The sequence below is a fragment of the Streptomyces longwoodensis genome (genome assembly GCF_001514125.1).
GTDB classification, from domain to species: domain Bacteria; phylum Actinomycetota; class Actinomycetes; order Streptomycetales; family Streptomycetaceae; genus Streptomyces; species Streptomyces longwoodensis.
Map to the genome: position 1 here is coordinate 230,074 of NZ_KQ948550.1, position 56,947 is coordinate 287,020.

Genomic DNA, 56,947 nt, shown 5'->3' on the forward strand with positions numbered 1-56,947 from the left:
CGCGCCGACGCCCTTGCCGAGCAGCCGGTGCCAGGCGGGGTGGAAGTCGACCTCGTCGACGCGGTGACCGTAGCGGTCGTGGGTGCGCAGCCGGGGCGGGTTCTGGTCGGCCTGCTCGGCCCACTCGTGCAGTTGCGCGGACCCGGCGGCGCGGCCCAGGGCCGACAACTCCGCGCGCGCCTCGTCGAGCAGCGCCGGGTCGAGATGTCGTTCGACCGCTTCCACCAGGGCGCGGTCGCCGCCGTAGACGTCGTGGCCGACGAGGGGAGGGGGCTGGTTGGTCACGGTGTGCGTGCTGCCTGCCATACCGCGAACGTACCCCCGGGTACGCCGGACATGGCCGCCCCGACACAGCCGCGGCCCGGGCCGGGTCCCGCCGCCCCGCGCGCCCCGCGCCCGGCTCGCCCCCTGTGGGGGCGGCCCGATCGGGCCGGGGATGAGCGGAGCCTCGTACGGCGGATACCTTTAGGGCGTGCAGCCAGCAAGTCAGTCATCCGAGCAACCCGAGGGCCCCGCTGGGCGTCTCCACCGGGCGCGTGCGCTCTACCGGAACGTCTCCAAGCGCCGCACCGCCTGGCTGCTGCTGAAGGACACCGTCAACTCCTGCATCGAGTACCGCATCCTGGGCCTCGCCGCCGAGGCCGCGTTCTTCTCGCTGCTGTCCGTGCCGCCCCTGCTGCTCAGCCTGATCGGCCTGCTCGGCTACGTCGACGACTGGACCGGCACCGACACCATCACCAGCCTCGAGACCAACATCCTCGACGCCTCGCGCACCGTCCTGTCCGACAAGGGCGTCCACCAGATCGCCCAGCCGATCCTCGACGACGTGATGAAGGGCGGCCGGCCCGACGTCATCTCCATCGGCTTCCTGTTCGCCCTGTGGTCCGGCTCGCGCGCCGTCAACGTCTTCATCGACACCATCACCGTGATGTACGGCCTCGACGGCGTGCGCGGCATCGTCAAGACCCGGCTCATGGCGTTCGCCCTGTTCACCGTCGCGCTGCTGATCGGCTCGGTCGCCCTGCCGCTGATGGTCGCCGGACCCGACGCCGTGGTCCGCATCCTGCCCTGGTCCACGACCGTCGTGCAGGTCCTGTACTGGCCCGTCGTCATCGTGCTGTCCATCGTCTTCCTGACGACGCTCTACCACGTGTCCGTCCCCGTGCGGTCCCCCTGGATAGAGGACGTGCCCGGCGCCCTCGTCGCCCTCGCCATGTGGGTCCTCGGCAGCTTCCTGCTGCGCCTGTACCTGCAGAGCACCATCGAGGGCGCCACGATCTACGGCTCCCTCGCCGCCGCCGTCGCCGTTCTGCTGTGGATCGGTGTGTCGGCGTTCGCCGTGCTGGTCGGCGCCGCCGTGAACGCCGCCATCGACCGCGTCTGGCCGGCCGCCGCCACCGCCGCGGCCCGCGCCGCCAACGAACGCCTGCGCCAGGAGGAGGCCGCCGAGTACGTCGCCCGGCTCGCCGCCGCCCACGCCCACGAGGACCCCGACGACCCGGACATGCCCTCCGAGTTCCCCGAACGCTGGTCCCGCTTCCTGCCCCCCGAGGACGTCACCGGCCGCCTGCGCACCCACGCACGGGCCACCCCGAAGCACCCGCACCACCACCAGCACCAGCACCACGGGGAGGAGCCCCCCGCTCCGGGGAAGTGACCCCTGTGCGGGCCGGGTGCGCGTCTGCCACGGTCGGCGTATGCGCTCAGCCCCTGGTTCGACGGCGAACGGCGAAGACCCGCATCGTCAGGGCGACGGCCAGCAGCACCCAGGCAGCAGCGCAGTAAGCCCATGCGGTCGTTCCCCGTACCGCGCCGACGGAGGCCCAGACCGCCCACAGCGCTACCAGCACCGCAGCGAGGTCCAGGCGATGTCGGCAATGCGGGAGGGTAACTGGGCGCGCTGCCTGGTGCCGGGTTCCAGTGTTCCGAGTCCGTGGTGCTGCGGCGCGTCGTGACGCGACATGGGCGGTTCCTCCCGTGTGTCGAAGGTGTAATCCCGTAGGCGTTCCGGATACCCGTCGCGGAATGGGGCACACTGCCAACGGCCTGTGCCCCATGGGGAAGACGGGGTTCCGCAGTGCGACGGAAGCGTCGCTGCCCGTGCGGTGCCCGCTCCGCCGGCCGATGGGCCTGTGCTGCCCGTCCCCGCCCGAGTGTCCTGGGACATGAAGGCCGGCGAGGTCACTCGGGTCAGGCAGGTGGCCCGGGCGCCCCCAGGGAGGGTCTTGCGGGTCACCGTCGCAGCTGCGCGACGGAGCGCGGCTGCTCCACGTCTCGAAGCCGGTCGAGGCGGGCGATGACCGGACCTGCTGTGATCCCGTGCAGCACCACCGAAGCCAGCACGGTGAACGTCACCACGGCCCACAGTTCACGCTGCGGGACGGCCGGGCCACCGTGGCCCAAGGCGTAGGCGAGGTAGTACAGGGAGCCGATCCCGCGGACGCCGAACGCTGCGACAACCCAGCGTTCCCGGCTTCCCAGGGGGCTGCGCAGCAGTCCGGCCCACCCCGCCAGCGGCCTGATCACCAGCAGCACCGCGCAGGCGGCGACCGCGCCCTGCCACGTGAGAGCGGACAAGCCGCCCGACGCGATGAAGGCGCCGAGCAGGAACAGCACGGTGGCGGTCAGCAGGCGCTCCACCTGCTCCATGAAGTCGTGCAGGACGTTGTGGTAGCCATGGGCGCGCTCGGCGGCCCGGATGGCACAAGCGCTGACGAAGACCGACAGGAAGCCGTACCCCCCGGCGAGCTCCGTGACTCCGTAGGCCAGGAAGGTGGCGCCGAGCGCGACGAAGCCCTCCCTGTGCTGGGACAGCCGCAGCGTCCTCGAGCGCGTCCGGAAGAACAGCCAGCCGAGCAGCTTGCCCATCAGCAGCCCGACCAGCACACCGACGGCGCACCGGTAACCGAGATCCTCCGCCGCCCATGGACCGATCCACTCGGCCGACCAGCCGCTGCCCGCGACGGTCGCCAGCCCCACGGCCGCGTACGTCAGCGGGAACGCCAGTCCGTCGTTCAGACCCGCCTCACTGGTGAGGGCGAACCGCACCTCGTCCTCGTCGTCCTCGTCGTCCGTGGGCTCGCCCACCCGCACTTCCGAAGCGAGCACCGGGTCGGTGGGCGCGAGCACGGCCCCCAGCAGCAGCGCGGCGGCCGGCGGCCAGTCGAGCAGCCACCAGGCGACCGCCCCGGTGACCAGGACCGTCAACGGCATGGTGACACCCAGCAGTCGCCAGGTCGCACCCCACCGACGCCACCCGACGGGCCGGTTCAGCGCCAGCCCGGCACCCATCAACGAGATGATCACCACGACCTCGGTGACGTGCTCGGCCACCACCCGGTCGTCCACCGGGTCGATCGCGGGCAGCGGCAGGGGCAGCAGGTAGACGCCGATGCCGCACAGCAGGAAGACCAACGGCATCGACAGCGGTCGTCCGGACAGGACGCGGGGCAGAACGGCGGTGAGCAACGCCCCGACCCCCAGCCACGCGAAGACCGCGTCCGCGCTCGTCATCGGTACGACCCGCCCTTCCCTCCGCCCTGGACCACGCGTGTGCCCGGCTGGGCGCCCCGGCCGACTACCCCGGATGCGCAGTGCCATGATCGGACAACGGGTGTGGCGGCCACTTCCTGGCCTGAGCGCGGGCAGCGTGCCCGCCCGGACCCCCGTCCCGGCGTAGCCTGGCGTACGTGTACGCGGAACGCCCCTCCCGGCTGCCGGGCGCGGTCCTGTGGACGGCCACGCCGACCGGTCGCGAGCCGCGCGCGGTGCTCCCCGACGGCTGCATGGACCTGCTGTGGAGCGAGGGCCGGCTGCTGGTCGCCGGCCCCGACACCCGCGCCCACGTGCCCGACGGACCGCCCGCGGCCTGGGCGGGCCTGCGCTTCTTCCCCGGCACCGCGCCCGGCTTCCTCGGCGTGCCCGCCCACGAACTGCGCGACCGCCGCGTGGACCTGGCCGACCTGTGGCCCGCGGCCCGGGTACGGCGCCTGCGCGCCGCGGTGCGGGCCGCGGCGGACCCGGCCACGGGCCTGGAGGAGGCGGTCCTGCCCGCCGCCGCACCGCCCGACCCGGCGCTGCGGCGCCTGGTCACCGCCCTCGGCGCGGGCCGCCCCGTCGGTGCCGTGGCCGACGAACTCGGCCTCGACGCACGCCGGTTGCACCGGACGGCCCTGGCCCGCTTCGGCTACGGCCCGAAGACCCTGGCCCGCGTCCTGCGCCTGCAACGCGCGCTGGCCCTGGCCCGCGCGGGCGTGCCGCTGGCCGGCACGGCGGTGCGGGCCGGCTACGCGGACCAGGCCCACCTCACCCGTGACGTACGGGCGTTGACTGGTCGGACACCGTCGGAGCTACTGGGTGAGCGGCGCGAACAGGTCGACGCCGTTGCCGTCCGGGTCGTGGACGACGGCGTACCGCTGGCCCCAGAAGGCGTCCCAGGGCTTGAGCTCCCCGTGGTGACCGCTGCCGACGAGCTGTTCGTAGACGGCGTCCACCTCACCGGGCGCCTCGCAGCGCAGGGCGAGTGAGGCCCGCCCGCCACCGGACGGGGCCCGCCACCCGGGATGGAACGACCGCACGGTGTCCTCGGTGTCCAGCAGCAGTCGCAGCCCGCCGGGCAGCACCGCCTCGGCGTGCGGCTCCCGCTCGGCACCCTCGGGGAAGGCGAACCCGAGCCGCCGGTAGAAGGCGACGGAGGCGGCCATGTCGGAGACGACGAGGCCGATGGCATCGAAACGCGGAGTCGGTGAAGTCATGGGGCCACGCTAGGCAGGGAACGGGGCACGGGTCTTGAACGAAACGGACAGCGGGCGGGGAGGCAGGCGGACCGCAGGAAGACCGCAGGAGGACCGCAGGGGCCGTGCGCCCGGACCCCTTCCGGCACTCAGCCGAACGTGACCGGGCCGTTCGGCGTGTCCACGGTGAAGGAGAACCCCCAGGGGCCGGGGGACACGGTGAGGTCGGTGCCCAGTGCGGTGAGGCAGGGGCGGACCTCGTGCGGGGCGGGCGCCGTCGCCGTGAACGACAGCAGCGGGACGACCGGGAGGCCCGAGTCGGTCGGGTGCGCGGCGGCGCCCCAGTCGATGAGGAACGGCGCCAGGTCGCACGGCCGCGGCGGCCCGTCGGTCAGCCGCCACTCCAGCAGCACCCCGTCCGGCCGGCGCCGGCTCATCGCCCGGATGTCACCGGGGTCGTACCCCTGCCCCCGCGCCGCCGCCACGGCCGCGTCGAGGTCGGGCGGGCTGATCGCCCAGGTGAGGGTGCGGGCGGCGGGCAGCGCGTCGACGCCGAAGGGACGGGCCCCGGAGGGGCCGGGGCGGTCGGGGTCGGAATCGGGGTCGGGTCCGATGATCTCCAGGTAGGCGCGTCCCCCCAGTCCGACCAGGTGGTTGCGGGTGCCGAGGTCGACGTGCGCGCCTCCCGGTGCCGGCGCCACCCCCGTGCGCCGGGTGAACTCGGCGACGGTGGCGGCCAGATCGGGCGTCGCGAGGACGATGTGGTCGAGGTGCGCCGGGAAGGACGTCATCCCGCCGAGCCTACGCGCCGGCCTCCCGGCGCCCCGGCCGTTCCGGGAGATGGTCCGCCCCGTGAGCCGCCCCGGCGCCCGGCATAGGCTCGGGGACATGACCGCCCGGCTGCTCGTGTACACCCGCACCACCGACTACCGCCACGACTCCATCCCGGACGCCGTCGCCGCCCTGCGCGCGTTCGACGGCGCCACGGTCGACCACACCGAGGACCCGTCCGCCCTGGAGGCCGGCCTGGACGCCTACGCCGCGGTCGTCTTCCTCTCCACCAGCGGCGACGTGCTCACCCCCGCCGGCCGGGACCGGCTCGCCGCGTACGTCGAGGGCGGCGGCGCCTTCGTCGGCGTCCACGCGGCGGCCTGCACGGAGGAGGGCTGGCCGTACTACGGCGAACTGCTCGGCGCCCGCTTCGCCCGGCACCCGGAGTACCAGCCGGGCCGGGCCGTCGTGGAGGACCGCGACCACCCGGCCACGCGGAACCTGCCCCCCGTCTGGGAGTTCACCGACGAGTGGTACGACTTCCGGACCAACCCCCGCCCCGCGGTACGGGTGTTGCTGCGCGCCGACGAGGCGTCGTACGACGGCGGCGGCATGGGCGACGACCACCCGCTGGCCTGGACCCGCGACCAGGGCGCGGGCCGCGTCTTCTACACCGCACTCGGCCACGCCACGGAGGCCTACCGCGACCCCACCTTCCTCGCCCACCTGCGGGGTGGACTCGACTGGGCGGTCGGCGGGGCCCTTCACTGACCAGACCGTCGGCCGCCGCCGATCACCGGGTGCGCTCCGTGCGGTCGTCGTACTCCTCGCGGGCGGTGAGGACTTCTCCGATGTGCAGCACGGACCACTCCGTGAGCGCCTTCAGCGGTTCCCGCAGCGTCTGGCCGAGCGCGGTCAGCTCGTACTCCACGTGCGGCGGCACCTCCGGGTAGACGGTCCGGCTGACCAGCCCGTCGCGTTCGAGGGTGCGCAGCGTCTGGGTGAGCATCTTCTCGCTCACGCCCGCCAGCGCCTGCCGGAGATGACCGAACCGGGAGGTCCCGTTCCGGCCGAGTTCGCCCAGCACGAGGACCGCCCACTTGCTGCCGATCTGGTCGAGCAGGTCCCGCGACGGGCAGCCGCGCTCGTACGGATCGAACGACGGCAGGGGCCCGGTCACGTTCTCGACAGCGGCCACAGCGCTCACCTCATTGCTATCGGTCGGGTAAGTACCCTACCAAGAAGTGGCTACTCCCCATCAGTGAGTGTGCAGGTCATTCTGGGTTTCATCCCGCCGCGGACGGACTGCGGCGAGCGTGCGAGCACGCGTGGGAGGAAGGAATGACCATCATGCCGATCGTCGTCACCGGAGCCACCGGCCAGCTGGGCAGGCTCACCGTCGAGGCACTGCTGCGGCGCGGAATCCCGGCCGCGGACATCATCGCGACCGGCCGGGACATCGCCAGGATCAAGGACCTGGCCGACCGGGGCATCACGGTTCGCCGCGCCGACTTCGCGGACGCCGACGGTCTGGCCGAGGCGTTCGCGGGGGCGGACAGGCTGCTGCTGATCTCGGCCTCGGTCCCCGTGGGCGAGCGGGTCGCCCATCACCGCCGCGTGATCGACGCCGCGGCGTCCGCGGGCGTGTCGCTGGTGGCGTACACGAGCACGACGCACGCGGACACGGCCACCACCGTCATCGGTGCCACGCACCGCGAGACCGAGGAGTACCTGCGGGACCGCGCAACCCCCAGCGTGCTGCTGCGCAACAGCTGGTACCTGGAGAACTACACCGGCCAACTGCCGCAGATCCTGCAGCACGGCGCCGTCGTCGGCGCCGCGGGCGAGGGGCGGATCAGCGCCGCGTCCCGCGCCGACTACGCCGAGGCCGCAGCGGTCGTCCTCACCACGGAAGGCCACACCGGCGCCGTGTACGAGCTCGGCGGCGACGCATCCTTCACCCTGACCGAGCTCGCCGCCGCGATCTCCGCTGCGGCCGGACAGCAGGTCGCCTACGCCGACCTCCCGGTGGCGGACTTCGCCCGGGCCCTGGCCGCCGCGGGCCTGCCCGCCGAGCTGGCGGAGGTCCTCGCCGACGCCGACCGCGGCATGAGCCGCGGCGAGATGTACACCGACTCCGGCGACCTGCGCCGCTTGATCGGCCGCCCGCCCGTGACCCTGACCGAGGCACTCGCCGGTATGTGAACCGGGAGCGGCCGCGGTCCCGCACCACCGGGGTCCGGCCGCGCCAAGGGGTGGGTACAGCGCTGGGAAGGGGGGGGGAGGCCTCAGGCCAGCCGGGACAGGTCCGCCCGGTGGACCTCGTGGCCCAACGGGTGGCCGGAGGACAGGCGTTCCAGTTCCTCCACCACGACGCGGCCGAGGCGTTCCAGTTCGTTGCCGAGGGAGCCGGCGACGTGGGGCGTGAGGAAGACGTTGGGCAGGGTGTGGAGGGGGGAGTCGGCGGGGAGCGGCTCCGGGTCGGTGACGTCCAGGACCGCCCGGAGGCGACCGGAGACCAACTCGTCGGTCAGCGCCTGCTGTTCGACCAGCGCGCCCCGGGACGTGTTGATCAGCACGCCGCCGTCCCGGATCAGGGCGAGCCGCGCCCGGTCCAGCAGGTGGTGGGTCTCGGGGATGTCCGGCGCGTGCAGCGTGACGATGTCGCTGTGCCGCAGCAGCTCGTCCAGTTCGACGAGCCGGGCCCCCAGCGCGGCGGCGCCGGCGGCGTCCACGTACGGGTCGTACAGCAGGACCTCGACGTCGTGGGGGCGCAGCAGCTCCAGCAGGCGGCGGCCCACCCGGGAGGCCGCGACGACGCCGACCCGGCGGCCCAGGTTGCCGGTGGCGGCCGTCTCGGCGGGCGTGGGCAGGGCGTGCGTGCTGCGGTACCGCTCGCGGTGCGTGAAGACGTCCTTCCCGGCGAGCAGGATCATCGCCAGCGTGTACTCCGCCACGGGCACCGCGTTGCCGGTGGCCGCGCTGGACACCACGATCCCGCGCCGCCAGAGCGCCTCGCCGACCAGGGAGCGGACCGAGCCCGCCGCGTGCAGGACCGCGCGCAGCCGGGGCGCGACGGCGAGCAGGTCCGCGTCCAGGCGCGGGCAGCCCCAGCCGGTGATCAGGACGTCCGCGCCGGACAGCGCCGGCGCCACGGCGGGGTCGGTGACGTCCCGCACGACCACGGCGGGGTCGACGTCGGCCGCCAGGTGCAACCGCTCCATCAGCGGCGCGGGGAAGAGCCGGGGCAGGTGCACCGGGTCCATGGCGAACACGGCCCTGGGCAGCGGGGCGCTGGGCATGACCCTCCCAGGGGCGCGAGGGAGCGGCGGAAAGCGTTTTCCAGGCTAGGGGTGCGGTGGAAACGTGGTCAAGGAACGCGTGATCGTCGGCAGGACGAGGCGGAATACCTGGGGCCGCTGTGGTGCTCTGGTGTCACCGGTGCACGTGCGAGCACGGCGAAGGGCTGGTGGGCGCATGACGGCAGACCAGACGCATCCCGAGGCCGGGTCCCCGGCGGACCCCGTGGTGGGGACCCCCCACGGGGCCGTGCGCGGCCGCCACGAGCGCGGCGTGGCCGTCTTCCGGGGCATCCCCTACGCCGCACCCCCCTTCGGTCCCCGCCGCTTCCGCCCACCCGTGCCGCCCGAGCCCTGGGACGGCGTGCGCGACGCCGGCTCCTTCGGGCCGACGGCGCCGAAACCGCCGTACTCGGAGGCCTTCGGCACGTACCTCTCCGACCCCGACGTGCCGGGCGACGACTGCCTCAACCTCAACGTCTGGACCCCCGAGCCGTCGCGCGGCGCCCGGCTGCCGGTCCTGGTGTGGTTCCACGGGGGCGCCCTGACCAGGGGTTCCTCCGCCGTCCCGGTCTACGACGGCCACACCTTCGCCCGGGACGGCGTCGTGTGCGTCTCGGTCAACTACCGGCTGGGCGTCGAGGGGTACGGCCTGTTCCCCGACGCCCCCGCCAACCCCGGCCTGCGCGACCAGCTCGCCGCCCTGGAGTGGGTGCACCACTCCATCGAGGCGTTCGGCGGCGACCCCGCGCGGGTCACCCTGGCCGGCCAGTCCGCCGGGGCGATCAGCGTCGGCGCCCTCGTCGCGGCGCCGCAGGCCCAGGGGCTGTTCCGGCGCGCCGTCCTGCAGAGCGGACCGCCGGAGGTCTCCGACCGGGACAAGGTACGGCGCATGGTGCGCCGGATGGCGGCCCGGCTGAAGGTGCCCGCGACCGCGGAGGCGTTCGCCGCCGTCGACCGCGACGCGCTGCTGCGCGCCCAGGCCGAGGTGGGGCGGCTCAGCAGCCCCGTGCTCGGCGGGCCGGCGTTCGGCATCGTGGCCGACGGCGACCTGGTGCCGCGCGACCCCCTCGAGGCGCTGGTCGAGGGCGACGTGGCCCGGGGCGCCGAACTGCTGGTCGGCTGGACCCGCGACGAGTACCGGCTCTGGCTGGTCCCCGGCGGCCTGCTGGAGCGGGTCGACCGGCTGGGCCCGGTGGCCCTGGCCGGGGCGATGGCCCGCTGCCGCTGCGGCCACGAGGTGCCGCGCGGCTACCGGGCCCTGTACCCCGGTGCCGGGACCGCCGAGATCGTCGGCCAGATGGTCACCGACCACCTGCTGCGGGTGCCGTTGCAGCGGCTGGCCGACGCCCGGCCCGGGTCGACGTACGTGTACGAGTTCGCCTGGCCGTCCCGGCTGCCCGACCTCGGCGCCTGCCACGCGCTGGAGCTCGGCTTCGTCTTCGACAGCGGCCGGGTGCCGGAGTCCGCGAAGCTCGCGGGGGAGGGGGCGCCGCAGGAGCTGGCCGATGCGATGCACGGGGCGTGGGTGCGGTTCGTGGAGACGGGTGACCCCGGGTGGGAGGGGTGGGACAGGCGTCATCCCGTACGGGTGTTCGGTGACGGTGGCGGCGCCGCGTACACCGCGTACGGTCCGCGGGATGCGGAAATCGGGCTGTGGGAGGCGTCTGGCCCTGGCGGGACGACGGCTGCCGGCGCGCGGGGTGCGGCGGCGGCGACGATCGCGTCCGAGCTGGTGGCCGACGGCGGGCAGGCCGCGCCTACGGCCGGCCCCCTGCCCGCCCTTCTGACCGCTCGGATGGTCCGCGGTGGGGAGCTGCGGTCGGCCGTTCGGCGACTGCGGTGGGTGGCGGGGGTGCGGCGGCACTGAGGGTTTTTTCGGGTGCTCGAGCGTTGTGCTGGTGCGGCGCCGTCGTGGCTGGTCGCGCAGTTCCCCGCGCCCCCAGGGTGGGTGGGGTGCGGGTTTGCCTGGTGGGGCGCCCCGGTTGCTGGGGTCGTTGTGCTGGTGCGGCGCCGTCGTGGCTGGTCGCGCAGTTCCCCGCGCCCCTGGGTGGGCACGGTTCGGCTCCGCCCGCAAGCGCGTGTCTGTTTCTTCCTACTCCGTCGTCAGCGTGTGGGCGATCGACGTCACCGCCGTCGGGCCCACTCGGCAGCAGCCGCCGACCAGGCGTGCCCCCGCCGTTCGCCAGGCGCGGACCTGCTCCGCGGTGAAGCTGGAGCGGCCCGTCCAGGCGCGGGCCCCGGCGTCCCAGGACTCGCCGCTGTTCGGGTAGACGACGACCGGCTTGCCGGTGACCCGTGCCGCGATCTCGACGGCCCCGGTGACGTCGCCGGGGGCGCAGCAGTTCACCCCGACCGCGATCACCTCGTCCGCGTCGGCGGCCAGGCCGAACGCCTCCTCCAGGGGCTGCCCGGCGCGCGTGCGGTCGCCGTCGACCGTGTACGACAGCCAGGCCGGCACGCCCAGTCCGCGCACCGCCCGCAGCAGCGCCGCCGCCTCGTCCGCGTCGGGCACGGTCTCCAGGGCCAGCACGTCGGGGCCGGCGTCGGCCAGCACCTCCAGGCGGGGGCGGTGGAAACGTTCCAGCTCGTCGACGCCGAGCCCGTAGCGGCCCCGGTACTCCGAGCCGTCCGCGAGCATCGCCCCGTACGGGCCCACCGAGGCGGCCGTCCACAGCGGGCGGGTGACGCCCTCGGCGTGCGCCTGCCGGGCCGCCTCGCGGGCGAGCTCCACGCTCAGCCGCAGCAGGGCCGCCGCCTCCTCCCGGCCGGTCCCGCGCTTCGCGAAGCCCTCGAAGGTGGCCTGGTAGCTCGAGGTGATGGCCACGCTCGCACCCGCGCGGTAGTAGGTGAGGTGGGCCTGGGTGATCGCCTCCGGGCGCTCCGCCAGCAGCCGGGCCGACCACAGCTCGTCGCTCAGGTCGTGCCCGGTGGACTCGAGCTGGTTGGACAGGCCCCCGTCGAGCACGACCGTCCCGGCCGCGAGGGCCTCGGCGAGCGGGGAGGGGGCGGGGGAACGGGTGTCGCTGGTCATGACCCGACGCTAGTCGAAGGGGGAGGGGAGCGTGAGCGGCGACCGTCCCTCGGACGGCCCTCTGGGAAGCGCTTGCCGCAGGCGGTAGCGTCCAGCCGCCACGCCCTGTCGCCGTGACCGAGGACGCCGCATGCACCTGCCCCCGCCCGACCCCGGCCTCAGCCCGCGCACCGGGTACACCCGCGCCCACTGGGAGGGCGCCGCCGACGCCCTGCTCGCCGCGGTCGAGCCGTACGCCACCGCGGACCGCGCCCTCTACCACCTGCCCGGACCCCGCCCCAGCTGGTCCGGGCGGCTCTCCGACGGTCTGGAGGGGTACGCCCGCACCCTGCTGCTCGCCGCCTTCCGCCGGGACGAACGGGTGCTCGCCCGCTACGCCGACGGCCTCGCGGCCGGCACCGCGGGCGTCTGGCCCCGCATCGAGGACCGCGGCCAGCCCCTGGTCGAGGCCGCGTCCGTCGCCCTCGCCCTGCGGCTGACCCGCGCACAGCTCTGGGACCGGCTGGACGACGCCGTGCGGCAGCGCACCGCCGGCTGGCTCGCGGACGCGCTCACCGCCCGGCCCTGGCCGTGCAACTGGGAGCTCTTCCCCGTGACCGTCGGCGGTTTCCTCGCCTCGGTCGGCCACGAGGTGGAGGCGTCCCGCGCGGCGGTCGAGCGCGGCCTGGAGCGGATCGAGCAGTGGTACGTCGGCGACGGCTGGTACACCGACGGCGACGGCCGCAAGTACGACTACTACAACGGCTGGGCGATGCACCTGTATCCGGTCCTCCACGCCTGGCTGGCCGACGACCGCGAACGGCTGGCCACCCACGGTGCGCGGCTGTCCGACCACCTCGCCGCCCACGCCCGTCTGTTCGGGGCCGACGGCGCCCCGGTACGGCAGGGCCGCTCCCTGACGTACCGCTTCGCCACCACCGCCCCGCTGTGGCTCGGCGCCCTGACGGGCCACACCCCGCTGCCGCCGGGCGAGACCCGGCGCCTCGCCTCGGGCGCACTGAAGTACTTCCTGGAACGCGGCGCGGTCGACTCCCACGGACTGCTCACCCTCGGCTGGCACGGCCCCGACGAGAGCGTCCTGCAGGGCTACTCGGGTCCGGCGTCCCCCTACTGGGCGAGCAAGGGGTTCCTCGGCCTGCTGCTCCCCGCCGACCACCCCGTGTGGACCGCCCCGGAAGAGCCCGGCCCGGCCGAGCGCGAGGACGCGGTCACGGGGCTCGCGGCCCCCAACTGGTTGCTCCAGTCGACCCGTTCGGACGGTCTGGTGCGCCTGCACAACCACGGCAGCGAGGACGTCCGCTGGGACCCGTACTACACCCGCCTCGCCTACTCGACCGTGACGGCGCCCACGTCCTCGAACGACGACAGCCCCGACAACAGCGTGGTCGTCGGGGGCGATCCCGGGCGGACAGGGATCGTGCCGCTGGGCGTCGGCGACGGCTGGGCGGCCTCCCGTCACACCGCCGCCGGCGGCACCGCGGAGGTCACCAGCCTCGTGGTGGCGCGCGGCGCGGTCGAGGTACGGGCGCACCTGGTCACGGGCGCGGCCCCCGGAACTCCGGTGCGGGTCACCGGCTGGGCGCCCGCCGACGGCGTACGGACCGAACTCGTCCCCGTGGCGGGGCTGTCGGCGAACCACGCGGACGTGGCCGAGCTGACCGGTGGGACCGGTGCGGGTCCCACCCTCTTCGTGGCCCTCGCCCGCCTCACCGGCGAACCGGACCCCGCCCCGCTGGAGGAACTGGTCACCGTGGAGGTGGACTCCGCCCAGGAGGTGCACCTCCAGTGGTCCGACGGCACCCGGGAGCGCTTCGAGCTGACCCCTCGCCCCGCTCGCCTTCCCGGGTGACCGCCCGAGTAGGACGTTCAGCGGCGGCGGGAACGCCGAGACGGGACCGACGGTTCGGCCGGCGCCGAACCGTTCCGCCCCCACCCTGGTCCCATGACGCCGTTCGCCGCCCTCCACCACGCGCCAGGGCCCCTCCTGCTCCCCAACGCCTGGGACCACGCCTCCGCCCTGACCCTGGCCGCCGCGGGCTTCCCGGCGGTGGGGACGACGAGTCTCGCCGTGGCGGCTGCCGCGGGCCTGCCGGACGGGGCCGCCGCGACCCGCGACGAGACGCTGCGGCTGGCCCTCACGCTCGGCTCCGCGCCCTTCCTCCTCAGCGTCGACGCCGAGGGCGGGTTCAGCGATGACCCCGACGAAGTGGGCGAGTTCGCGCGGCAGTTGGCCGCCGTCGGCGCGGTCGGCATCAACCTGGAGGACGGGCTGGGCCCGGCGGACCGGCACGCCGCGAAGATCGCCGCCGTGAAGCGGGCCGCGCCCGGCCTCTTCGTCAACGCCCGTACGGACACGTACTGGTCGGGCGACGGCAGCGGGACCCGGGCCCGGCTGGAGGCCTACCAGGAGGCGGGCGCGGACGGGGTGTTCGTGCCGGGGCTCACCGACCCACGGGAGATCGCGGCCCTCGTCCGGCACCTCGACGTGCCCCTCAACGTCCTCTGCACGCCCACCGGTCCCGGCCTGCCCCACCTCACCGACCTCGGCGTGCGCCGGGTCAGCCTCGGCTCCCTGCTGTACCGGCGGGCGCTCGGCGCGGCCCTGGAGGCCCTGGACGACGTCCGCGCCGGCCGCGCACCCCGCGGGACGACACCCACCTACGCCGAGGTGGACGCCCTGGCCCGGACCCGCGCCCAGGAGGACTGACCCACCGGCTCACCCCGCGCACCGGGCTCCGACTACGCGCCCGACCCGGACACCGACCCCGGGTCCCCCCGCGTCTCCGCCGCCGCCGCCGTCGCCGCCTCCGCTCCCGTCGCCGCCTCCCGTGGCCAGTGCGTCAGCGCCGCGTGCAGCGCGTCCACCGCCCGGTCCCAGGACAGGCGCACGTCGCGGGGGGCGCCGAAGCCGCCGCCGGCCTCCAGGGCGCAGTAGCCGTGGAAGGTGCTGCGCAGCAGGCGGACGGCGTCGGTGAGGTCCGGTTCGGTCAGGCCGTAGGCCCCGAGCAGGCCGTAGGTGACCTCGGCGGTGCGGCGCAGGGCGGGGGAGGACGCGGCGAGCTCCTGGTCGACGCGGGCCTGGGTGGCGGCGTAGCGCCCGGGGTGGCGCAGGGCGTACTCCCGGTAGGCGCCGGCGAACGCCACCAGCGCGTCCTTCCCGGTGCGGCCGGCGACGGCGGCGGCGATGCGGTCGATCATCTCGCCGCCGGCCAGGAGGGCGACGCGGGTGCGCAGGTCCTGGATGTTCCTGACGTGCGAGTAGAGGCTCGCGTCCTTGACGCCGAAGCGGCGGGCCAGCGCGGACAGGGTGACGTTCTCGAAGCCGGCCTCGTCGGCGAGGTCGGCGGCCGCGGCGACCAGTCGCCCGGTGGACAGCCCGGCTCGGGCCACACCACACCTCCTTGGGGTGTCCTGGGAACCCGCCAAGGCTACCCACCGTGCACGACCGAGCCGCCGTGCCCCGGGCCGACGTCGATCACCTCCTGGTCGTCCGGCGTTCATGTCCTGCCTCGATCCTCCTCACGCGGCGCACCGGTGCCGCAGCAGGCAGCCGCGTGAAGGCAGCGGCATCCAGGAGGCGTTCATGGGTCACGGACACGGACACGGGCACGGGCACAGCCACCCGCACGGGCACGGCCACCCGCACGACCACGGGCCCGCGGCGGGGGCTGCGCTGCCCGCCGCGTTCGACACGTCCGTGCCCGACGGGGAGTTGTCCCCGGAGCAGCGGTCGCGCCGCTCCCTGCTGCGGCGCGCCGGGCTGCTCGGCGCGGGCCTCGCGGCCGGCAGCGTCCTCGGCGAGGTCACGGGGGTGACGGGCGGCACCGCCGCGTACGCCGCCCCGTCCGCCGGGGCGCCCGTCGCCTCCTCCGGCCGCCGCGGCAAGGGCTTCCTCTGGCTGTCCGGCGACCACCACATCCACACCCAGTACAGCAGCGACGGCAAGTACCGCGTCGTCGACCAGGTACGCCAGGGCGCCCGGAACGGACTGGACTGGCTGGTCATCACCGACCACGGCAGCGCCGCCCACGCCCGGATCGGGGTGGAGAAGGTCAACCCGGACATCCGGGCGGCCCGCGCCGCGCACGAGGACACGCTCGTCTTCCAGGGCCTGGAGTGGAACATCCCGGCCGCCGAGCACGGCACCGTCTTCGTCCACCCCGGCGGCAACGAGGTCGCCGTCCTCAAGCAGTTCGAGACCGACTACGACGGCAGCGTCAACAACGCCTCCGACGCCACGCCCGCCAACGAGGCGCTGGCCGTCGCCGGTCTGGCCTTCCTCGCCGAGCAGGTGGAGCGGCGCAAGGTCAAGGACGCGCTGATGCTCGCCAACCACCCGGCGCGGCGCGGTGTGGACTCCCCGCACGAGATCCGCGGCTGGCGCGACGCTACCGGCGCCGGCCACCGGATCGCCGTCGGCTTCGAGGGCGCCCCCGGCCACCAGGCGTCCGGGCTGCCCGCGCCGCTCGGCCCGGGCCGGGCACGCGGCATCTACGACAACAGCCCGAGCGCCAACTCCTTCGCCGGCTACCCCCTGGAGAGCTACCGCACCTGGGGCGGCTTCGACTGGATGACGGCCACCGTGGGCGGCCTGTGGGACAGCCTCCTCGCCGAGGGCAAGCCCTGGTGGATCACCGCCAACTCCGACTCCCACCAGGTGTACGCCGACACCGCCGTGCGCGGCCCCGGCGGCGACTTCAACACCGACGGCCGCTACCCGGACCCGGTCTACGGCGGGCAGGTCGACCTCACCCAGGGCGACTTCTGGCCGGGCCAGTACAGCCGCACGCACGTCGGTGCCGACGGCTTCTCCTACGCCGCCGTCATGGACGGCATCCGGGCCGGACGCATCTGGGTGGACCACGGACAGCTCCTCAGCGGCCTCGACGTGCGGGTCTCGGGCGGCGGCCGCTGGGCCACGCTGGGCGGCGCGCTGCACGTGAAGAAGGGCACCCGGGTCACCCTCACCGTGGACGTGGCCCTGGCCGGCGGCCCCAACTGGGCGGGCTTCACGCCGTCGTTGGCGCGGGTCGACGTCATCCAGGGGGACGTCACCGGTCCCGTCGCCGACCGGGACACGTTCACCGCGCCGACCGCGCGCGTCGTGCGGTCGTACGAGATCGGGAAGTCGGCCGGCACGGTCCGGCTCACCCACGACCTGGGCCGGGTGGACCGTCCCGGCTACGTCCGGCTGCGCGGCACCGACGGCAACCGCGGCGCGGTCGGCGCGCTGGGCGCGGCCGTCGACCCGGCCGGCCCCGCGATCGACGTCGTCGGGGACGCCGACCCGTGGCGCGACCTGTGGTTCTACGCCAACCCGGTGTGGGTCCTGCCCTCGTGACGCCGCCCGTCGTCACCCTGGACCCGGGGCTGCGGGACCTGCGTGCGGCCGATCACCTGCTCCTGGCGCTGGCGGCCGAACTCGACCTCCCCCGGGACACGTTCGGCTGCACACACCTGGTGCGGGGCGACCGGCCGCGCGTCGCGGTGTCGCTGGCCCTGCCGACGGACGCGGCGTTCACCGCCGTACGGGACCGCCTGGCCGCGCACCCGATGGCGTACGGCCGTCCCGACGCCGTGGGCCGTGCCGTGCTGTTCCCCGGCGCCGCCGCGCTCACCGGCACGACGACGGTCGGGGACGTACGGGCGACCTCGGCGATCGACCGCGTCACCGTGCTCGGCACGCCCGGCCGACCCGGTGCGGCGACGCGGATCCTGACGCGTGGTCATGTCCGCCCGCACTGGCAGCAGGACGGCGACCTGGTGCTGGTCTGCATGCCGGCCGCGGGCGGCACGCTCGTGCCGTTCGAGGTGCCCGACCCGACGCCCTGCTGCGCCGACCACTGAGCGAGGGGGCCCGGCCGGCTCAGGACCGCCGCGCGCCACGGGCGCGCGGCGGACGCTGCACGGTGCCCAACGCCCCGACCGCCGCCCGCACATGGTCCTTCGGGCACCACCAGACGGGCCTCTCGTCCTCCTCGCGCAGGTGCATCCCGAGGGTGTGCTCGGTGCACACCGGCCAGGCCTGCCACAGGCGTTCGCTGACGGTGTCCTGCGCGGCCTCGGCGACGGCGAACAACGCGGAGACCGGGTCGGCGTCGGAGCCGTCCGGGAGGTGGTTGCCCCACCAGGTGCCGTCGGACAGGGCCACGTGGGCGTGCTCGTGCGGGTCCTCGTCCTCCTCCCAGCCGGGCAGTGCCATCAGCCGCAGCGGTGCGCGCTCGGGCAGCGTCGCGGCCAGGTCGCGGTTGACGAGGGCCAGCGCCTCGTCCCACACCGGGTACTCGCCGAGCTGGACCGGGCGGGGCGTCACGTCGAAGGGGTCGGTCATGCGGCCCATCCTGCCCCACGGTCGCACGGGCGTTCGGTGCGGCACCTCGGGACGGCGTCATGGTGCGCCGGGCGTCGGGCGCGTACGCGGCGCGCCCCGTCGCACAGTCGACCTGCCCCGGCACGCTCACCCCGACGCCGAGCACCCGCGCGTCCTCGACCCCGGCCCGGGCGACCACCGAGCCGACGGCGGCCGCGACGTGCCCGACCACCTGCCCGGGCAGGCTCTCGCCGGGGCTGACGTCCTCGTCCGCCCGGGCCAGCACGTTCAGCGCGAGGTCGAACAGCTCGACGCGGACGTAGGTCTCCGCGACGTCGACGCCGATCAGCGCGCCACCGGACGCGTGGACGGCGACCAGGCCCCGGGGGCGGCCGCCGGCCGAGTCCTCGAAGCCGACCTCCGTGATCATCCGCAGGTCGAGCAGTTCGCCGACGAGGGTGGCGACCGTGGCGAGGCTGAGGCCGGTGGCGGCCGCCAGCTCCTGGCGGGAGGTGGGCGAACGGGCGATGATCCGGCGCAGCACCTCGTAGCGGTTCGCGGTGCGGATGTCACGCGAGGTCCGCTTCACCGAGGTGCCCCCTGCCGTGCCCGGGCCGGGCCTCGTCGCCCCGGCGCCGCGTCGGGCCATGACGGGCGCCGGAGGGACGACAAGCGGTGGGGAGAAGGGCTGGCCGAAGGGCGGAAGGCGCGTGCCGGACCGGTCCGTCAGCCGTCGAGGAGGCCACGCACGAAGGCGTTGGTGAACGTGCCGGCCGGGTCCAGCTCCCGGACGAGACCGGCGAAGTCGCCCATGCGCGGGTACAGTTCGCGGACGGCCGGGGACGGCATCGCGAACACCTTCCCCCAGTGCGGACGCGCCGCGAAGGGGGCCAGCGCCTCCTCCACCGTCCGCACCACCGGCAGCACGGCCTCCGTGTCGGCGATCCACGTGAAGTGCACGGCGACCGAGTCACGGCCGTACGCCGGGCTCAGCCACTGGTCGTCGGCGGCGATCGTCCGCACCTCGCAGGTCTGGAGCACGGGGGCGACGGTCTGCCGTACCCGGTCGAGCGCGGACAGCACCTCCACGGCCGACGAGCGGTCCATCAGGTACTCGCTCTGCAGTTCCGCCCCGCTGCTCGGGGTGAACTCCGCCCGGAAGTGCGGCAGTCGCTCGTGCCACGGACCCGGCACCCCGAACTGCTCGGTGCAGTTCTCCGCCGGCATGCCCGGCACCGGGTGCAGCGCGTGCGTCGCGGGCGTGGCCCCCGGGACGTCGCGCAGCGGCTGGTCGGTGCGCCGCTTCAGCCACACCTGGCGGAAGCCCGGCGCCCGCCAGTCCGTGAACAGGCTGACGCTGTAGGCGGCCGCGGCGACCGTCTCGAAGTCCAGCCCCTCCAGCGGGAGTTCGGTGAACGTGTGCTGCTCGACCTCGTAGGCGGGCTCCAGGTCCAGGGTGAGCGCGGTGACGACACCGAGGGCCCCGAGCGAGGTGACCGCCCCGCCGAACCGGGCGTCGCCGCGCGCGATCCGCACCAGCTCCCCGTCGGCCGTGACGAGCTCCACCTCCCGCACGGGGGCGGCGAGGGAGCCGTTGGCCACGCCCGAGCCGTGCGTGCCGGTGGCCACCGAACCGGCCACCGAGATGTGCGGCAGGGACGCCATGTTGGGCAGGGCCAGCCCGTGGGCGTGCACCCGGCGGGCCAGCTCCGCGTAGCGGACCCCGCCGCCGACCCGGACGGTACGGGCCGCGGTGTCGACGTCCGCCTCCACGGGCAGCGCGTCCAGCGCGAGCAGCACCCCGTCCGGGCCGGGCTCGGCGATCCGGTTGAAGGAGTGGCCGCTGCCCAGCACCCGCACCCGGGAGCCGTTCGCCACCAGGGCCCGCAGCGCGTCCAGGGAGCGCGGACGGTGCAGCTCCGCGGCTGCGTAGGTGATGTTGCCCGCCCAGTTGGTCACCGTCTCGGCCATTGCATGTCCTTCCCTGCCCGGGGGACGTGGAGGTCCCCCTCGGAACCTATCCGACGGCCCGACCGGCCCGGACACCGCCCGACGACGGCCCGAGCCGCCCGGCGGGAGCACGCGCCGCCCGGGCACCGCCCGGCGGGGTGCCCGGGGACGCCCTTGGGACGGCCTTGGGGGGACCTTTGCCGGACGGGGCCCGCCGTTCGCCTGCTCTTCACCGGGGCTCGGCCGGGGAACCCTAGGGTTACGGCGCTTCCCCGCCCGCGGTACGTCCGTCACCCCTGTCCGGAGGACAGTCATGGCCGCCGTCAAGGCTTCCCAGCGCACCCCCCGACGTCCCCTGTCCGCCCTCGCCGGTGCGCTCGCCCTCACCGGCGCGTCGATCGGCCTGTGGGCCGCCACCGGCGCACCCGCCCAGGCCGCCGGCCTGCCGACGCCCGACCACGTGGTGGTCGTCGTCCTGGAGAACCACGCCTACTCCCAGGTGATCGGCAGCTCCAGCGCGCCCTACCTCAACAACACCCTCAAGGCCGGCGGTGCGAACCTCACCCAGTCCTACGGCCTGACCCACCCCAGCGAGCCGAACTACTACATGCTGTTCTCCGGCTCCAACCAGGGCCGCACCGACGACAGCTGCGTGTCGGTCGGCTCGATCAACAAGCCCAACCTCGCCTCGGAGCTGATCGCCGCGGGCAAGACCTGGGCGAGCTACAACGAGTCGCTGCCCAGCCAGGGCTCGACGACCTGCAGCAGCGGGAACTACGCGCAGAAGCACAACCCCTGGTTCGGCTTCTCCAACGTGCCGGTCAGCACCGCCAAGACCTTCGCGCAGTTCCCGGCCGACTACACCACCCTGCCGAAGGTGTCGTTCGTCGTGCCGAACCTGTGCAACGACATGCACGACTGCTCGGTCTCCACCGGCGACACCTGGATCAAGAACAACCTGGGCGCCTACGCCACCTGGGCCAAGACGCACAACAGCCTCCTCGCCGTCACCTTCGACGAGGACAACCGGCTGTCCGGCAACCGCATCCCCACCCTGTTCTACGGCGAGCACGTCATCCCGGGCAGCTCCACCGCCACCACGTACAACCACTACAACGTCCTGCGCACGCTGGAGGACCTGGCCGGTCTGAGCGCGCACGCGGGCAACGCCGCCTCCGCGTCCGACGTCACCGGCATCTGGAACTGACGCCGGTGTACCTCGCGGACTCCCGCTCCACGGACTCCCGCGCCACCCGGTCCGCCGCCGCCCCGGACACCCGTCCGGGGCGGCGGCCGGCCGCCGTGCCCGGCACCGTGCTGGCCCTGGGAGCGGTCAGCCTCGTCACGGACGTCTCCTCGGAGATGGTCACCGCCGTGCTGCCGCTGTACGTGGTCGCGGGCCTCGGCCTGTCCCCGCTCGGCTTCGGGTTCCTCGACGGCGTCAACAACGGCGTCGGGGCCCTGGTGCGGCTGGCCGGCGGCCACCTCGCGGACCGGGGCGGCCGCCGCCACAAGACCGTGGCCGGCCTCGGCTACGGCCTGTCCGCCGTGTGCAAGCCGCTGCTGCTGCTCGCCCACACCCTGCCCGTGCTCGGCGCGGTCCTCGCCGTCGACCGCACCGGCAAGGGGCTGCGCACCGCCCCCAGGGACGCGATGATCTCCCTCGCCACCGCACCCGAGCGCCGGGGCCGGGCGTTCGGCGTGCACCGGGCCATGGACACCACCGGCGCGCTGCTCGGCCCGCTCGTCGCCTTCGCCGTCCTGCGCGCCACCGTCGACGGCTACGACGCGGTGTTCGTCGTCAGCGGCTGCGTGGCCGCGCTGGGCGTCCTGCTCCTCGTGCTGTTCGTCCCGCGTCGGATCACCCCCGACCCCGCCGGGGCACCGGCACAGGCCGGGCCCGCGGCCGCACCGCCCACCCTGCGCGAGGCGCTCGGGCTGCTGCGCCGCCGCCCGGTGCGCCGCCTCACCGCGTGCGCGTCCCTGCTGGGCCTGACCACGGTCAGCGACGCCTTCCTGTACTTGCTGCTCCAGCGCGCGGGGGACCTGCCCGCCCACCTGTTCCCGCTGCTGCCGCTCGGCACCGCCGCCGTCTTCCTGCTGCTCGCCGTGCCGCTCGGCGCGCTCGCCGACCGCGTCGGGCGCCGCCGCCTCTTCCTCGCCGGCCACGGCGTCCTGCTCCTCGCCTACGCCGTGGTGCTCTCCCCGTGGCACGGCGCACCGGCCGTGGCCGCCGTCCTGCTGCTGCACGGCACGTTCTACGCGGCCACCGACGGGGTCCTCGCCGCCGCCACCGCCGCGGCCGTCCCCGCCCGCCACCAGGGCGCCGGACAGGCACTGGTGGGCACCGGCCAGGCGCTCGCCCGGTTCGTCTGCTCGCTGGCCTTCGGCGCGGCCTGGAGCCTGTGGGGCGGACAGCGCGCGCTCGCCGTCACCGCCGCCGGGCTCGCCGTGGCGGCCGTGGCGGTCTCCTTCCTGCTGCGTCCCGCCGACGAGGTGCCCGCATGACCCGGACCGCCCGCCTGGTGATCCTGCTGACCGCCGTCCTGCTGCTCGGGGCCGTCGGGACCGGGGCGGTGCTGCACGCCGCCCACCGGGCCGGACAGCGCGACGAGCAGCAGGCCGACGGCCCGGCCGTACGCACCGGCGACGTCTCGCTGCGCCCGGCGGACGGCCGCACCCTGCTGGTGCGCAACCTCGCCTGGGGGCCGCACCGCGACGAGATCGCCGCCGTGCCCACGGGCGACCCGGACGGCCCGCGCACCGCGTCCGGCGTGAAGTGCCTGCGCTTCCACGCCGCGGCCGGCACCGCCGTGTGCCTCCAGGCCGTGCACGGCGCGCTGGAGGACACCTACCGGGCGGTCGTGCTCGACGCGCACCTGCGCGAGCGGCACCGCTTCCCCGCGGCGGGCATCCCCACCCGGGCCCGGGTCTCGCCCTCCGGGCACCTGGTCGCCTGGACGGTCTTCGTCAGCGGCGACTCCTACGCGGGGACCGACTTCTCCACCCGCACCGCCCTCGTCGACACCCGCACCTGGCAGATCGAGGACAACCTGGAGACCTTCCACGTCGTCAAGGACGGCCGGCCGTACCACGCGGCGGACGTCAACATCTGGGGCGTCACCTTCGCCGACGACACCCGCTTCTACGCCACCCTCGCGACCGGCGGCCACACCTACCTGGTACGGGGCGACGTCGCCACCCGCACCCTCACCACGCTGCACGCCAACGTGGAGTGCCCCTCCCTGTCGCCCGACGGCACCCGGATCGCGTACAAGAAGCGCGTGCCGGGCGCCCCGGCCGACGCGCCCTGGCGGCTGTACGTCCTGGACCTGCGCACGATGCGGGAGACGGCGACCGCCGAACGGCGCAACATCGACGACCAGGCCCTGTGGGCCGACCGCGGCACCCTCGTCTACGCCCTGCCCGGCGACTACGGCTCCGACCTGTGGACCGTGCCCGCCGACGGCACCGGCACCGCCCGCCGGCTGATGGTCTCCGCCGTCGCCCCCGCCTACCTGGGGTGACGGACGCCACCCGTTCGGGACGGCCCCCGGGGGGACCCGGTACCACCACGGGCCGCGCGGGGGCATACCGTGAGGAGTCGTACGTCCGAACCGGGAGGAGACACGGGATGGGCAGCCGCACCGCGCTGGTCGAGGATCTGATGGAGCGGTTCCCGCACGTTCCGCGGGAAGCCGTCTTCAAGGAGGACCTGCTGCGGGGAGGAGTGGCCTTCGACCCGTCGGCCCTGAGCGACAACGAGGACGGCGAGGTCAAGCCGAAGTCGTACTTCATCTTCTCCTTCGACCACGGGACGCTGCCCGAGCTGGGCGAGGCCGCGCTGCGCCGCCCGCCCGAGGAGATCATCCTCACCGGCGGCCCCTACGACCTGCGCCGCACGGTGGTCTCGGTGCGGGTGAACCCGGCCTCGCCCTACCGGGTGGCCGCGGACGACGACGGCGTGCTCGGCCTGTACCTCGACGGGCGGCGCATCGCCGACGTCGGCGTGCCGCCCATGCCGGAGTACTACCGGCACACCCTGTCCAACGGGAAGTCCGTGATGGAGGTGGCCCCCACCATCCAGTGGGGCTACCTGATCTACCTCACGGTGTTCCGGGTCTGCCAGTACTTCGGCGCCAAGGAGGAGTGCCAGTACTGCGACATCAACCACAACTGGCGCCAGCACAAGGCGGCCGGGCGGCCCTACACGGGCGTCAAGGACGTCGAGGAGGTGCTGGAGGCCCTGGAGATCATCGACCGCTACGACACCCAGAAGGCCTCCACCGCCTACACGCTGACCGGCGGCGCCATCACCAGGACCGTCTCCGGCCGCGACGAGGCCGACTTCTACGGCCACTACGCCAAGGCCATCGAGGAGCGCTTCCCGGGGCGGTGGATCGGCAAGGTCGTCGCCCAGGCGCTGCCCAAGGCCGACGTCCAGCGGTTCAAGGACTACGGCGTGCAGATCTACCACCCCAACTTCGAGGTGTGGGACGAGTACCTGTTCAAGATGTACTGCCCCGGCAAGGAGCGGTACGTCGGGCGGGACGAGTGGCACCGGCGCATCCTCGACTCGGCGGACGTCTTCGGCGCGCGCAACGTCATCCCGAACTTCGTGGCGGGCGTCGAGATGGCCGAGCCCTTCGGCTTCAAGACGGTCGACGAGGCCATCGCCTCCACCACCGAGGGCCTGCGCTTCTTCATGTCGCACGGCATCACGCCCCGCTTCACCACCTGGTGCCCGGAGCCGACGACCCCGCTCGGCAAGGCCAACCCGCAGGGCGCGCCGCTGGAGTACCACATCCGGCTGCTCCAGGCCTACCGCCAGACCATGGACGACTTCGGGCTCTCCTCGCCCCCCGGCTACGGCCCGCCCGGACCCGGCCGCGCCGTCTTCTCCGTCAGCTCCTTCATGGACAGCCTCCCGGCGCAGGAGCAGCCGGACGAGGAGACCCCGGCGGCGGGGACCACGGCCGTACCCGCCGGCTGATCCGCTCCGCGCGGCCCCTGTGACCTGAGGGGCCGCTGGGCCGAAAGTGCCGAAGACTGAGCCACCGGGCGCCCGCATCCGTACTCTGGGCCGGAACCGAGAGGAACCGGCCCAGCGGCACGGGGCCGGGCGCCCCGTCGGTGCGGCCACGGCCGGCGAACCCGTGACTACGACATGTGAACACGGCGCTTGTCAGTTGTGCGGAAGTCGTGAAAAGCTCTGCCCCTGCGGCGAGGTTCCCCCCAACTCCTTTGCCGACATGGTGAGTTGACCTCGCATTCGAATGCAGGAGACCCATGCCCGACCTGCCGACCCCGAAGGACGACGCCGAGGCCGCGCTGTTCTCCGAGTGCTGGGACGCCGTCCTGTCGTACGCCGACCTGTGCACGTCCGGCTCGACCGCGGCCCACCAACTGGCCCGCGAGGCCTTCGCGCTCGGCATACGGGAGGCCCGCGCCGCCGAGGACGGCTCCCGCCGCGGCACCGGCCGCCGCGCGCCCCGGCTGCCCCGGATCCCCTTGCTGCTGACCGCCGTGCGCACCACGGCCGCCGCCTGGGAGGCCCAGGGCCAGGGCCACAAGCTCGACCCCGACCTGCGCCTGTGGCTCAACTCCGGCAAGGCCGCCCGCTACACCGGGCCGCCCCTGCGCCGCCCCATAGCGCTGCGCGGACTGCGCGACATGCAGGAGCCGGACGCCGCCCTGCTGTGGCTGGCCGAGGTCGAGGCGCTGCCGCTGCGCGCCGTCGCCCGCCGCCAGGGCCTGGACCCCGCGGCCGCGGCACAGGAACTGGACGAGGTGCGGGGGCTGTTCCGCGACCGCTGCCACCGCAACCACCTCGACACGCCGTTGGACGCGGAGTGCCGCAGCTACGTCCGCCTGCTGGACGCGGTCACCCGCTCGCCGGTCGCCGACACCCCCGAGGACCTCTCCCGCCACCTGGCCACCTGCCAGGAGTGCGCGGAGGCCGCCGCCTGTCTGCGCCTGCACGGCGGGGGACTGCCCGCCGCCCTGGCCCAGGGCGTCATCGGCTGGGGCGGCCTCGCCTACCTGGAGCGCCGCCGCCGGGCCGCCGAGGTGCGCCTGGGCGCCGGACGCCCCGCCGCGGCCGACCCGGACGCCGAGGCCGCGAAGGCCGCCGCCGGCCGCGCCCGGCTGCTGCGCCACGGGCTGCTCGCGGGCGCCGCGCTCATCTCCCTCGTCGCGCTCGCCGTCACGCTGCTGCCGTCCGGCGACGGCGGCGACAGCGCCAAGGGCGGCCCCGCCGACCCCACCCCGGTGGCCGGCGACGTCTCCGCCGCGCCGCCCGCCCGCGGGACCACGTCCCCGCCCCGCTCCGCCACCCCCGGACGGTCGGCCCCCGCCCCCGCCCACCGGACCTCCCCGGCCACGGCGCGCGACGAGGACCGCCCCGACCCGGAGCCGCAGGGCACCTCGGAGGCCACCGTGGCCGGCGCCGGCGGCACCCCCGAGGAAGCGGTCTGCTCGGCCCACTACGACCTGGTCAACCAGTGGCCCGACGGCTTCCAGGCCACCATCACCGTCACCACCGCCGAGGCCCTGGACCACTGGAGGGTCGCCTGGACCTTCCGGGACGGCCAGCGGGTCACGCAGATGTGGGACGCGAGCGTCGCCCAGGACGGCTCCCGCGTCACCGCCACGGCCGCCGACTACAACCGCACCGTCGCCCCCGAGGGCACCCTGTCCTTCGGTTTCCTCGCGTCCTGGCAGGACCACAACACCGAGCCGCGGGACATCGCCCTCAACGGCCGGGCGTGCAGCCTGACCTGAGGAGGGCGGGAGGGAAAAAAGCAGTGGCGCGGGCGGACCGCCCGCGCCTAGGGTGACCGGTGTCCGAGAGACGGACGAGACGAGACGGGAGGTGTCGACCGATGGCTGTCCTTGCGATGCGTGCTGCCCGCGCACAGAAGCCCACTCCGTCCACCTCCGCGGTCACCGGCTGACCACTTCAGCTTTCCGCGCGCCCGAGCGCGCCGCCGGGACCGCACCCGTGAAGGGTCTCCCTTGTCTTCCTCGCTCTCCTCTTCGTCTTCCTCCCCCTCTTCTTCTTCCTCCTCCCCGTCGCCGCTGTCCCCGTACGGCTGGGACGACGGCTGGGACGCGGCGTTCGCGCCGTACGCCGCCGAGGGGCTGGTGCCCGGGCGCGTCGTGCGCGTCGACCGCGGCATGTGCGACCTCGTCACCCCCGAGGGCGTCGTCCGCGCCGACACCGAGTTCGTGGTGCCCCGCGACCCCGCCAAGGTCGTGTGCACCGGCGACTGGGCGGCCGTCGACCCCGCGGGCGCCGACCCGCGCTACGTACGGACGCTGCTGCCGCGCCGTACCGCCTTCCTGCGCTCCACCTCCTCCAAGCGGTCCGAGGCGCAGGTCCTCGCCGCCAACGTCGACCACGCCGTGGTCGCCGTCTCCCTGGCCGTGGAACTCGACCTCGGTCGCATCGAACGGTTCCTGGCGCTGGCCTGGGAGTCCGGGGCGCAGCCCGTGGTCGTGCTGACCAAGGCCGACCTGGTGCCCGACCCGACCGGACTGTCGTACCTCGTGCAGGACGTGGAGACCACCGCGCCCGGCGTGCCCGTGCTCACCGTCAGCGCCCTGCACGGCGACGGCCTCGGCGAGCTCACCGCGCTCCTCGGGCGGGGCACCACCGTGCTGCTCGGGACCTCCGGCGCCGGCAAGTCCACCCTCGCCAACGCGCTCGTCGGCGACGCCGTCATGGACGTACAGGCCACCCGGGACGCGGACGGCAAGGGCCGGCACACCACCACCACCCGCAACCTGCTCGCCCTGCCCAGCGGCGGGGTCCTCATCGACACGCCCGGCCTGCGCGGCGTCGGCCTGTGGGACGCCGGCACCGGCGTCGGGCAGGTGTTCGCCGAGATCGAGGACCTCGGCCGGGACTGCCGCTTCCACGACTGCGCGCACGAGAACGAACCCGGCTGCGCGGTGCTCGGGGCCGTCGAGGCGGGCGCACTGCCCCCGCGGCGGCTGGAGAGCTACCGCAAGCTGGTGCGCGAGAACCAGTGGATCGTCGCCAAGACCGACGCGCGGGCGCGCGCCGAGATGAAGCGCGAGTGGAAGCGCCGGGGCGCGATGGGCAAGGCCATGATGGAGGCCAAGCGGGGGCGGCAGCGGTGACCCGCGCCCCGGCACCCGCCACGCCCATGTCCGATTCCCGCTAGCAGGAGGGCCGCGACCGGCGAAGACTGGGTCCCGTGACGGATGACGAGGACACCAGGTACGAGGCCGTACGCAGCAGGGACGCCCGGTTCGACGGGGAGTTCTTCTTCGCGGTCACCACGACCGGGATCTACTGCCGGCCGAGCTGCCCCGCCGTGACGCCCAAGCGGCGCAACGTGCGGTTCTTCGCCACGGCCGCCGCCGCGCAGGCCTCGGGGTTCCGGGCCTGCCGGCGGTGCCGGCCGGACGCGGTGCCCGGCTCCGCGGACTGGAACGTCCGCGCCGACGTCGTCGGCCGCGCCATGCGCCTCATCGGCGACGGCGTGGTCGACCGCGAGGGCGTCGCCGGGCTCGCCGGCCGGCTCGGGTACAGCGCGCGGCAGGTGCAGCGGCAGCTGACCGCCGAACTCGGCGCCGGGCCCGTCGCCCTGGCCCGGGCGCAGCGCGCGCACACCGCGCGCGTGCTGCTGCAGACGACACCCCTGCCGGTCACCGAGATCGCGTTCGCGTCCGGGTTCGCGAGCGTGCGGCAGTTCAACGACACGGTGCGCGCCGTCTACGCGGCCACACCCACCGCGCTGCGGGAGGCCGCGCCGAAGGCCGACCGGCCCTCCCGGCGCACCGCGCCGCCGGCCGCCGGGATCCCGCTGCGGCTCGCCCACCGCGGGCCGTACCACGCGCGGTCCGTGTTCGACCTGCTGGAGCGGGAGGCCGTCGCCGGGGTCGAGGAGGTCGCGGGAGCACCGGGCACCCGCACCTACCGGCGGACACTGCGGCTGCCGTACGGCACCGGCATCGTCGCCGTCGACGAGCGCACCGAGGACGTCCCCGGGGCCGCCACCCACCCGGGCGGCTGGCTGCAGGCCCGGCTGCACCTGACCGACCCGCGCGACCTGACCACCGCGGTGCAGCGGCTGCGGCGGCTGTTCGACCTGGACGCCGACCCGTACGCCGTCGACGAGCGCCTCGGCGCCGACGCCCGGCTCGGCCCGCTGGTCGCCGCCCGGCCCGGACTGCGCGCGCCCGGCGCCGCCGACGCCGAGGAGTACGCCGTCCGCGCCCTCGTCGGCCGGGACGAGGCCGCCCGGCTGGTGCAGGTCTGCGGCAAGGCGCTCGACGCGCCCTGCGGCAGCCTCACCCACCTCTTCCCCGAACCCGCCGTCCTGGCCGGCGCCGCACCCCACGGCCCGCTGGGCGCCCTGACCGGCGCGCTCGCCGACGGCCGCCTGCGCCTGGACGCGGGCACCGACCGGGACGACGCCGAACGCGCGCTGCTGGCCCTGCCCGGACTGGACGCCGGCACGGTCGCCGCGATCCGCGCACGGGCCCTCGGCGACCCCGACGTCGCGCCGCCCGGCGCGGACGTCCCCGACACCTGGCGCCCCTGGCGCACCTACGCCCTGCACCACCTGCGCGCCGAGACACTGGAGCCGTGATGACCGACCCGACCTACGCCACCCACGTGCCGAGCCCGCTCGGGCCGCTCCTGCTGACCGCCGGACCCGACGGCGCGCTGACCTCGCTGTCCGTGCCCGGACAGAAGAACGGGCGCGAGATGCGCGCCGACTGGCGCGAGGACCCCGGTCCGTTCCGGGAGGCCGCCGAGCAGCTGGCCGCCTACTTCGCCGGCGAGCTGAAGGAGTTCCGGCTGCCGCTGCGCACCGAGGGCACCGCCTTCCGGACGCGCGTGTGGGCCGCCCTGGACGACGTGCCGTACGGGGCGACCACCTCCTACGGCGAGATCGCGGCGCGGATCGGGGCGCCCCGGGCCGCCGTCCGCGCCGTCGGCGGGGCGATCGGCGCCAACCCGCTGCTCGTCCTGCGGCCCTGCCACCGGGTGATCGGCGCCGACGGCTCCCTGACCGGCTACGCGGGCGGCCTGGAACGCAAGGTCCGCCTGCTCACCCTGGAGGGCTGCCTGCCCCACACCCCCTAGGCCTCGTCCTCCAGGCCCCAGCTGTGGATGCGGTGCGGGTGGATGCGGATCAGCTCCTCGCTGAGGTGGGCGCCCAGGTCGTGCGGGCCGACCAGCAGTTCGGCCTCGCCGCGGACGTCCACGCCGCGCACCTTCCACGGGCGCAGGGAGACGATGTCGTCGACGACCAGGGCGATCCGGGGGTTCTCGCGCAGGTTGCGCCACTTCTTGGTGCGGCCCATCGCGTAGCCGCCGATCAGGATGGTGCCGTCGTCCTGCAGCCGGTAACCGACGGGGTTCGCCTGTGGCTGCCCGTGCGGGTCGACCGTGGCCATCCGGCCCAGTCGCTGCGACGCCAGGTACGCCCGCTCGGCCTCACTGAATGCGGTCATGCCGCAAGCGAAACACGGCCGCCGGACGGCGCGCATCGGATCCTCGCCCTACGCCCCCGGGCCTACGCCCCCTACGCCCCGCAAGCCCAGGTCGGCCGCGGCGGCCTCCGCGCGGGCGCGCGGTCAGCCGCACAGCACCGCGCCCAGCCAGGCGCCCGCGATGAGCAGACAGGTGAACAGCTCCACCAGCACGTCCGTGCCGCCCGAGCGCATCACCGTGCGCAGCGCGGCGCGGGCCTCGCCGTGCCGGCCGAGGCGCAGGCGCTCGTACAGGTAGATCCCGCCCAGGAAGCCGGGCACGGCGCCCAGCACGGGCAGCAGCACGAAGCCGAGGAGCGTGCCGACCCCGGCGAAGACCGCCATCCGGCCCGTGGCGCCGGCTGCCTGGAGCCGGCGCGGGGGCAGCGACCAGCGCACCACCTGGGAGACGAACAGCACGAGCGTGGCCCCCACCAGCACGCCCCAGGACACCGGCCGCGGGTCCTTCAACGCCCACCACAGGACCGCGGCCCACACCAGCCACGACCCCGGCACACCCGGCAGCAGCACTCCGCACAGGCCCAGCAGGATCACCAGGCCGACCAGCAGGAGTTCCCACGCTCCCATCCGTCCAGCCTGCCCGAGGCGGGACGGACCCGCAGATCAGGAGTGGGTGGCGAGGGCCGGCAGGGACGTGTGGCCGCCCCCCGGGACCAGGGGGGCGCTCAGCGGTCGCGGGCCACCCAGCCCCGTTCGTGCGCGTGCCAGCCCAGCTGGAGCCGGGTGGTCGCCCCGGTCAGCTCCATCAGCCGCTTCACCCGGCGCTGCACGGTCCGCAGCCCCACGTCCAGCTGCTTGGCCACGCTCGCGTCGGTCAGCCCGGCCAGCAGCAAGGAGAGCACCTCCAGGTCGACGGCGTCCGGGCCGTCCGGCGCCTGCTCGGCGACCCGGCCGTCCCCGCCCAGGCGCAGCGGCAGGCCCTCGCGCCACACCGACTCGAACAGGGCCGCCAGCAGCTCCAGCAGCCCCCCGGCGTGCACCACCAGCGCTCCCGGCTCGGCCGACCGCCCGGTCAGCGGCACCAGCGCCGACGCGCGGTCGGCGACGACCAGCTTGGTCGGCACCCGCTCCACCACCCGGACCTCCTCCTCGCGGCCCAGTGCGGCCGTCAGCTCGCTCACGCCGTCCGGCTGGTCCAGCACCGACCGCTCGATCACCACCCGGTAGCGCACCCCGCGCTCGGCGGCGCGCTCCTCGGCGTCGTTCTGCCCGGCGGTGACCGCGACCGGGGTGCCGGTGACCAGCGCGCACACCTCCTCGGCCGCCCCGAGCTGGAGCTGCAGGAAGCGCTGGGTGACCGCCGCCGCGCCGGTCACCACCTCGACCAGGTCGTGCACCGACGGCTCGGCCGCCGCCGCCCGGTACTCCTCGGCGAGCAGCGCGGCCGCCAGCTCCGCCCGCTCCAGCTCGTGCCGCTGCTGGGTGAGCAGCGCGCCCAGCGCGACGCCCGGGGGAGCGGCGACCCAGCGGCCGGGGCGGCCCGGCGACTGCGCGGCCAGGCCCTGCCGCTCCAGGTGCCGCAGCGCCCGCTCGGTGGCCTGCTCGCCGAGCGTCAGCCGGCGCGCCAGGGCCGGCACGTCGGCGGCGCCCACGGACACCAGCGCCCGGTAGGCCGCCTCGTGCGTCTCGTCGAGCCCTATCGCTCCCAGCATCCCGGACGTCCCTCCTGGCGGGAAACGGTCATGGCGTGAACCCGCCGCCGCACATCATCGCCGCGGACCCGCTCCCTCTGCCAAGGTGTGGCTTCGGCGCCGACGACCTGATCTCCGTCGCAGCGGACGGTCGGGGGAGCCCGCCGCCCGGCCCACGGCCGGGACGGCCCCGGTCTCCCGGTCGGCCCGAACGGTGGTCCGGGCCCGGCAGGCGCAACGGCGCACGGGGAGCCGGGCCGGATCACTCGGCGCGCCGGGCGGTTCTCCCGTGGGGGGTGGAACCGCCCGGCGCGGCGTACGGCAATTTGCCGATGCCCCGTTTCCGACCGGCCCGTGCGGTCACAATTGCGGCATGAGCCAGCAGGGGGGAAGGCCCACCGGTCCCGACGACGACTGGTGGGGTCAGCTGTACGACGACGCCGCCGCGGACACCGGCCCCACGGCCGCCGCCGACTCGCTGGACGACCGGTTCGCCTCCGCGGTGGGCACGGTGAACGCGACACCGGGCGGGCGCCCGCCCCGTGAGCAGCCGGACCGGGACCCGTGGAGCCCCTGGGACCCGCACGACGACACGGGGTCTGCCCCTGCGGAGGCCCTGCCGGACGCGGCCCCGGAAACCGGGGGTCCGCCCCCGGACGTGCCCGCGCAGCGACGGGCCGAGCCAGGTTCGGCTTCCGGGGCCGGTGCCGGGACCTTCCCGGCCGGACCGCTCCCGCCCGGCTTCACCGAGCGTCCGGACCCGCGGGCCGACGCCGCGCGACCCGACGGTCCCCCCGCGCCGCAGCCCCCCACCGGTCCCTCGGCCTGGATCACGGGAACCGCCAGGGCCCTGGAACCCGAACCGCCCGCTGACGCGCCGACACCTCCGTTCGGCCCGCCCGCTGCACCGCCGGTGCCACCGTCCCCGCCCGCCCAAGTACCGGCGCCTCCGGCTCAGCCGACCGAAGCGCCGACGCCTGGGCCGGGGCCGACCGAGGCTCCGCCCGCTGGATCGACGGTTCCCCTGGCCCCGTCCGCCGAAGTACCGGCGCCTCCGGCTCCGCCCGCCGAAGCGCCGACGCCTCCGGCGGGCCAGGCCGAGGCTGCGCCCGCTGGATCGACGTTCCCACCGGTCCCGCCCGCCGAAGCACCGACGCCTCCGGCTCCGTCGACCGAAGCACCGACGCCTCCGTTCGGCCCGGTCGATACTCCGCCGCCCCCACCCACGGCGCCACCGGCCCCGCCTGCTGACGCGCCGACGCCGCGGTCCGGCCCGGCCGACACGCCGCCCCCTCCACCCACGGCGCCACCGGCCCCGCCCGCCCAAGCGCCGACACCTCCGCCCGCTCAGGCCGAGGCGCCGACCGCCCCGCCGGCCCCTGCCTTCCCTCCGGCCCCCGCGACCCCGCCCGCGCCGGCCCCGGCGCCCACCGCCCCCACGCCCGCGACCCCTCCCAGCTCACCGGGCCCCACCCCGGGCCTCGCCCCCGGGGCCATCCCCGCCGCCCGTACCGCCCCCGACTCGCTGCCGCCCCCGGTCCTGCCGGTCGGGCCGCCGTCGGCGCGGGACCACGTGGGGGCCCGGCCGCCGACCTACGAGGCCGAGCCCACCGCCCTTCCGGCCGCCAGCCCCGACGACCTCGCGGACCTGGTGCCCGACACCGTGCTGGACGGCGCCCGGTACGGGGCCTGCACATTGCGTGCGGCCTCGTTGCGCGGGGACTCGGCGCGCTACCGGGGCGAGCCGCGGCGGGACGCGCTGCTCACCGCCCGGTTCGGCGCGGGCGAGCAGGCGCTGGTGCTGGTCGCGATGGCGACCGGGGCCCGGGCCACGCCCGGCGCGCACCGGGCGGCCGCCGAGCTGTGCCGGTGGATCGGGCGGGCCGTGGGCCGCAGCCACGCGCGGCTCGTCGAGGACATCCGGGCGGCCCGGCGCGGCGAGCTGAAGTCGGGCCTGCACCGCCTGACCGACCGCAGCCTCGGCCGGCTGCGCGCCGAAGCGGCCGAACAGGGCCTGGATCCCGCGGAGTACGCGGCGGACCTGCGCTGTCTGCTGCTGCCCGCCGACCCCGAGTGCCGCACGCGCGTGTTCTTCGGCGTGGGCACCGGCGGGCTGTTCCGGCTGCGGGGCGGGCAGTGGCGGGACATCGAACCGGCGGCCGGCGAGGTCACCGGTGAGCCCGTCGTCGGGTTCGGCTCGGCCCCCGCCGGGACGCCCGCGGGCGACCGGCTCACCCCGGACCCCGGCACCACGGCCCCGCCCGGCCCGGGCGACCCGCCCCGCGCGCCCTTCCGCTTCCGGGCCTCGGTAGCCCGTCCGGGTGACACGTTGCTGATGTGCACCGCGGGCCTCGCCGACCCGCTGCGCAGTGAGCCCGAACTGTCCGCGCACCTCGCCGCGCGCTGGGCCGCGCCGGAGCCGCCGGGCCTCGCCGCCTACCTCGCCGACGTCCAGGTGAGGGTGAAGGGGTACGCCGACGACCGTACGGCGGCCGCCGTCTGGGAGGCGTGAACCGCGCTCCAGCGGTCATGGTGGTCCTGGGACCCCCTGACCGAAGGGCACGTGGACCATGGCCAAGCAGAACGTCGCCGAACAGTTCGTCGACATCCTCACCCGCGCCGGAGTCAAACACCTGTACGGCGTCGTCGGCGACAGCCTCAACCCGGTGGTCGACGCGGTCCGCCGCCACCGGGGCATCGACTGGATCCACGTCCGCCACGAGGAGACCGCCGCGTTCGCGGCCGGCGCCGAGGCGCAGATCACCGGGCGGCTGGCGGCCTGCGCGGGCTCCTGCGGGCCAGGCAACCTGCACCTGATCAACGGCCTGTACGACGCGCACCGCTCCATGGCGCCGGTGCTCGCGCTCGCCTCGCACATCCCGTCCAGCGAGATCGGTCTCGGCTACTTCCAGGAGACCCACCCCGACCAGCTGTTCCGCGAGTGCAGCCACTACAGCGAGATGATCTCCAACCCGCAGCAGATGCCGAGGCTGCTGCAGACCGCCATCCAGCACGCCGTCGGCCGCGGCGGCGTCAGCGTGGTCACCCTGCCGGGCGACATCGCCGACGAGCCCGCCCCCGAACGGGCCGCCGAGACGGCGCTCGTCACCGCCCGGCCCACCGTGCGCCCGGGCGACGCCGAGCTGGACGCGCTCGTGGAGCTGATCGACGGGGCCCGCAAGGTCACCCTGTTCTGCGGCAGCGGCACCGCCAGGGCGCACGCGGAGGTCATGCAGTTCGCCGAGCGGATCAAGTCCCCGGTCGGCCACGCCCTGCGCGGCAAGGAGTACATCCAGTACGACAACCCCTTCGACGTCGGCATGAGCGGTCTGCTCGGCTACGGCGCCGCCTACGAGGCCACCCACGAGTGCGACCTGCTGATCCTGCTGGGCACCGACTTCCCGTACAACGCCTTCCTGCCCGACGACGTGAAGATCGCCCAGGTCGACGTGCGGCCCGAACGCCTCGGCCGGCGCTCCAAGCTGGACCTCGCGGTGTGGGGCGACGTGAAGGAGACCCTGCGCTGTCTGATCCCGCGCGTGCGGGAGAAGACCGACCGCCGCTTCCTGGACCGCATGCTGAAGAAGCACGCGGACGCCCTAGAGGGCGTGGTGAAGGCGTACACCCGCAAGGTCGACAAGCACGTGCCCCTGCACCCGGAGTACGTGGCGTCCGTGCTGGACGAACTCGCCGACGACGACGCGGTGTTCACCGTCGACACCGGCATGTGCAACGTGTGGGCCGCCCGCTACGTCTCGCCCAACGGCCGCCGCCGCATCATCGGCTCCTTCTCCCACGGCTCGATGGCCAACGCGCTGCCGATGGCGATCGGCGCCCAGTTCGCCGCGCCCGGCCGGCAGGTCGTGGCGATGTCCGGCGACGGCGGCTTCTCCATGCTGATGGGCGACTTCCTCACCCTCGTCCAGTACGACCTGCCCGTGAAGATCGTGCTGTTCAACAACTCCTCGCTCGGCATGGTGGAGTTGGAGATGCTGGTCGCCGGGCTGCCCTCGCACGGCACCGCCAACAAGAACCCCGACTTCGCGGCGGTGGCACGGGCCTGCGGGGCCTACGGCGTGCGCGTCGAGAAGCCCAAGGACCTCGCCGGGGCGCTGAAGTCGGCCTTCAGGCACAAGGGTCCGGCCCTGGTCGACGTGGTGACCGACCCCAACGCCCTGTCCATCCCGCCGAAGATCAAGGCGGAGATGGTGACCGGGTTCGCCCTGTCCGCCTCGAAGATCGTGCTGGACGGCGGTGTGGGCCGCATGCTCCAGATGGCCCGCTCCAACCTCCGCAACGTGCCCCGCCCCTGACTCCCGGCGACGGTTTCCGGCCAACTTCGCCGTCCCGGCGACGCCCGCGCCCCTCGTGCACCACGCCGACGCCCGGCCCCACCCGGGTCCCGTGACCACGTCGGGAGGCCGTGCGCGCGGCCGGTCGCGCCCGTACGGGCGGGCCGGCGCCTCCGGTCGGCGGCACCCGGTGCCCGGATCGTGGCCGAACACCCGGGTGTCGCGCGGACCGGATGACTGGCCCCCGCCCGGTCGGGCAAGGATCCCCGTGAACGTGTTCGAGCTGAGGGGAACCGACATCGGCGCACGGGCGGGGGTCATGAAGAGGCAGGCACGAGGCAGCGGTTCCACGGCGATCGCGGACACGCCGACGGCGACACGGGCGGGGGAGGAGGACGGGGGAACGGAGTGTCCCTCCCACCGGCTGCGGCGCAGACTCGGCAGGGCGGACCTGCGGGCGGTGCCCGAGGCACGGCGCGCCCTGCGGGAACTCCTGCGCCCCTGGGGCGGACCGGAGCAGTCGGCGATCGCGGAACTGCTCACCAGTGAACTGGTCACCAACGCACTCGTCCACACCGACGACGACGCGGTCCTCACCGCCACCGTCGAACCGGACCGACTGCGCGTCGAGGTACGGGACTTCGTGGCCCGCAGGCCCAGCCCACGGGTGCCGGTCGCCGACGACGGCACCAACGGCAGGGGCCTGATGCTGGTGCAGTCCCTCGCCGACGCGTGGGGCGTCCACGCGCACGGCGTCGGCAAGGCCGTCTGGTTCGAACTGGGCGCACAGGCCGCCTGACACCGGCCCGCGGGCCACGGCGTACGGCGACGGGACGGGGCGCGGCCTGTCGGCCGCGCCCCGTCCCGTCGTGTGTCGTGCCCCGTCACCGGTCCTGCGGGGTCAGCCGAACTGCTGCTCCAGGTCCTTGAGCTTGCGCTCCAGGGAGTCCAGGCGCGGCAGGGCCATTGTGTCGTCCTCCGCGGTGAGGTCGACGGTGATCGGGTCGGAGCCCTTGCGGACCGGCTGGAGCGAGGGACGGGCGCGCACGGGCAGCTGTTCCGCCGATATGGCAGGCTCCGCGGGGACCCGCTCCGCACCCCGCTCCACGGCCGGGATCTCCACCCGGCGCCCGCCGCGGCCGGGCAGACCGCGGTGGCCGCGGCTGAGCGCCTTCAGCTGGGCCCGCTCCATGCGCTGCTGCTCCCGGCGGCGCATCCGGGACTGCTCCTTCTCCCGCTGGTCCTCGCGCACCTCGTCCACGGCCTCGTCCAGCGTGCGCACGTTCTCCAGCAGCATCAGCGACCACGCCTTGTAGGTCTCGCGCGGGGCGCGCAGCCAGCGGACCACCCGGATCTGCGGCAGCGGTCGCGGCACCAGGCCCTGCTCGCGCAGGGCGGCCCGGCGGGTCTGCTTCAGCGCGCGGTCGAACAGCACCGCAGCGGACAGGGACATGCCCGCGAAGAAGTGCGGCGCGCCGTCGTGGCCGAGGCCCCGGGGCGCGTGCACCCAGTTGAACCAGGCCGCGGCGCCCGCGAACGTCCACACGAGTATGCGCGAGCCCAGCGCCGCGTCACCGTGGCTGGCCTCCCGCACCGCGAGGACCGAGCAGAACATGGCCGCCCCGTCCAGGCCGAAGGGGACGAGGTACTGCCAGCCGCCCGTCAGGCCGAGGTTCTGCTCGCCGAACCCGACCAGGCCCTTGAAGGACAGCGCGGCCGCGACCGCGGCGCAGCAGAAGAGCAGGGCGTAGGAGGCGGTGCCGTAGATGGCCTCCTTGCGCCGGCGGCGCTCCTCGAGGCGCTCCCACGAGTCGTCCGCGCTCGCGTCCTTCCCCGCGGGGTTCTTGCCGCGCCTGAGCACCGCCACCGCCGCCAGCATGCCCAGGAGCAACACGGCGCCCGGAAGCAGCCAGTTCAGCGATATGTCGGTCAATCTCATCTGGGGTCCCTTGCATTGGGATAGGGCGTAACGCCCGCCATGGTGGCCCAATCCCACCGGCCCTCAGGGGGTTTCGGGGCAAGAGGCCGCCAAGGAGGTGCAAGGGGATGCCCAGGGCGACGTTCTGCTCGAACTGCCGCTTGAGGGGCGGGAGTTGAGTTCGAATAAGACTACCCGTACGGGTGGTGCCACGGAAAGTTCCTGCGGCCCGTGAGGAAAGTGTGCCCTTCCCGTGACCGAGCGGAGTCCCGTGCGCGGATGATCTTACGGGACGCGGAGCGGTGCTCCGGCCCGGGGAGCCCCTGATGCCGGGTCAACTCGCGGCGGACGCGGCGAGCTTGGTGATCCGGTCGGCGTCGCAGGTGCGCGGGCAGGTGGCGCAGGTGTCCTCGGGGCGCACGGTGTAGAACATGCAGCAGCTCGCCCGGTCGCGGGTGGGCAGCGCCTCCCCGTCGGGTCCGGTCAGCTCCCGGAAGGCGGCCGAGCCGACGTAGGGCCGGGTGGCGCCCGGCAGCAGCAGCTCCAGCTCCCGGCGGGCCCGCTCCTGCTCGCCGTCGCCGAACAGGTGGGCGACGTACCACAGCCCCTCGACGACCTCGTCGGTCACCATGCCCCACAGGGCCCGCCCGCGGCGCCGCATCCGCGGGCCGAAGCCGGCCAGCAGCGGCTCGTGGTGCTCGGCGACCGCCGCGCGCACCTCGGCCCGCAGCGCCTCCTCGTCCGGCACCACCCGGGCGCCCGGCAGCGCCGCCGCCGGGTCGCCGGGCAGACAGGCGAAGGAGTCCGGCTCCCGGACCGCCAGCCGCATGTCGCCGGCCGTCCGGTCGTACGAGACGTGCGTCACGGGCAGCCGGGGCACCCGGCGGTGCAGGAACCACGGCACGGTGATCAGCAGGCACACCGGCCAGGCGTAACGGTGCAGCCCGAAGCTCGCCACCACGTCCGGGCGGGCCCGGGTGCCGTAGTCGCGCAGCACCTGGGCGTCGTCCCAGGCGAGGAAGGCGTCCAGCGCGGCCCCGCCCCCGGCCAGCGCCTCCGCCCCGACCCAGCCGCCGCCCTCGGGGGCGGGCTCACCGGGGGCCAGCTCGGTGACGGTCAGGGTGGGGAAGACCTCGGTGAGGCGGGTGTAGGCGTCCGCGGTGACCGAGCGGGCCCCGGCCGGGGCCGGGGCGGGCGGGGACAGGGGCATGCGGACCGCCGATCTCTCCGTCATCAAAGGTAAGCCTAACCTTATCAAGAGTGGTCGCAATTGGAAGTGGCGGCCGGTGCGCCTAAGGTGCTTGACGGACGAGTAACAACCGGACCTAATGACCCCAAGTACCGACAAGCCCGGAGCCGGAGGAGGACCCCGTGACACAGGGCACGCAGGGCTCCGCCGGGACGGGAGTGCCCGAGGGGGCGGCGCGCGCGCCGCGGGTCCCCGCGCAGGGGCGGGGCGCGGACGGCGGGCGGGTCCGGCCGGGGGAGAGCGGGGCCGACGGTCCGGGCGGCGGCACGGGCGCCCGGGGGGAACGCGTCCACTCCGAGACGCCGCTGCCGCGTCCCGCCGCGGAGCGGCCCGCCGTGCAGCGGTCCTCGGTGCGCGGGCAGGTGCTCGACGCGCTGCGCACCGCGCTGGTCGCCGGTGATCTCGCACCCGGCGAGGTGTACTCCGCCCCGGCGCTCGGGGAGCGGTTCGGGGTGTCCGCGACACCCGTGCGCGAGGCGATGCAGCAACTCGCCCTGGAGGGTGCCGTCGAGGTCGTCCCCAACCGGGGCTTCCGCGTGGTCCGGCGCGGGGCGCGGGAGCTCGCCGAACTGGCCGAGGTGCGGGCGCTCGTCGAGGTGCCGGTGATGCTGCGGCTCGCGCGGACGGTGCCGGCCGAGCGGTGGGCCGAACTGCGGCCGCTCGCGGAGGCGACGGTGCGGGCGGCGGCGTCCGGGTGCCGGGCGACGTACGCGGAGGCCGACCGGGCCTTCCACCGGGCGGTGCTGGCGCTGTCGGGCAACGAGCAGTTGGTGCGGATCGCGGAGGATCTGCACCGGCGGGCGCAGTGGCCGTTGGTGGGTGGGGGGCGGGGTGGGCGGGAGCGGGCGGAGCTGATCGCTGACGCGGCGGAGCACGGCGCGTTGCTGGATGCGCTGGTGGGGCGGGATCTCGAGGTGGTCGGGGCGTTGGTGCGGGAGCACTTCACGGGTGCGGGCTGATTTCGGCGGGGTTGTGGTGTGGTCGCTCGCCGTTGCTGGGGGCTGCCGCCCCCAGGCCCCCGCTTCGGCCCTGAAGGGGCCTCGTCCTCAAACGCCGGACGGGCTGAGAATGCCGGGCGTTCGCCGAAAAGTCCCGCCGGACGGGCTGGGGATGGCGGGCCCTCGTCGAGAAGTGCCCTAAGCCGTCGCCGCCCCCGGAGGTGCCAGTTGGGCTGCCAGCCATGTCGGTACGCCTCCCAGGAGGCGGAACAGGCGGCGGGCCTCCTCGCGGAGGCGGGAGGCCTGGGGTTCTGTTTCGGCGTCCGCCAGGGAGACCAGGGCGGGGGCGGTGCCGACCAGGTAGCCGAGTTCCTCGCGCAGGCGCAGGGACTCGGTGAAGCCGTGGCGGGCCTCGGCCAGTTCGCCCTCGCGCAGGGCCAGGCCCGCGAGGTGGCGCCAGGTGAAGGAGAGCAGGAGCAGGTCGCCGTGGGCGGTGGCGCCGGCGTGGGCGCGGCGGAAGGCGGCGCGGGCCGCCTGGGGGGCCTCGGCGACGTTCTGGGCGACCAGGCCGCGCCGGAAGTCCAGCAGGGCCCGGGCGGCGGCGCCGGGCGGGATCAGGGCGGCGGCGCGGCCGAGGGCGGCGCGGGCCTCGTCGGCGCGGTCGCGCACGCCGTGCAGGGTGGCGGCGTAGGCCAGGTACCCGCGTTCGCAGGCGGCGGCGCCGCGCTCGTCGTCGGTGTGGGTCAGGGCCTCGGCGGTGCGCAGGGCGTCCTCGGCCTCCTCCCAGCCGTGCTCGGTGTACAGGCACCGTTCGACCAGCAGGGACGCCCGTTGCAGGGCGGTCGCGGCGGTGTCGGGCGGGAGCAGGGCCGCCGCGTCCGTCCAGCAGGCCCGCGAGCGCAGCCGCCACACCGCGGTCTGGAGCGGATCGTCCCCGGCGGTGCCTGCCGTACCGGATCCCGTACCGGACATGGCGGGTTGCGCCACGTTGCCCTCCCGTAGGCCGTGTCCAAGCCTTGCCGTGCGCCGGCACCCGTGGAGCTCATGAGTGGGTGGGCGCATCTCAGCACGGATCACCGGGCCGGGCCAAGGGGGCGGGTGAAGGATTTCACAAAGTCGTGGGACTCCGCCGTGGCCGGACGGCGCGGGCGGCGTCAGCTCATCCGCAGGGCCAGGAAGAAGTCCAGCTTGTCCTCGAGGCGCGAGAGGTCACGTCCCGTCAACTGCTCGATTCGCCCGACCCGGTAGCGCAGCGTGTTGACGTGCAGGTGGAGGCGGGTCGCGCAGCGGGTCCAGGAGCCGTCGCAGTCGAGGAACGCCTCCAGGGTGGGGATCAGCTCGGCGCGGTGGCGGCGGTCGTAGTCGCGCAGCGGGTCGAGCAGGCGCGCGGTGAAGGCGCGGCGCACGTCGTCGGGGACGAACGGCAGCAGCAGGACGTGCGAGGCGAGCTCCTGGTGGCCGGCGGCGCACACCGGGCCGGGGCGGGCCGCCGCGACCCGGCGGGCGTGCCGGGCCTCCTCCAGCGCGCCGCGCAGCCCCTCGGCCGAGTGCACGGCCGCGCTGACGCCGAGGGTGACCCGGCCGTCGCCGTCGAGGCCGGCCGCCAGCGGGTCGCGCACGGCGGCCAGCAGGGCGTCGGCCTGGACGCCGGTCTCGGAGCCGTCGTGCTCGCCGGCCACCGCGGGCAGCGGCACCAGCGCGACGGCCTCCTCGCCGGTGTGGGCGACGGCGATGCGGTCGGCGGGTTCCGCGCCGGGCGAGGCGGCGGGGCCCCCGGCGCCGGTGGGGCCCGCGGCGTCGGCGAGGACCTCCTCCAGCAGCGCCTGCGCCGCCGGGCCGCCGTCGAGGCCGGCGTCGTCCCACTCGACGCGCGCGACCACGACCTGCCAGTGCGGGGCGGCGCCGAGGCCGGGCAGCAGCACCGGGGCGGCGACCCGCAGCCGGGCGGCGATCTCGGCCGGTGCGGCGCCCGTCTGGACCAGCTCCAGGACCTCCTGGGCCAGCCGGCGGCGCACCGTGCGGGCCGCGTCCCGGCGGTCGCGTTCGACGGCGATGAGCTGGGCGACGCCGTACAGCAGGTCCAGGCGCTCCTCGGGCCAGTCCCCGGCGTCCGCCTCCACGGCCAGCAGCCAGTCCGACAGGACCGTCTCGCGCACGTCCCGCGCGGCCTGCGGGCCCCGCCCCCCGGTGTGCACCGGGAACAGCGAGTAGACCTGCGCGCCGATGGTCACCCGGTTCGGGGCCCGCCGGCCCGCGCGCACCGCCGCCAGGTGCTCGGCCGCCAGCGCGCCGCCCAGGCCGGCCGGCAGGGCCGGGCCCGCCGCCTTGGGGCCGGCGATGAGCCGTCCGGTGGGGGAGAGCACCCAGGCGCGCAGGTCCAGGTCGGAGCCGAGCAGCTCCAGGACCACGTCGGGGCCGCCGCCCGCCGGGCCGGAGGTCATCATGCGCCGGTGCCGGTCGACGACCGCCGCGAGGTCCCCGGCGCGCTCGCCGCTCACCTGCCGGACGACGTGCTCGGTGATCGTGGCGAAGGCCACCGACTCGTGCACGGCGAACAGCGGCAGGCGGTGCCGGGCGCAGGCGGCGACCAGGTCGTCGGGCACGTCGCCCAGCTCGGCCTCGCCGGCCGCCAGCGCGGCCACCCCGGCGTGCGCCAGGATCCGTACGAACGGCTCGGAGTCGGCGGCGTCGCGCCGCCAGGCGAGACCGGTGAGGACCAGTTCGCCGCCGGAGAGGTAGCGGCTGGGGTCGCGCAGGTCGGTGGTCATCACCCCGCGCACGGTGCGGTCCAGCTCGTCCTCGCCGCCGAGCAGCCGCAGCCCGAGCGCGTCGGTGTCCAGCAGTGCGCGCAGCCGCATTCTCGTCGCCGCCGTTCTCTGTCTAGAAATCTACGATGGGTCGTGAGGGGTGCCGTCGGACGGGACCCGTCGCGGGGGTCCCGGTCGCCCGCCCGGGCGGTCGTGGTCCGCGGTCGGCGCGGGCCGGACTGTTTCCCGCGTTTCCGCAGGAGAACCAGGAGGTTTCTGATGACCTCCGTTCATACGAATCTACAAGATGGCTGACGTGGCCAGCCAACTCCTTCATGGTTTCGGTGACTGACCCCGTCGGAGCACACCGCTGTGTACTGAGCCCACTCCGCGTGAACACCACATGAACGAGCCGGGCCCGCCGCACCGATTCTGGCTCGATCCGTACGCACCACGAGACGAAGAAGAGAGCCGGTCATGGACTTCCTTCGCCCCGCCAGCTGGGAGGAGGCGCTCGCCGCCAAGGCCGAGCACCCCGCCGCTGTGCCGATTGCGGGTGGCACCGACGTGATGGTCGAGATCAACTTCGACCACCGCCGGCCCGAGTACCTGCTCGACCTGACCCGTATCGGCGACCTCTACGAGTGGGAGGTCGGCGAGGACAGCGTGCGGCTCGGCGCCTCCGTCCCGTACACGAGGATCATGGAGAACCTGCGCACCGAACTGCCCGGCCTCGCGCTCGCCTCGCACACGGTCGCCTCCCCGCAGATCCGCAACCGCGGCGGCGTCGGCGGCAACCTCGGCACCGCCTCCCCGGCCGGCGACGCCCACCCCGCCCTCCTCGCGGCCGGCGCCGAGGTGGAGGCGGAGTCCGCGGCCCGCGGCACCCGGCTCATCCCGATCGACGCCTTCTACACCGGCGTCAAGCGCAACGCCCTCCAGCCCGACGAGCTGATCCGCGCCGTGCACGTCAAGAAGGCGGACGGGCCCCAGCAGTTCTCCAAGGTCGGCACCCGCAACGCCATGGTCATCGCGGTGTGCGCCTTCGGGCTGGCGCTGCACCCGCACACCCGGACCGTGCGCACCGGCATCGGCTCGGCGGCGCCCACCCCCGTGCGGGCCACGACCGCCGAGGAGTTCCTGAACGCGGCGCTGGAGGAGGGCGGCTTCTGGGACAACGGGAAGATCATCACCCCCTCCGTCGCGAAGCAGTTCGCCGACCTGTGCTCCGCCGCCTGCAACCCGATCGACGACGTCCGGGGCACCGCGAGCTACCGCCGGCACGCGGTCGGCGTGCTGGCCCGCCGGACGCTGACCTGGACCTGGGAGTCGTACCGCGGCACCCACCGCGCCACCGAGGGAGCTGCGTGATGCGCGTCAATCTCACCGTCAACGGACGGCCGCAGGAAGCGGACGACGTCTGGGAGGGCGAGTCCCTGCTGTACGTGCTGCGCGAGCGGCTCGGCCTGCCGGGCTCCAAGAACGCCTGCGAGCAGGGCGAGTGCGGGTCCTGCACGGTCCGCCTGGACGGCGTGCCGGTGTGCTCCTGCCTGGTCGCGGCCGGCCAGGCCGAGGGCCGTGACGTGGTGACCGTCGAGGGGCTCGCGGACTTCGCCCGGCAGCGGGACGGGGGCGGCTGCGCGTCCGGCGCCTGCGGCGGCACCGGCCTGGACGAGGCGAAGGCGTGGCAGGCCGGCGGCACGGACTCGCAGACCGGCGAGGGCACCGGACTCTCCCCGATCCAGCAGGCGTTCATCGACGCGGGCGCCGTGCAGTGCGGCTTCTGCACGCCCGGCCTGCTGGTCGCCGCCGACGAGATGCTGGAGCGCAACCCCACCCCGAGCGACGCGGACATCCGCGAGGCGCTGTCGGGCAACCTGTGCCGCTGCACCGGCTACGAGAAGATCATGGACGCGGTCCGGCTGGCGGCCGCCCGGCAGGGAGGGGCGGTCTGACATGTCTGTTCCCACCACTCCCAACGGCACCCCCACCAAGATCACCCAGGGCGCGCAGACCCGGGGCGGCATCGGCGAGTCCACGCTCCGCCCGGACGGCACCCTCAAGGTCACCGGCGAGTTCGCGTACTCCTCCGACCTGTGGCACGAGGACATGCTGTGGGGGCAGATCCTGCGCTCCACCGTCGCCCACGCCGAGATCGTCTCGATCGACACCTCCGAGGCCCTCGCGCTGCCCGGCGTGTACGCCGTGCTGACGTACGACGACCTCCCCACCGAGGTGAAGCACTACGGCCTGGAGATCCAGGACACCCCGGTCCTCGCCCACGGCAAGGTCCGCCACCACGGCGAGCCGGTCGCGATCGTCGCCGCCGACCACCCCGAGACGGCCCGCCGCGCCGCCGCCAAGATCAAGGTCGACTACCGCGAGCTGCCCGTCATCACCGACGAGGCCTCCGCGACCGCCCCCGACGCGATCCTCGTCCACGAGAACCGCGACGACCACCACATCGGCCACGTCCCGCACCCCAACATCGTCCACCGCCAGCCCATCGTCCGCGGCGACGTGGCGGCCGCCCGCGCGCGGGCCGACGTGGTCGTGACCGGCGAGTACTACTTCGGCATGCAGGACCAGGCGTTCCTCGGCCCCGAGTCGGGGCTCGCCGTCCCCGAGGAGGACGGCGGCGTCCACCTCTACATCGCCACCCAGTGGCTCCACTCCGACCTGCGCCAGATCGCGCCCGTCCTGGGCCTGCCCGAGGACAAGGTGCGCATGACGCTGGCCGGCGTCGGCGGCGCGTTCGGCGGGCGCGAGGACCTGTCGATGCAGATCCACGCCTGTCTGCTCGCCCTGCGCACCGGCAAGCCCGTCAAGATCGTCTACAACCGCTTCGAGTCGTTCTTCGGGCACGTCCACCGCCACCCCGCCCGCCTGTACTACGAGCACGGCGCCACCCGCGACGGCAAGCTGACCCACGTCAAGTGCCGCATCGTGCTCGACGGCGGCGCGTACGCCTCCGCCTCCCCGGCGGTCGTCGGCAACGCCTCCTCGCTCGGCGTCGGCCCCTACCGGGTCGACGACGTGGAGGTCGAGGCCATCGCCCTCTACACCAACAACCCGCCGTGCGGCGCCATGCGCGGCTTCGGCGCGGTCCAGGCGTGCTTCGCCTACGAGGCGCAGATGGACAAGGTGGCGAAGGAACTCGGCCTGGACCCGGTGGAGTTCCGCCAGCGCAACGCCATGGAACAGGGCACGCTGATGCCCACCGGCCAGCCCGTCGACTCGCCCGCCCCGGTCGCCGAACTCCTGCGCCGCGTCAAGGCGATGCCGATGCCGCCGGAGCGCCAGTGGGAGTCCAGCGAGGGCGCCGACGTACGGCAGCTTCCCGGCGGCCTGTCCAACACCACCCACGGCGAGGGCGTCGTCCGCGGTGTCGGCTACGCGGTCGGCATCAAGAACGTCGGCTTCTCCGAGGGCTTCGACGACTACTCCACCGCCAAGGTGCGCATGGAGGTCGTCGGCGGCGAGCCGGTGGCCACCGTGCACACCGCGATGGCCGAGGTCGGCCAGGGCGGTGTCACCGTCCACGCCCAGATCGCCCGCACCGAGCTCGGTGTCGCCCAGGTGACCATCCACCCCGCCAACACCGAGGTGGGCAGCGCCGGTTCGACGTCCGCGTCCCGGCAGACCTACGTCACCGGCGGCGCCGTGAAGAACTCCTGCGAGCTGGTGCGCGAGAAGGTCCTGGAGCTGGGACGGCGCCGGTTCGGCGCGGCCCACCCGGCCTGGGCGACGGCGGAGCTGCTGCTGGAGGGCGGCAAGGTCGTCACCGACGGCGGGGAGGTGCTCGCCGACCTGGTGGACGTCCTCGGCGACGACGCCGTCGAGGTCGAGGCCGAGTGGCGGCACCGGCCGACCGAGCCCTTCGACCTGCGCACCGGCCAGGGCAACGGCCACGTGCAGTACTCCTTCGCCGCGCACCGCGCCGTCGTCGAGGTCGACACCGAGCTCGGCCTGGTCAAGGTCGTCGAACTGGCCTGCGCCCAGGACGTCGGCAAGGCGCTCAACCCGCTGTCCGTGGTCGGCCAGATCCAGGGCGGCACCACGCAGGGCCTGGGCGTGGCGGTCATGGAGGAGATCGTCGTCGACCCGAAGACCGCGAAGGTCAGGAACCCCTCCTTCACGGACTACCTGATCCCCACCATCCTCGACACGCCGACCATCCCCGTCGACGTGCTCGAACTCGCCGACGACCACGCGCCGTACGGGCTGCGCGGCATCGGTGAGGCCCCCACCCTCTCCTCGACCCCGGCCGTGCTCGCGGCGATCCGCGACGCGACGGGCCGGGAACTGAACCGCACGCCGGTCCGGCCGGAACACCTCACCGGCACCGCGTGACAGACCCTCCGGGCGGCGCCGGTGCCCGTCACCGCGCCGCCCGGAGCAGAGATCGTTCGTCTCGGGCCGTCCCCCGGGTCGTGCGGCCGATGCACCTTCCCAAATCCCGTATCCGCAGCCGCGCAAGACGGGTGCCCCTGTGAACCTTGGGAGTAGGCCCACATGACCCAGCAGTCACTGGAGCCGAGGACCGCAGCCGACGACGCGGGCGACGGCTCCCGCGTCCCGGCCGGCAGATCCTGGCTCGACCGGTACTTCCACATCTCCCGGCGCGGATCGAGCGTCGCGCGCGAAGTGCGCGGTGGCGTCACCACCTTCATGGCGATGGCGTACATCCTGCTGCTCAACCCCCTGATCCTGTCCGGCAAGGACGTGGCCGGGGACACCCTGGGCCGGCAGGCCCTGATCACCGCGACCGCCTTCGCCGCGGCCGCCACCACGCTGCTGATGGGCGCCGTCGGCAAGGTGCCGCTCGCGCTCGCGGCCGGCCTGTCCGTCTCCGGGGTGCTCTCCTCGCAGGTCGCCCCGCAGATGACCTGGCCGCAGGCGATGGGCATGTGCGTGGTCTACGGCGTGGTCATCATGCTGCTGGTCGTCACCGGCCTGCGCGAGATGATCATGAACGCGATCCCGCTCGCCCTCAAGCACGGCATCACCATGGGCATCGGCCTGTTCATCGCCCTGATCGGCTTCTACAAGTCCGGCTTCGTGCACCAGGGCAAGGCCACCCCGGTCACCCTCGGCCCGGCGGGCGAACTCGCCGGCTGGCCCGTGCTGCTGTTCGCCGGCACCCTGCTGCTGATCTTCATGCTCCAGGCCCGCAACGTCCCGGGCGCCATCCTCATCGGCATCGTCACCGGCACGGTCGTCGCCGCCCTGCTCAACGCCGGCGGGGTCGTCGCGGCCGGTGCCTGGGCCAACGGCGCGCCCGAACTGCACGGCAGCGCGGTGTCGATGCCCGACTTCTCGCTCTTCGGCCACGTCGACTTCGGCGGCTGGGGCCAGGTCGGCGCGATGACCGTCGGCATGATCGTGTTCACGCTGGTGCTCGCCGGGTTCTTCGACGCCATGGCGACCATCATCGGCGTCGGCACCGAGGCGCAGCTCGCCGACGACAAGGGCCGGATGCCGGGCCTGTCCAAGGCGCTGTTCATCGACGGCGCGGGCGGGGCGATCGGCGGCGTGTCCGGCGGCTCGGGCCAGACCGTGTTCATCGAGTCGGCGACGGGCGTCGGCGAGGGCGCCCGCACGGGCCTCGCCTCCGTGGTGACGGGCCTGTTCTTCGCCGCGTGCCTGTTCTTCACCCCGCTGACGGCGATCGTCCCCCAGGAGGTCGCGTCCGCCGCGCTGGTGGTCATCGGCTCGATGATGCTGATGAACGCGCGGCACGTCGACTGGGCCGACCGCGCCACCGCGGTCCCGGTGTTCCTCACCGTGGTGATCATGCCGTTCACGTACTCCATCACCGCGGGCGTCGCCGCCGGCGTGATCTCGTACGTCGCCATCAAGACCGCCCAGGGCCGGGCGCGGGAGATCGGGGCCTTCATGTGGGGCCTGACGGCGGTCTTCCTCGTCTACTTCGCCCTGCACCCGATCGAGAGCTGGCTGGGCGTCCACTGACGGCCCGCCCGACACCCCGTCCGCAGCGACCCGTTGAGGAGACCGAGCATGCTGGACATCGCCGAGGAACTGGACCGGTGGGTCGAGCAGGGGCGTGAGTTCGCCGTGGCCACCGTCGTGGCCGTGGGCGGCAGCGCGCCCCGCCAGCCGGGCGCCGCCCTCGCGGTGGACGCCGACGGCACGGCGATCGGCTCGGTCTCCGGCGGGTGCGTCGAGGGAGCGGTGTACGAGCTGTGCCGGCAGGCGCTCCAGGACGGCCGGACCGTCCTGGAACGCTTCGGCTACAGCGACGACGACGCCTTCGCCGTGGGCCTGACCTGCGGCGGCGTCATCGACGTGCTCGTCACCCCGGTCCGGGCGGGCGACCCCGCCCGCCCGGTGCTCGCCGCCGCCCTCACCGCCGCCGCGGGCGGCGGGGCGGCGGCCCTGGCCCGGGTCGTCTCCGGACCGGACGAGCTGCGCGGACGCGCGATGCTGGTCCGCCCCGACGGCTCCCACGAGGGCGGCTTCGGCGCCCACCCGGAACTGGACCGCACCGTCGCCGCGGAGGCCGGCGCCTTCCTGGACGCCGGGCGCACGGGCACCCTGGAGACCGGCGAGCGCGGCTCGCGCTGCGGCAGCCCGCTGACGGTCCTGGTGGAGTCCTCGGTGCCGCCGCCCCGGATGATCGTCTTCGGCGCGATCGACTTCGCGGCCGCCCTGGTGCGCGTCGGCCGGTTCCTCGGCTACCGGGTGACCGTGTGCGACGCCCGGCCGGTGTTCGCGACGCCGGCCCGCTTCCCCGACGCCGACGAGGTCGTCGTGGAGTGGCCCCACCGGTACCTGGAGCGCACCGAGACCGACGGCCGCACCGTCCTGTGCGTCCTCACCCACGACGCCAAGTTCGACGTACCGCTGCTGGAGCGCGCGCTGCGGCTGCCGGTCGCCTACGTCGGCGCGATGGGCTCGCGCCGCACCCACCTGGACCGCAACCGCCGGCTGCGCGAGGCCGGCGTCACCGACCTGGAACTGACCCGCCTGCGCTCCCCGATCGGCCTCGACCTCGGCGCCCGTACGCCGGAGGAGACGGCCCTGTCGATCGGCGCGGAGATCGTCGCGAACCGCCGCGGCGGCACCGGCGTGTCCCTCACCGGCGCCCACACCCCGATCCACCACGACCCGGCACCGCACTCCGGCGGCCGGATCGGCTCGGTGGCCTGAGCCCACGCCGGCGGCGAACACGGGCCGCCGGCCGCCGGTCCGTGGCTCAGGGCCGTTGATCCCCGGGCCCCGGGCCTCGGGCCGCCGGATGCCGGACGCCGGTCCGTGGCTCAGGGCCGTTGATCCCCGGGCCTCGGGCCTCGGGCCGCCGGACGCCGGTCCCCGCCGCCGGCCGCGGTCCGGTCGCCGGATGCCGATGGCCGGCCGCCGGACCGCCGTCCCCGGGTCTGCCGCTGACCCTCGGCCGACGGTCCCCGTCCGGGGGCCGCCGGGGAGCCGGCGCCCACCGGACCCCGCCACCGCCCCGGCCGCTACGGCGTCCGCAGCAACCGGTCCGCCGCGCGGCCGAAGACCCAGCGGCCCGCGCCGCGCAGCACCGGGTCGAAGAAGGCGGGGACGAGGCGGACGCCGATGTCCTCGGTCCAGCGGACGCGGGTCCGTCCGCCGGGTCGCGGTGCCACCTCGATCTCCGCCCAGCCGAGGACGACCCGGCCCCGCTTCTCCAGACGGCACAGGCCCGGTGCGTCGCCGGCCGGGGGCCGCCACACCGTGACCTCCATGCGGTCGTCGACGCGCAGCGGGCCGAGGACCGTACGGGCGACGAAGACGGTGCCCCGCCCGGTGGGCGGGGGAGTCTCCACCACCACCCGGGTCAGCGGGACCACGTCCCCGTGCCGGGACCACAGCGTGAGCCGGCGCCAGACCTCCTCGGGCGGGAGGGGAGCCGTGCGTTCGAGACGGAAGAGGGCCACGGGACGATCGTAGGCACCGGGACGGGCCCCGGCCCGCTCCCCGCCCCCGTGCGTCCCCGTGGCGCGGCCGACGGCCGGGCCGCCCACCGGCTCAGCGGTACACCTTCCCCGGCCGCGCCACCCCCGGCGCCAGCAGCTGGGGCACCGTCACGAAGACGAAGCCCCGCTCCTTGAGCGCGTCGACGATGCCCGGCACGGCCGGCACCGTCCCGTCGTACAGGTCGTGCAGCAGGATGATCCCGTCCCGGTCGGCCCCGGCCAGGACCCGGCGCCGGATGAGCGCGGGGTCGGTGGTCCGGTAGTCCTTGGCCGTCACCGTCCACAGCACCTCCGCCAGCCCGAGCTCGCGGCAGACCGCGTGCACGGTGTCGTCGGTGCGGCCCTGCGGCGGGCGCATCAGGGTGGGGCGCCGGCCGGTCAGGTGCTCTATCGCCTCGTTGGTGCGCTCCAGTTCCGCGCGTATCTCGTCGGGCCGGATCCGGGTGAGGATGCGGTGGTCCCAGGTGTGGCTGGCCACCTCGTGCCCCTCGGCCGCCATCCGGCGCACCAGGCCGGGGTACTTCTCGATGTGCCGCGCGCCCAGCAGGAAGAAGGTCGCCGGGACCCCCTTGTCCCGCAGGGCGTCCAGCAGGCGGGCGGAGTTCTCGCTCGGCCCCGCGTCGAAGGTCAGCGCGATGCACTTGACCTCGCGGCAGTCCACGCTCCCGAACCGCGCCTGGGCGGTCGGGCCCCCGGCGCCCTCGCTGCGGGCGCTGCTCGGACGCGTGGTGCCGGCCCCGCCGCACCCGCTCAGGGCCGACGCCAGGCACAGGGCCAGTAAGCACCCGAGCAACGCGTTCCCCGTCTTCTTCGTCCTCTTGCTCAGAGAAGGCATGTCCGGACTGTATACAGCGTGTAGACACGCAGCGTATAGTCCAACGGTTGTGCCCGGATTCAAGGCATGTGTCCTTTTCGTCTGGTTACTCGCTCCGTCACCCCGTGTAGGCGAGAGCAAGGAGGGCCCCATGAGCGCACGCACCTGGCGCCGGGCACTGGTGACCGGCGGGGCCGGATTCGTGGGATCGCACCTGTGCGGACGACTGCTCGACGACGGCGTCGACGTCGTCTGCCTCGACAACCTGTCCACCGGCTCCCGCGCCAACGTCGCCACGCTGGAGCAGCGCCGGGGCTTCACCTTCGTGCACGGTGACGCCACCGACCCCGCCGCCTGGCGCGCCCTGCCCGGCCGCTTCGGCCTGGTGCTGCACTTCGCGTGCCCCGCCTCCCCGGTCGACTACCTGCGCCTGCCGCTGGAGACGCTCGACGTCGGCAGCACCGGCACCCGGTACGCCCTGGAGCGCGCCCATACCGACGGCGCCCGCTTCCTGCTCGCCTCCACCTCCGAGGTGTACGGCGACCCCCTCGAACACCCCCAGTGCGAGGGCTACTGGGGCAACGTCAACCCCGTCGGCCCGCGCAGCGTCTACGACGAGTCCAAGCGCTTCGCCGAGGCCCTGGTCACCGCGCACCGCCGGGTCCGCGGCACCGACACCGCCATCGTGCGCATCTTCAACACCTACGGGCCCCGCATGCGCACCGGCGACGGCCGCGCCGTCCCCGCCTTCGTCGCCCAGGCCCTCGACGGCGCACCGCTCACCGTCGCCGGCGACGGCAGCCAGACCCGCTCCCTGTGCTACGTCGACGACACCGTCGAGGGCGTCCTCGCCCTGGCCGCGTCCGGCGAGACCGGACCCGTCAACATCGGCGGCGGCGACGAGATCACCATGCTGGAGCTGGCCCGCCGGATCATCGAGCTGACCGGCTCCGCCTCCCGGATCCGCTTCGTGGAGCGCCCCGTCGACGACCCCGGCCGGCGCCGCCCCGACACCCGGCTGGCCCGCGAGCGCCTCGGCTGGGCGCCCCGGGTCGACTGGAGCGAGGGCCTGGAGCGCACCATCGGCTGGTTCACCCGCGCCCAGGCCGCCTGAGCCGGCCGAGGGCGGTCGGCACAGCCCCGTGAACGCAACCGCACCGCGACCGGGACCCCGCGGCCGCCCGCGGTCGCGCACGGTCACCGCCGCTCACGCACGGCGAAAATCCGGCCCGTTGCCGTGGAAGTTGTCTCCAAGTGTTTGAGACAGCCCTCTTCAGGCACCCGCCAGGTGCAAAGCACGCAAAAGAACCAAATCCGACACAGTGCCGCCCGGGACGGAGTCACCCCCATGCGCATCCTCGGCATCAACGCACTCTTCCACGACCCGGCCGCCGCCCTCGTCGTCGACGGGGAGGTGGTCGCCGCCGCGGAGGAGGAGCGCTTCAGCCGCCGCAAGCACGGCAAGCGGCCGGTGCCGTTCTCCGCCTGGGAGCTGCCCGAGCTGTCGGCCCGCTGGTGCCTGGAGCACGCCGGGGTCCGCCCGGCCGAGCTGGACGCCGTGGCCTATTCCTTCGACCCCCGGCTGGCCCGTCCGGCCGCCGACATGGGCCTGTACGACCCGTGGGACGCGCTGCGCCTGGAGTACGCCCGGCGCGCCCCCGAGTTCCTCGCCGAGGCCCTGCCCGGCCTGGACCCCGACCGGGTGGTGCACGTCCCGCACCACGTGGCGCACGCCGCCTCCGCCGGACCGGCCTCGCCCTACCCCGACAGCGCCGTCCTCGTCCTCGACGGACGCGGCGAGTGCGCGAGCCACCTCGCGGGCCGCTACCGCGACGGCAAGCTCGACACCCTCGCCACCCAGGCGCTGCCCCACTCGCTGGGCCTGGTCTACGAGGACCTCACCGCCCACCTGGGCTTCCTGCGCAGCAGCGACGAGTACAAGGTGATGGCCCTCGCCTCCTACGGCACCCCCCGCTTCCTGCCCGAGCTGCGGACCCACGTCCACGCCACCGGCGACGGCGGGTTCCGCGCCCACGGCGTCGACTGGGCCGCCCTCGCCCCGGCCCGCGCGCCCGGCGAGCCCTGGACCCGCGACCATGCCGACCTCGCCGCCAGCACCCAGGCCGTGCTGGAGGAGACCCTGCTCGACCTGGTGCACTGGCTGTACCGCACCGCCGGCGGCGACGCCCTCGCCCTGGCCGGCGGGGTCGCCCTGAACTGCGTCGCCAACTCGAAGATCGCCGCGCGCGGTCCCTACGGCCACGTGTGGGTGCAGCCCGCCGCCGGGGACGCCGGCACCGCGCTCGGCGGCGCCCTGCACCTCGCCGAGGACCCGCGGCCCATGCCGGGCGCCGACCTCGGCCGCGGCTGGAGCGAGGAGGAGCTGCGCGCCTGGCTCGACTCCGCCGCCGTCCCCTACGAGCGGCCCGACGACGTCGCCGAGACCGTCGCCGAGGAGCTGGCCCGGGACGGGATCGTGGCCTGGTTCCAGGGCCGCAGCGAGTACGGGCCGCGCGCCCTCGGCCACCGCTCGCTGATGGCGCACCCCGGGCGCGCCGAGAACCTCGAACGGCTCAACTCCGTCAAGGGCCGCGAGGAGTTCCGCCCCGTCGCGCCGATGGTCCTCGCCGACCGGGCCCACGAGCTGTTCGCCGGGCCGCTGCCCAGCCCGTACATGCTGTTCGTGCACGACGTGGCGCCGCAGTGGCGGGACCGCATCCCGGCCGTGGTGCACGTCGACGGCACGGCCCGCATCCAGACCGTCGCCGAACGCCAGGAGCCGCTGGTGGCGCGGATGCTGGCCGCCTTCGAGCGCCGCACCGGACTGCCCGTCGTCGTCAACACCAGCCTCAACACCGCCGGCCGGCCCATGGTCGACGACCCGCGGGACGCCCTGGAGTGCTTCGGCTCCGCGCCGGTCGACCTGCTGGCCATCGGCCCGTTCGTGGTGCGGCGCGGCCGCATGTACGACGGCCGTGAGGCGCCGGGGCACGCCCGGGCGGCGCACGGGCACCCCGCGCCCGCCGAGCGGCCTGCGCACGGGCCCTTCCAGGGAGAGGCGGCCGTATGAGCAGCCCCGCCTACACCGTCGTCGTCCCCACCCTGGTGCGGGACACCCTCGCCGACTGCCTGGCCGCGCTCGTCGCCGCCCACGGCCCGCGGCCCGAGGCGATCGTCCTCGTCGACGACCGCCCGGAGCCCGACCCGGCGGCGCTGGAGCACGCGCTGGCCGTCCTCGGCGAACTCATCGACCGCACCACGGTCCTGCCGGGCGGCGCCCGCGGACCGGCCGCCGCCCGCAACACGGGGCTGCGCGCCGTCACCACCCCGTGGGTCGCCTTCCTCGACGACGACGTGCAGGTCGGCCCGCACTGGTGCGACCAGCTCGCCCAGGACCTCACCGACGCCGGACCCGACACCGCCGCGGTGCAGGGTGTGCTCGCCGTGCCCCTGCCGGGGGAGCGCCGCCCCACCGACTGGGAGCGCACCACCGCCGGCCTCGCCCGCGCCCGCTGGATCACCGCCGACATGGCCTACCGCACCGACGCCCTCAAGCAGGTCGGCGGCTTCGACGAACGCTTCCGCCGCGCCTTCCGCGAGGACGCCGACGTCGCGCTGCGCGTCCTCGACGCCGGCTGGCGGGTTCAGCGGGGCCGGCGCACCACCCGCCACCCGGTGCGGGCCACCGACCGCTGGGTCTCCCTGCGCAACCAGCGCGGCAACGCCGACGACGCGCTGATGCGCGCCCTGCACGGCCCCGACTGGTGGGAGAAGGCGGCCGCCCCGCGCGGCCGCATCCGCGCCCACCTCGCCATCACCGCGGCCGGGCTCGCCGCCTGCGCGCTGGCCGCGGCCGGCCGGCCCCGCGCCGCCGCCCTCGCCGGGCTCGGCTGGGCGCTGGGCACCGCCGAGTTCGCCCGGGCCCGCATCGCTCCCGGACCGCGCACCCGGGACGAGGTGACCACCATGCTCGCCACCAGCGTCCTCATCCCGCCCGCCGCGAGCTGGCACCGGATCAGCGGCGCCTGGCGGCACCGCTCCGCCCCGCCCTGGCGGGAGGTGGCCCGGTGAACCGGCCCGTACCCCACGACCGCCGCATCCGGCTGGTGCTGTTCGACCGCGACGGCACCCTCGTCGAGGACGTCCCCTACAACGGCGACCCCGACCTGGTCCGCCCCGTCCCGCACGCCGGCGAGGCCCTGGCCCTGCTGCGCGCCCGGTCCATCGCCACCGGCGTCGTCACCAACCAGTCGGGCGTGGCCCGCGGGCTGCTGAGCACGGCCGACGTACGGCGCGTCAACGAGCGCGTCGACGCCCTCCTCGGCCCGTTCGACGCGTGGGCGATCTGCCCGCACGGCCCCGACGACGGCTGCCACTGCCGCAAGCCGCAGCCCGGCATGGTCCTCCAGGCGGCCGCACGGCTCGGGGTCCCGCCCGACGAGACCGCCGTGATCGGCGACATCGGCGCCGACGTCGAGGCCGCCCGCCGGGCCGGCGCCCTGGGCGTCCTGGTGCCCACCCCGGTGACCCGCCCCGAGGAGACGGCCGCCGCCGAGCACGTCGCCCCGGACCTGCTCACCGCCGTACGGGCCCTGCTGCCGGCCGGGCCGCCCCAGGGGCACGTCCCCGACGACGAACGGCCCCCGGCCGTCCTGTCCGCGTCCGACCGGAGGCCGCGATGAGGGCCCTGGTCACCCGGCTCGACAGCTTCGGCGACGTCCTGCTCGCCGGGCCCGCGATCCGCGCCGTCGCCGCCCGCGC

The 56,947-nt window shown here is 75.0% G+C and carries 49 protein-coding genes and 2 pseudogenes (2 of these 51 running past the window's edge); 31 read left to right on the plus strand and 20 right to left on the minus strand.

The window, feature by feature from the left end:
* Positions 1-306 carry the start of an acyl-CoA dehydrogenase family protein gene (locus AQJ30_RS05980; RefSeq protein ID WP_067229552.1) on the minus strand. Its footprint begins 1,353 nt before the window's first position, so 306 of the gene's 1,659 nt are visible here — the first part of the coding sequence; it begins with the start codon at positions 304-306; the stop codon falls past the left edge of the window.
* 166 nt (positions 307-472) lie between these two features.
* On the opposite strand from AQJ30_RS05980, the gene AQJ30_RS05985 reads away from it, so the two are divergent.
* Entirely contained in the window at positions 473-1,657 is a 1,185-nt protein-coding gene (locus tag AQJ30_RS05985) for a YihY/virulence factor BrkB family protein (protein ID WP_067229555.1), read from the plus strand.
* A 575-nt stretch (positions 1,658-2,232) separates the two neighbouring features.
* Here AQJ30_RS05985 and AQJ30_RS05990 read toward each other — a convergent pair.
* Positions 2,233-3,513, minus strand: a complete 1,281-nt coding sequence (locus AQJ30_RS05990; RefSeq protein WP_067229558.1) for a cation:proton antiporter — start codon at positions 3,511-3,513, stop codon at positions 2,233-2,235.
* Positions 3,514-3,689: 176 nt separating this feature from the next.
* On the opposite strand from AQJ30_RS05990, the pseudogene AQJ30_RS05995 reads away from it, so the two are divergent.
* Positions 3,690-4,361, plus strand: a pseudogene (locus tag AQJ30_RS05995) (AraC family transcriptional regulator); the annotation flags it as partial.
* Here AQJ30_RS05995 and AQJ30_RS36530 read toward each other — a convergent pair.
* Both AQJ30_RS36530 and AQJ30_RS06000 read right to left on the minus strand, forming a co-directional pair.
* A complete protein-coding gene (locus AQJ30_RS36530; protein ID WP_079083855.1) occupies positions 4,350-4,754 on the minus strand; it encodes a VOC family protein in 405 nt (134 codons plus the stop codon). The pseudogene AQJ30_RS05995 and the gene AQJ30_RS36530 sit on opposite strands and share 12 nt — an antisense overlap.
* 128 nt (positions 4,755-4,882) lie before the next feature.
* Positions 4,883-5,524, minus strand: a complete 642-nt coding sequence (locus AQJ30_RS06000; RefSeq protein WP_067229561.1) for a VOC family protein — start codon at positions 5,522-5,524, stop codon at positions 4,883-4,885.
* A 97-nt stretch (positions 5,525-5,621) separates the two neighbouring features.
* On the opposite strand from AQJ30_RS06000, the gene AQJ30_RS06005 reads away from it, so the two are divergent.
* Positions 5,622-6,275, plus strand: coding sequence for a ThuA domain-containing protein (locus AQJ30_RS06005; RefSeq protein WP_067229563.1), 654 nt, complete (start codon positions 5,622-5,624; stop codon positions 6,273-6,275).
* A 22-nt stretch (positions 6,276-6,297) separates the two neighbouring features.
* Here AQJ30_RS06005 and AQJ30_RS06010 read toward each other — a convergent pair whose 3' ends face one another.
* Positions 6,298-6,702, minus strand: coding sequence for a winged helix-turn-helix transcriptional regulator (locus tag AQJ30_RS06010; protein ID WP_067229566.1), 405 nt, complete (start codon positions 6,700-6,702; stop codon positions 6,298-6,300).
* Between the two features lie 143 nt (positions 6,703-6,845).
* Between AQJ30_RS06010 and AQJ30_RS06015 the strand changes: the two genes are divergently transcribed.
* Positions 6,846-7,709 (plus strand): SDR family oxidoreductase, encoded by an 864-nt coding sequence (locus tag AQJ30_RS06015; RefSeq protein ID WP_079083856.1) that lies wholly within the window; start codon positions 6,846-6,848, stop codon positions 7,707-7,709.
* 83 nt (positions 7,710-7,792) lie between these two features.
* On the opposite strand, the gene AQJ30_RS06020 is transcribed toward AQJ30_RS06015, so the two are convergent.
* Positions 7,793-8,806, minus strand: a complete 1,014-nt coding sequence (locus tag AQJ30_RS06020; RefSeq protein WP_211278934.1) for a hydroxyacid dehydrogenase — start codon at positions 8,804-8,806, stop codon at positions 7,793-7,795.
* Positions 8,807-8,981: 175 nt separating this feature from the next.
* Here AQJ30_RS06020 and AQJ30_RS06025 point away from each other — a divergent pair, with 175 nt between their 5' ends.
* Positions 8,982-10,673 carry a carboxylesterase/lipase family protein gene (locus AQJ30_RS06025; RefSeq protein WP_107119494.1) on the plus strand — a complete coding sequence of 564 codons (1,692 nt, stop codon included), beginning with the start codon at positions 8,982-8,984 and terminating at the stop codon, positions 10,671-10,673.
* Positions 10,674-10,898: 225 nt separating this feature from the next.
* Here the strand turns inward: AQJ30_RS06025 and mmuM are convergent, their stop codons facing one another.
* Complete coding sequence (gene mmuM, locus AQJ30_RS06030; protein WP_067229569.1) at positions 10,899-11,837, minus strand: homocysteine S-methyltransferase; 939 nt, start codon at positions 11,835-11,837, stop codon at positions 10,899-10,901.
* A 130-nt stretch (positions 11,838-11,967) separates the two neighbouring features.
* Between mmuM and AQJ30_RS06035 the strand changes: the two genes are divergently transcribed.
* Both AQJ30_RS06035 and AQJ30_RS06040 read left to right on the plus strand, forming a co-directional pair.
* Entirely contained in the window at positions 11,968-13,686 is a 1,719-nt protein-coding gene (locus AQJ30_RS06035) for a DUF2264 domain-containing protein (protein WP_067229573.1), read from the plus strand.
* 93 nt (positions 13,687-13,779) lie between these two features.
* The gene (locus AQJ30_RS06040) at positions 13,780-14,544 is read left to right on the plus strand and encodes an isocitrate lyase/PEP mutase family protein (RefSeq protein WP_067229575.1); all 765 of its coding nucleotides are present in this window, start codon (positions 13,780-13,782) and stop codon (positions 14,542-14,544) included.
* A gap of 32 nt (positions 14,545-14,576) precedes the next feature.
* Here the strand turns inward: AQJ30_RS06040 and AQJ30_RS06045 are convergent, their stop codons facing one another.
* On the minus strand, positions 14,577-15,227 hold the full coding sequence (locus AQJ30_RS06045) for a TetR-like C-terminal domain-containing protein (protein WP_079083857.1): 651 nt from the start codon (positions 15,225-15,227) through the stop codon (positions 14,577-14,579).
* Positions 15,228-15,420: 193 nt separating this feature from the next.
* Here AQJ30_RS06045 and AQJ30_RS06050 point away from each other — a divergent pair, with 193 nt between their 5' ends.
* Together AQJ30_RS06050 and AQJ30_RS06055 are read left to right on the plus strand one after the other, a co-directional pair.
* Entirely contained in the window at positions 15,421-17,178 is a 1,758-nt protein-coding gene (locus AQJ30_RS06050) for a PHP domain-containing protein (protein ID WP_067229578.1), read from the plus strand.
* Positions 17,175-17,684: a hypothetical protein gene (locus AQJ30_RS06055; protein WP_067229581.1), complete on the plus strand. Its 510-nt coding sequence runs from the start codon at positions 17,175-17,177 to the stop codon at positions 17,682-17,684. Before AQJ30_RS06050 ends, AQJ30_RS06055 begins: the two co-directional genes overlap by 4 nt.
* Positions 17,685-17,703: 19 nt before the next feature.
* On the opposite strand, the gene AQJ30_RS06060 is transcribed toward AQJ30_RS06055, so the two are convergent.
* The 3 genes and pseudogenes from AQJ30_RS06060 to AQJ30_RS06070 form a co-directional block, all read right to left on the minus strand.
* Positions 17,704-18,168: a hypothetical protein gene (locus AQJ30_RS06060; RefSeq protein WP_211278935.1), complete on the minus strand. Its 465-nt coding sequence runs from the start codon at positions 18,166-18,168 to the stop codon at positions 17,704-17,706.
* A 73-nt stretch (positions 18,169-18,241) separates the two neighbouring features.
* A pseudogene (locus AQJ30_RS39135) lies at positions 18,242-18,736 on the minus strand (transcriptional regulator); the annotation flags it as partial.
* 137 nt (positions 18,737-18,873) lie between these two features.
* Complete coding sequence (locus AQJ30_RS06070; RefSeq protein ID WP_067229588.1) at positions 18,874-20,118, minus strand: FAD-binding protein; 1,245 nt, start codon at positions 20,116-20,118, stop codon at positions 18,874-18,876.
* 292 nt (positions 20,119-20,410) lie between these two features.
* Here AQJ30_RS06070 and AQJ30_RS06075 point away from each other — a divergent pair, with 292 nt between their 5' ends.
* The 8 genes from AQJ30_RS06075 to AQJ30_RS06110 all read left to right on the plus strand — a co-directional run bounded on the left by AQJ30_RS06075 (position 20,411) and on the right by AQJ30_RS06110 (position 30,223).
* The gene (locus AQJ30_RS06075; protein WP_067229591.1) at positions 20,411-21,304 is read left to right on the plus strand and encodes an alkaline phosphatase family protein; all 894 of its coding nucleotides are present in this window, start codon (positions 20,411-20,413) and stop codon (positions 21,302-21,304) included.
* 5 nt (positions 21,305-21,309) lie between these two features.
* Entirely contained in the window at positions 21,310-22,605 is a 1,296-nt protein-coding gene (locus tag AQJ30_RS06080; protein WP_067229594.1) for an MFS transporter, read from the plus strand.
* Positions 22,602-23,624 carry a TolB family protein gene (locus AQJ30_RS06085; protein WP_067229596.1) on the plus strand — a complete coding sequence of 341 codons (1,023 nt, stop codon included), beginning with the start codon at positions 22,602-22,604 and terminating at the stop codon, positions 23,622-23,624. Before AQJ30_RS06080 ends, AQJ30_RS06085 begins: the two co-directional genes overlap by 4 nt.
* A 107-nt stretch (positions 23,625-23,731) precedes the next feature.
* The gene (locus AQJ30_RS06090) at positions 23,732-25,090 is read left to right on the plus strand and encodes a radical SAM protein (protein WP_067229599.1); all 1,359 of its coding nucleotides are present in this window, start codon (positions 23,732-23,734) and stop codon (positions 25,088-25,090) included.
* A gap of 296 nt (positions 25,091-25,386) precedes the next feature.
* Entirely contained in the window at positions 25,387-26,880 is a 1,494-nt protein-coding gene (locus AQJ30_RS06095; protein WP_067229600.1) for a cellulose-binding domain-containing protein, read from the plus strand.
* Positions 26,881-27,114: 234 nt separating this feature from the next.
* Entirely contained in the window at positions 27,115-28,245 is a 1,131-nt protein-coding gene (rsgA, locus tag AQJ30_RS06100; protein ID WP_067229603.1) for a ribosome small subunit-dependent GTPase A, read from the plus strand.
* A 77-nt stretch (positions 28,246-28,322) separates the two neighbouring features.
* Positions 28,323-29,723: a DNA-3-methyladenine glycosylase 2 family protein gene (locus AQJ30_RS06105; protein ID WP_067229606.1), complete on the plus strand. Its 1,401-nt coding sequence runs from the start codon at positions 28,323-28,325 to the stop codon at positions 29,721-29,723.
* Positions 29,723-30,223: a methylated-DNA--[protein]-cysteine S-methyltransferase gene (locus AQJ30_RS06110; RefSeq protein WP_067229607.1), complete on the plus strand. Its 501-nt coding sequence runs from the start codon at positions 29,723-29,725 to the stop codon at positions 30,221-30,223. Before AQJ30_RS06105 ends, AQJ30_RS06110 begins: the two co-directional genes overlap by 1 nt.
* Here the strand turns inward: AQJ30_RS06110 and AQJ30_RS06115 are convergent.
* From AQJ30_RS06115 to AQJ30_RS06125, 3 genes are all read right to left on the minus strand, one after another.
* Positions 30,220-30,594 (minus strand): PPOX class F420-dependent oxidoreductase, encoded by a 375-nt coding sequence (locus AQJ30_RS06115; protein WP_107119496.1) that lies wholly within the window; start codon positions 30,592-30,594, stop codon positions 30,220-30,222. The two genes, AQJ30_RS06110 and AQJ30_RS06115, sit on opposite strands and share 4 nt — an antisense overlap.
* A gap of 123 nt (positions 30,595-30,717) precedes the next feature.
* Complete coding sequence (locus AQJ30_RS06120) at positions 30,718-31,200, minus strand: DUF456 domain-containing protein (RefSeq protein ID WP_067229609.1); 483 nt, start codon at positions 31,198-31,200, stop codon at positions 30,718-30,720.
* Positions 31,201-31,298: 98 nt separating this feature from the next.
* Complete coding sequence (locus AQJ30_RS06125) at positions 31,299-32,285, minus strand: TrmB family transcriptional regulator (protein WP_067229610.1); 987 nt, start codon at positions 32,283-32,285, stop codon at positions 31,299-31,301.
* A gap of 829 nt (positions 32,286-33,114) precedes the next feature.
* Here AQJ30_RS06125 and AQJ30_RS36540 point away from each other — a divergent pair.
* The 3 genes from AQJ30_RS36540 (at position 33,115) to AQJ30_RS06140 (ending at position 37,355) form a co-directional block, all read left to right on the plus strand.
* Entirely contained in the window at positions 33,115-34,776 is a 1,662-nt protein-coding gene (locus AQJ30_RS36540; RefSeq protein WP_425424133.1) for a protein phosphatase 2C domain-containing protein, read from the plus strand.
* Between the two features lie 58 nt (positions 34,777-34,834).
* Positions 34,835-36,577 (plus strand): pyruvate dehydrogenase, encoded by a 1,743-nt coding sequence (locus AQJ30_RS06135; protein WP_067229612.1) that lies wholly within the window; start codon positions 34,835-34,837, stop codon positions 36,575-36,577.
* Positions 36,578-36,824: 247 nt separating this feature from the next.
* A complete protein-coding gene (locus AQJ30_RS06140; RefSeq protein ID WP_391894426.1) occupies positions 36,825-37,355 on the plus strand; it encodes an ATP-binding protein in 531 nt (176 codons plus the stop codon).
* 102 nt (positions 37,356-37,457) lie between these two features.
* Here the strand turns inward: AQJ30_RS06140 and AQJ30_RS06145 are convergent, their stop codons facing one another.
* Together AQJ30_RS06145 and AQJ30_RS06150 are read right to left on the minus strand one after the other, a co-directional pair.
* The gene (locus AQJ30_RS06145; protein WP_067229615.1) at positions 37,458-38,495 is read right to left on the minus strand and encodes a DUF2637 domain-containing protein; all 1,038 of its coding nucleotides are present in this window, start codon (positions 38,493-38,495) and stop codon (positions 37,458-37,460) included.
* 313 nt (positions 38,496-38,808) lie between these two features.
* Positions 38,809-39,684: a (2Fe-2S)-binding protein gene (locus AQJ30_RS06150; RefSeq protein ID WP_067229616.1), complete on the minus strand. Its 876-nt coding sequence runs from the start codon at positions 39,682-39,684 to the stop codon at positions 38,809-38,811.
* Between the two features lie 161 nt (positions 39,685-39,845).
* Here AQJ30_RS06150 and AQJ30_RS06155 point away from each other — a divergent pair, with 161 nt between their 5' ends.
* Entirely contained in the window at positions 39,846-40,682 is an 837-nt protein-coding gene (locus AQJ30_RS06155; protein WP_067229619.1) for a GntR family transcriptional regulator, read from the plus strand.
* Positions 40,683-40,859: 177 nt separating this feature from the next.
* Here the strand turns inward: AQJ30_RS06155 and AQJ30_RS06160 are convergent, their stop codons facing one another.
* Positions 40,860-41,648 (minus strand): hypothetical protein, encoded by a 789-nt coding sequence (locus tag AQJ30_RS06160; RefSeq protein WP_079083859.1) that lies wholly within the window; start codon positions 41,646-41,648, stop codon positions 40,860-40,862.
* 167 nt (positions 41,649-41,815) lie between these two features.
* Complete coding sequence (locus AQJ30_RS06165) at positions 41,816-43,519, minus strand: PucR family transcriptional regulator (RefSeq protein ID WP_067229623.1); 1,704 nt, start codon at positions 43,517-43,519, stop codon at positions 41,816-41,818.
* Positions 43,520-43,885: 366 nt separating this feature from the next.
* Here AQJ30_RS06165 and AQJ30_RS06170 point away from each other — a divergent pair, with 366 nt between their 5' ends.
* From AQJ30_RS06170 to AQJ30_RS06190, 5 genes are all read left to right on the plus strand, one after another.
* Positions 43,886-44,779 carry an FAD binding domain-containing protein gene (locus AQJ30_RS06170; protein WP_067229625.1) on the plus strand — a complete coding sequence of 298 codons (894 nt, stop codon included), beginning with the start codon at positions 43,886-43,888 and terminating at the stop codon, positions 44,777-44,779.
* Positions 44,779-45,363, plus strand: coding sequence for a (2Fe-2S)-binding protein (locus tag AQJ30_RS06175; RefSeq protein WP_067229627.1), 585 nt, complete (start codon positions 44,779-44,781; stop codon positions 45,361-45,363). Before AQJ30_RS06170 ends, AQJ30_RS06175 begins: the two co-directional genes overlap by 1 nt.
* A 1-nt stretch (position 45,364) precedes the next feature.
* Entirely contained in the window at positions 45,365-47,761 is a 2,397-nt protein-coding gene (locus AQJ30_RS06180) for a xanthine dehydrogenase family protein molybdopterin-binding subunit (protein ID WP_067229629.1), read from the plus strand.
* A gap of 162 nt (positions 47,762-47,923) precedes the next feature.
* The gene (locus AQJ30_RS06185; RefSeq protein WP_067229631.1) at positions 47,924-49,381 is read left to right on the plus strand and encodes an NCS2 family permease; all 1,458 of its coding nucleotides are present in this window, start codon (positions 47,924-47,926) and stop codon (positions 49,379-49,381) included.
* Between the two features lie 48 nt (positions 49,382-49,429).
* On the plus strand, positions 49,430-50,581 hold the full coding sequence (locus AQJ30_RS06190; RefSeq protein ID WP_067229633.1) for an XdhC family protein: 1,152 nt from the start codon (positions 49,430-49,432) through the stop codon (positions 50,579-50,581).
* A 311-nt stretch (positions 50,582-50,892) separates the two neighbouring features.
* Here the strand turns inward: AQJ30_RS06190 and AQJ30_RS06195 are convergent, their stop codons facing one another.
* Positions 50,893-51,333, minus strand: coding sequence for an SRPBCC family protein (locus AQJ30_RS06195; protein WP_067230882.1), 441 nt, complete (start codon positions 51,331-51,333; stop codon positions 50,893-50,895).
* A gap of 91 nt (positions 51,334-51,424) precedes the next feature.
* Complete coding sequence (locus AQJ30_RS06200) at positions 51,425-52,207, minus strand: polysaccharide deacetylase family protein (protein ID WP_067229634.1); 783 nt, start codon at positions 52,205-52,207, stop codon at positions 51,425-51,427.
* Between the two features lie 130 nt (positions 52,208-52,337).
* Between AQJ30_RS06200 and AQJ30_RS06205 the strand changes: the two genes are divergently transcribed.
* The 5 genes from AQJ30_RS06205 to AQJ30_RS06225 form a co-directional block, all read left to right on the plus strand.
* Entirely contained in the window at positions 52,338-53,300 is a 963-nt protein-coding gene (locus AQJ30_RS06205; protein ID WP_067229638.1) for an NAD-dependent epimerase/dehydratase family protein, read from the plus strand.
* A gap of 234 nt (positions 53,301-53,534) precedes the next feature.
* Complete coding sequence (locus AQJ30_RS06210; protein ID WP_079083861.1) at positions 53,535-55,256, plus strand: carbamoyltransferase family protein; 1,722 nt, start codon at positions 53,535-53,537, stop codon at positions 55,254-55,256.
* Positions 55,253-56,257: a glycosyltransferase family 2 protein gene (locus AQJ30_RS06215; protein WP_067229641.1), complete on the plus strand. Its 1,005-nt coding sequence runs from the start codon at positions 55,253-55,255 to the stop codon at positions 56,255-56,257. The genes AQJ30_RS06210 and AQJ30_RS06215 overlap by 4 nt, the downstream gene beginning before the upstream one ends.
* Complete coding sequence (locus tag AQJ30_RS06220) at positions 56,254-56,868, plus strand: D-glycero-alpha-D-manno-heptose-1,7-bisphosphate 7-phosphatase (protein WP_067229644.1); 615 nt, start codon at positions 56,254-56,256, stop codon at positions 56,866-56,868. The genes AQJ30_RS06215 and AQJ30_RS06220 overlap by 4 nt, the downstream gene beginning before the upstream one ends.
* Positions 56,865-56,947, plus strand: partial view of a glycosyltransferase family 9 protein gene (locus tag AQJ30_RS06225; RefSeq protein ID WP_067229647.1) — the beginning only. Its footprint extends 904 nt past the window's final position; the window shows 83 of its 987 coding nt (coding positions 1-83); its start codon is at positions 56,865-56,867; its stop codon lies off the right edge, out of view. The genes AQJ30_RS06220 and AQJ30_RS06225 overlap by 4 nt, the downstream gene beginning before the upstream one ends.

Coding starts and splice junctions, on each gene's coding strand:
- AQJ30_RS06180 (WP_067229629.1), top strand. CDS start 45,365: ATGTCTGTTCCCACCACTCCCAACGGCACCCCCACCAAGATCACCCAG.
- AQJ30_RS06070 (WP_067229588.1), bottom strand. CDS start 20,118: ATGGCCGAGACGGTGACCAACTGGGCGGGCAACATCACCTACGCAGCC.
- AQJ30_RS06185 (WP_067229631.1), top strand. CDS start 47,924: ATGACCCAGCAGTCACTGGAGCCGAGGACCGCAGCCGACGACGCGGGC.
- AQJ30_RS06150 (WP_067229616.1), bottom strand. CDS start 39,684: ATGCCCCTGTCCCCGCCCGCCCCGGCCCCGGCCGGGGCCCGCTCGGTC.
- AQJ30_RS06000 (WP_067229561.1), bottom strand. CDS start 5,524: ATGACGTCCTTCCCGGCGCACCTCGACCACATCGTCCTCGCGACGCCC.
- AQJ30_RS06145 (WP_067229615.1), bottom strand. CDS start 38,495: ATGAGATTGACCGACATATCGCTGAACTGGCTGCTTCCGGGCGCCGTG.
- mmuM (WP_067229569.1), bottom strand. CDS start 11,837: ATGACCAGCGACACCCGTTCCCCCGCCCCCTCCCCGCTCGCCGAGGCC.
- AQJ30_RS06190 (WP_067229633.1), top strand. CDS start 49,430: ATGCTGGACATCGCCGAGGAACTGGACCGGTGGGTCGAGCAGGGGCGT.
- AQJ30_RS06215 (WP_067229641.1), top strand. CDS start 55,253: ATGAGCAGCCCCGCCTACACCGTCGTCGTCCCCACCCTGGTGCGGGAC.
- AQJ30_RS06170 (WP_067229625.1), top strand. CDS start 43,886: ATGGACTTCCTTCGCCCCGCCAGCTGGGAGGAGGCGCTCGCCGCCAAG.
- AQJ30_RS06205 (WP_067229638.1), top strand. CDS start 52,338: ATGAGCGCACGCACCTGGCGCCGGGCACTGGTGACCGGCGGGGCCGGA.
- AQJ30_RS06095 (WP_067229600.1), top strand. CDS start 25,387: ATGCCCGACCTGCCGACCCCGAAGGACGACGCCGAGGCCGCGCTGTTC.
- AQJ30_RS06110 (WP_067229607.1), top strand. CDS start 29,723: ATGACCGACCCGACCTACGCCACCCACGTGCCGAGCCCGCTCGGGCCG.
- AQJ30_RS06050 (WP_067229578.1), top strand. CDS start 15,421: ATGGGTCACGGACACGGACACGGGCACGGGCACAGCCACCCGCACGGG.
- AQJ30_RS06085 (WP_067229596.1), top strand. CDS start 22,602: ATGACCCGGACCGCCCGCCTGGTGATCCTGCTGACCGCCGTCCTGCTG.
- AQJ30_RS06020 (WP_211278934.1), bottom strand. CDS start 8,806: ATGCCCAGCGCCCCGCTGCCCAGGGCCGTGTTCGCCATGGACCCGGTG.
- AQJ30_RS06125 (WP_067229610.1), bottom strand. CDS start 32,285: ATGCTGGGAGCGATAGGGCTCGACGAGACGCACGAGGCGGCCTACCGG.
- AQJ30_RS06090 (WP_067229599.1), top strand. CDS start 23,732: ATGGGCAGCCGCACCGCGCTGGTCGAGGATCTGATGGAGCGGTTCCCG.
- AQJ30_RS06015 (WP_079083856.1), top strand. CDS start 6,846: ATGACCATCATGCCGATCGTCGTCACCGGAGCCACCGGCCAGCTGGGC.
- AQJ30_RS05990 (WP_067229558.1), bottom strand. CDS start 3,513: ATGACGAGCGCGGACGCGGTCTTCGCGTGGCTGGGGGTCGGGGCGTTG.
- AQJ30_RS06175 (WP_067229627.1), top strand. CDS start 44,779: ATGCGCGTCAATCTCACCGTCAACGGACGGCCGCAGGAAGCGGACGAC.
- AQJ30_RS06165 (WP_067229623.1), bottom strand. CDS start 43,519: ATGCGGCTGCGCGCACTGCTGGACACCGACGCGCTCGGGCTGCGGCTG.
- AQJ30_RS06040 (WP_067229575.1), top strand. CDS start 13,780: ATGACGCCGTTCGCCGCCCTCCACCACGCGCCAGGGCCCCTCCTGCTC.
- AQJ30_RS06075 (WP_067229591.1), top strand. CDS start 20,411: ATGGCCGCCGTCAAGGCTTCCCAGCGCACCCCCCGACGTCCCCTGTCC.
- AQJ30_RS36530 (WP_079083855.1), bottom strand. CDS start 4,754: ATGACTTCACCGACTCCGCGTTTCGATGCCATCGGCCTCGTCGTCTCC.
- AQJ30_RS06200 (WP_067229634.1), bottom strand. CDS start 52,207: ATGCCTTCTCTGAGCAAGAGGACGAAGAAGACGGGGAACGCGTTGCTC.
- AQJ30_RS06060 (WP_211278935.1), bottom strand. CDS start 18,168: ATGACCGACCCCTTCGACGTGACGCCCCGCCCGGTCCAGCTCGGCGAG.
- AQJ30_RS06025 (WP_107119494.1), top strand. CDS start 8,982: ATGACGGCAGACCAGACGCATCCCGAGGCCGGGTCCCCGGCGGACCCC.
- AQJ30_RS06210 (WP_079083861.1), top strand. CDS start 53,535: ATGCGCATCCTCGGCATCAACGCACTCTTCCACGACCCGGCCGCCGCC.
- AQJ30_RS06005 (WP_067229563.1), top strand. CDS start 5,622: ATGACCGCCCGGCTGCTCGTGTACACCCGCACCACCGACTACCGCCAC.
- AQJ30_RS06115 (WP_107119496.1), bottom strand. CDS start 30,594: ATGACCGCATTCAGTGAGGCCGAGCGGGCGTACCTGGCGTCGCAGCGA.
- AQJ30_RS06035 (WP_067229573.1), top strand. CDS start 11,968: ATGCACCTGCCCCCGCCCGACCCCGGCCTCAGCCCGCGCACCGGGTAC.
- AQJ30_RS06135 (WP_067229612.1), top strand. CDS start 34,835: ATGGCCAAGCAGAACGTCGCCGAACAGTTCGTCGACATCCTCACCCGC.
- AQJ30_RS06120 (WP_067229609.1), bottom strand. CDS start 31,200: ATGGGAGCGTGGGAACTCCTGCTGGTCGGCCTGGTGATCCTGCTGGGC.